This is a genomic window from Kribbella solani, assembly GCF_014205295.1.
Classification (GTDB): Bacteria; Actinomycetota; Actinomycetes; order Propionibacteriales; family Kribbellaceae; genus Kribbella; species Kribbella solani.
On the sequence record NZ_JACHNF010000001.1, the window covers coordinates 1772969 to 1830639 of the forward strand.

Annotated in this window: 53 protein-coding genes and 1 pseudogene (2 of these 54 running past the window's edge); 29 read left to right on the forward strand and 25 right to left on the reverse strand. The window is 68.8% G+C overall.

From position 1 onward, the window contains the following. On the reverse strand, positions 1–2372 hold the 5' portion of the coding sequence (locus HDA44_RS07840) for a GNAT family N-acetyltransferase (RefSeq protein ID WP_184832547.1). 331 nt of this gene lie to the left of the window's left edge; 2372 of the gene's 2703 nt are visible here — the first part of the coding sequence; it begins with the start codon at positions 2370–2372; its stop codon lies off the left edge, out of view. Between the two features lie 35 nt (positions 2373–2407). Between HDA44_RS07840 and HDA44_RS07845 the strand changes: the two genes are divergently transcribed. The 4 genes from HDA44_RS07845 to HDA44_RS07860 are packed head-to-tail and all read left to right on the forward strand — an operon-like array spanning position 2408 to position 6191. Beyond that, positions 2408–3460 carry an SLC13 family permease gene (locus HDA44_RS07845; protein ID WP_337905717.1) on the forward strand — a complete coding sequence of 351 codons (1053 nt, stop codon included), beginning with the start codon at positions 2408–2410 and terminating at the stop codon, positions 3458–3460. A 10-nt stretch (positions 3461–3470) separates the two neighbouring features. Beyond that, positions 3471–5171 (forward strand): AMP-binding protein, encoded by a 1701-nt coding sequence (locus HDA44_RS07850; protein WP_184832550.1) that lies wholly within the window; start codon positions 3471–3473, stop codon positions 5169–5171. Positions 5172–5178: 7 nt separating this feature from the next. Continuing rightward, the gene (locus tag HDA44_RS07855) at positions 5179–5946 is read left to right on the forward strand and encodes an ABC transporter permease (protein WP_184832551.1); all 768 of its coding nucleotides are present in this window, start codon (positions 5179–5181) and stop codon (positions 5944–5946) included. After that, positions 5943–6191: a DUF2630 family protein gene (locus tag HDA44_RS07860; RefSeq protein WP_184832552.1), complete on the forward strand. Its 249-nt coding sequence runs from the start codon at positions 5943–5945 to the stop codon at positions 6189–6191. The genes HDA44_RS07855 and HDA44_RS07860 overlap by 4 nt, the downstream gene beginning before the upstream one ends. 67 nt (positions 6192–6258) lie before the next feature. Here the strand turns inward: HDA44_RS07860 and HDA44_RS07865 are convergent, their stop codons facing one another. Together HDA44_RS07865 and HDA44_RS07870 are read right to left on the reverse strand one after the other, a co-directional pair. Then, on the reverse strand, positions 6259–6912 hold the full coding sequence (locus tag HDA44_RS07865) for a response regulator transcription factor (protein WP_184832553.1): 654 nt from the start codon (positions 6910–6912) through the stop codon (positions 6259–6261). Next, on the reverse strand, positions 6894–8165 hold the full coding sequence (locus HDA44_RS07870) for a sensor domain-containing protein (RefSeq protein ID WP_184832554.1): 1272 nt from the start codon (positions 8163–8165) through the stop codon (positions 6894–6896). Before HDA44_RS07870 ends, HDA44_RS07865 begins: the two co-directional genes overlap by 19 nt. Before the next feature lie 109 nt (positions 8166–8274). On the opposite strand from HDA44_RS07870, the gene HDA44_RS07875 reads away from it, so the two are divergent. The 7 genes from HDA44_RS07875 to HDA44_RS07905 all read left to right on the forward strand — a co-directional run bounded on the left by HDA44_RS07875 (position 8275) and on the right by HDA44_RS07905 (position 17422). Next, positions 8275–9042, forward strand: a complete 768-nt coding sequence (locus HDA44_RS07875) for an ABC transporter ATP-binding protein (RefSeq protein WP_184832557.1) — start codon at positions 8275–8277, stop codon at positions 9040–9042. After that, a complete protein-coding gene (locus HDA44_RS07880; RefSeq protein WP_184832559.1) occupies positions 9042–10976 on the forward strand; it encodes an FtsX-like permease family protein in 1935 nt (644 codons plus the stop codon). Before HDA44_RS07875 ends, HDA44_RS07880 begins: the two co-directional genes overlap by 1 nt. A 125-nt stretch (positions 10977–11101) precedes the next feature. Further along, positions 11102–13549, forward strand: a complete 2448-nt coding sequence (locus HDA44_RS07885; RefSeq protein ID WP_184832561.1) for a DNA gyrase/topoisomerase IV subunit A — start codon at positions 11102–11104, stop codon at positions 13547–13549. 4 nt (positions 13550–13553) lie between these two features. Next, positions 13554–14267 carry an LppX_LprAFG lipoprotein gene (locus HDA44_RS07890; RefSeq protein ID WP_184832563.1) on the forward strand — a complete coding sequence of 238 codons (714 nt, stop codon included), beginning with the start codon at positions 13554–13556 and terminating at the stop codon, positions 14265–14267. Next, on the forward strand, positions 14264–15940 hold the full coding sequence (locus tag HDA44_RS07895) for an MFS transporter (RefSeq protein WP_184832564.1): 1677 nt from the start codon (positions 14264–14266) through the stop codon (positions 15938–15940). The genes HDA44_RS07890 and HDA44_RS07895 overlap by 4 nt, the downstream gene beginning before the upstream one ends. A gap of 43 nt (positions 15941–15983) precedes the next feature. Then, a complete protein-coding gene (locus HDA44_RS07900) occupies positions 15984–16928 on the forward strand; it encodes a sucrase ferredoxin (protein ID WP_337905718.1) in 945 nt (314 codons plus the stop codon). Next, a complete protein-coding gene (locus HDA44_RS07905) occupies positions 16925–17422 on the forward strand; it encodes a beta-class carbonic anhydrase (protein WP_184832566.1) in 498 nt (165 codons plus the stop codon). The genes HDA44_RS07900 and HDA44_RS07905 overlap by 4 nt, the downstream gene beginning before the upstream one ends. On the opposite strand, the gene HDA44_RS38445 is transcribed toward HDA44_RS07905, so the two are convergent. After that, positions 17406–18302 (reverse strand): TetR/AcrR family transcriptional regulator C-terminal domain-containing protein, encoded by an 897-nt coding sequence (locus HDA44_RS38445; RefSeq protein ID WP_184832568.1) that lies wholly within the window; start codon positions 18300–18302, stop codon positions 17406–17408. The two genes, HDA44_RS07905 and HDA44_RS38445, sit on opposite strands and share 17 nt — an antisense overlap. 93 nt (positions 18303–18395) lie before the next feature. On the opposite strand from HDA44_RS38445, the gene HDA44_RS07915 reads away from it, so the two are divergent. Together HDA44_RS07915 and HDA44_RS07920 are read left to right on the forward strand one after the other, a co-directional pair. Next, positions 18396–18968, forward strand: coding sequence for a GNAT family N-acetyltransferase (locus tag HDA44_RS07915; protein ID WP_184832570.1), 573 nt, complete (start codon positions 18396–18398; stop codon positions 18966–18968). After that, positions 18965–19819 (forward strand): alpha/beta fold hydrolase, encoded by an 855-nt coding sequence (locus HDA44_RS07920; RefSeq protein ID WP_184832572.1) that lies wholly within the window; start codon positions 18965–18967, stop codon positions 19817–19819. The genes HDA44_RS07915 and HDA44_RS07920 overlap by 4 nt, the downstream gene beginning before the upstream one ends. Before the next feature lie 99 nt (positions 19820–19918). Here HDA44_RS07920 and HDA44_RS07925 read toward each other — a convergent pair whose 3' ends face one another. Beyond that, a complete protein-coding gene (locus tag HDA44_RS07925; protein WP_184832574.1) occupies positions 19919–20536 on the reverse strand; it encodes an HAD family hydrolase in 618 nt (205 codons plus the stop codon). 45 nt (positions 20537–20581) lie between these two features. Continuing rightward, positions 20582–22666: a DNA gyrase/topoisomerase IV subunit B gene (locus HDA44_RS07930; protein ID WP_184832576.1), complete on the reverse strand. Its 2085-nt coding sequence runs from the start codon at positions 22664–22666 to the stop codon at positions 20582–20584. A 391-nt stretch (positions 22667–23057) separates the two neighbouring features. On the opposite strand from HDA44_RS07930, the gene HDA44_RS07935 reads away from it, so the two are divergent. After that, positions 23058–23288 (forward strand): DUF7455 domain-containing protein, encoded by a 231-nt coding sequence (locus tag HDA44_RS07935; RefSeq protein WP_184832578.1) that lies wholly within the window; start codon positions 23058–23060, stop codon positions 23286–23288. Between the two features lie 95 nt (positions 23289–23383). Here HDA44_RS07935 and HDA44_RS07940 read toward each other — a convergent pair whose 3' ends face one another. Continuing rightward, positions 23384–24868: an aminotransferase class I/II-fold pyridoxal phosphate-dependent enzyme gene (locus HDA44_RS07940; protein ID WP_184832580.1), complete on the reverse strand. Its 1485-nt coding sequence runs from the start codon at positions 24866–24868 to the stop codon at positions 23384–23386. Between the two features lie 89 nt (positions 24869–24957). Between HDA44_RS07940 and HDA44_RS07945 the strand changes: the two genes are divergently transcribed. Next, positions 24958–25584 carry a LysE family translocator gene (locus HDA44_RS07945; protein WP_184832582.1) on the forward strand — a complete coding sequence of 209 codons (627 nt, stop codon included), beginning with the start codon at positions 24958–24960 and terminating at the stop codon, positions 25582–25584. Here HDA44_RS07945 and HDA44_RS07950 read toward each other — a convergent pair whose 3' ends face one another. Further along, complete coding sequence (locus HDA44_RS07950; RefSeq protein ID WP_184832584.1) at positions 25585–27558, reverse strand: amylo-alpha-1,6-glucosidase; 1974 nt, start codon at positions 27556–27558, stop codon at positions 25585–25587. A 41-nt stretch (positions 27559–27599) separates the two neighbouring features. Between HDA44_RS07950 and HDA44_RS07955 the strand changes: the two genes are divergently transcribed. From HDA44_RS07955 to HDA44_RS07970, 4 genes are all read left to right on the forward strand, one after another. Then, entirely contained in the window at positions 27600–28085 is a 486-nt protein-coding gene (locus tag HDA44_RS07955; RefSeq protein ID WP_184832586.1) for a DUF456 family protein, read from the forward strand. Between the two features lie 62 nt (positions 28086–28147). Continuing rightward, positions 28148–28663, forward strand: coding sequence for a hypothetical protein (locus HDA44_RS07960; RefSeq protein WP_184832588.1), 516 nt, complete (start codon positions 28148–28150; stop codon positions 28661–28663). A gap of 111 nt (positions 28664–28774) precedes the next feature. Next, a complete protein-coding gene (locus HDA44_RS07965) occupies positions 28775–29476 on the forward strand; it encodes a response regulator transcription factor (protein ID WP_184832590.1) in 702 nt (233 codons plus the stop codon). Beyond that, complete coding sequence (locus tag HDA44_RS07970; protein ID WP_184832592.1) at positions 29476–30993, forward strand: sensor histidine kinase; 1518 nt, start codon at positions 29476–29478, stop codon at positions 30991–30993. The genes HDA44_RS07965 and HDA44_RS07970 overlap by 1 nt, the downstream gene beginning before the upstream one ends. Positions 30994–30997: 4 nt before the next feature. Here HDA44_RS07970 and HDA44_RS07975 read toward each other — a convergent pair. From HDA44_RS07975 to HDA44_RS07985, 3 genes and pseudogenes are all read right to left on the reverse strand, one after another. Then, positions 30998–31536: pseudogene (locus tag HDA44_RS07975) on the reverse strand (polyphosphate kinase 2 family protein); the annotation flags it as partial. A gap of 38 nt (positions 31537–31574) precedes the next feature. Continuing rightward, positions 31575–32912 carry an MFS transporter gene (locus HDA44_RS07980; protein WP_202887263.1) on the reverse strand — a complete coding sequence of 446 codons (1338 nt, stop codon included), beginning with the start codon at positions 32910–32912 and terminating at the stop codon, positions 31575–31577. A 461-nt stretch (positions 32913–33373) separates the two neighbouring features. Then, on the reverse strand, positions 33374–34564 hold the full coding sequence (locus HDA44_RS07985) for a coiled-coil domain-containing protein (RefSeq protein ID WP_184832594.1): 1191 nt from the start codon (positions 34562–34564) through the stop codon (positions 33374–33376). Positions 34565–34701: 137 nt separating this feature from the next. On the opposite strand from HDA44_RS07985, the gene HDA44_RS07990 reads away from it, so the two are divergent. Continuing rightward, the gene (locus tag HDA44_RS07990; protein ID WP_184832596.1) at positions 34702–35850 is read left to right on the forward strand and encodes a tyrosine-type recombinase/integrase; all 1149 of its coding nucleotides are present in this window, start codon (positions 34702–34704) and stop codon (positions 35848–35850) included. 341 nt (positions 35851–36191) lie between these two features. On the opposite strand, the gene HDA44_RS07995 is transcribed toward HDA44_RS07990, so the two are convergent. Continuing rightward, the gene (locus HDA44_RS07995) at positions 36192–37688 is read right to left on the reverse strand and encodes an MFS transporter (protein WP_184832597.1); all 1497 of its coding nucleotides are present in this window, start codon (positions 37686–37688) and stop codon (positions 36192–36194) included. A gap of 132 nt (positions 37689–37820) precedes the next feature. Between HDA44_RS07995 and HDA44_RS08000 the strand changes: the two genes are divergently transcribed. Continuing rightward, positions 37821–38552 (forward strand): TetR/AcrR family transcriptional regulator, encoded by a 732-nt coding sequence (locus tag HDA44_RS08000; RefSeq protein WP_184832598.1) that lies wholly within the window; start codon positions 37821–37823, stop codon positions 38550–38552. Between the two features lie 28 nt (positions 38553–38580). Here the strand turns inward: HDA44_RS08000 and HDA44_RS08005 are convergent, their stop codons facing one another. The 9 genes from HDA44_RS08005 to HDA44_RS08045 form a co-directional block, all read right to left on the reverse strand. Beyond that, the gene (locus HDA44_RS08005; protein WP_184832599.1) at positions 38581–39633 is read right to left on the reverse strand and encodes a Gfo/Idh/MocA family protein; all 1053 of its coding nucleotides are present in this window, start codon (positions 39631–39633) and stop codon (positions 38581–38583) included. A gap of 1 nt (position 39634) precedes the next feature. Continuing rightward, positions 39635–40480, reverse strand: a complete 846-nt coding sequence (locus HDA44_RS08010; RefSeq protein WP_184832600.1) for a sugar phosphate isomerase/epimerase family protein — start codon at positions 40478–40480, stop codon at positions 39635–39637. Beyond that, positions 40477–41634 (reverse strand): ROK family transcriptional regulator, encoded by a 1158-nt coding sequence (locus tag HDA44_RS08015; RefSeq protein ID WP_184832601.1) that lies wholly within the window; start codon positions 41632–41634, stop codon positions 40477–40479. The genes HDA44_RS08010 and HDA44_RS08015 overlap by 4 nt, the downstream gene beginning before the upstream one ends. A gap of 87 nt (positions 41635–41721) precedes the next feature. Further along, positions 41722–42399, reverse strand: coding sequence for a membrane protein insertase YidC (locus HDA44_RS08020; RefSeq protein WP_184832602.1), 678 nt, complete (start codon positions 42397–42399; stop codon positions 41722–41724). Between the two features lie 63 nt (positions 42400–42462). Further along, positions 42463–42729, reverse strand: coding sequence for a DUF6412 domain-containing protein (locus tag HDA44_RS08025; protein WP_184832603.1), 267 nt, complete (start codon positions 42727–42729; stop codon positions 42463–42465). Between the two features lie 3 nt (positions 42730–42732). Continuing rightward, on the reverse strand, positions 42733–44043 hold the full coding sequence (locus HDA44_RS08030; RefSeq protein WP_184832605.1) for an RNA polymerase sigma factor: 1311 nt from the start codon (positions 44041–44043) through the stop codon (positions 42733–42735). Positions 44044–44248: 205 nt separating this feature from the next. Beyond that, a complete protein-coding gene (locus HDA44_RS08035; RefSeq protein ID WP_184832607.1) occupies positions 44249–44869 on the reverse strand; it encodes an HhH-GPD-type base excision DNA repair protein in 621 nt (206 codons plus the stop codon). 1 nt (position 44870) lies between these two features. Then, positions 44871–45284, reverse strand: coding sequence for a universal stress protein (locus HDA44_RS08040; protein ID WP_184832609.1), 414 nt, complete (start codon positions 45282–45284; stop codon positions 44871–44873). 304 nt (positions 45285–45588) lie between these two features. Then, positions 45589–47067, reverse strand: a complete 1479-nt coding sequence (locus tag HDA44_RS08045) for a glutamate-cysteine ligase family protein (protein ID WP_184832611.1) — start codon at positions 47065–47067, stop codon at positions 45589–45591. Positions 47068–47184: 117 nt separating this feature from the next. Between HDA44_RS08045 and HDA44_RS08050 the strand changes: the two genes are divergently transcribed. The 3 genes from HDA44_RS08050 to HDA44_RS08060 are packed head-to-tail and all read left to right on the forward strand — an operon-like array spanning position 47185 to position 50037. Beyond that, positions 47185–48543: a DNA polymerase IV gene (locus HDA44_RS08050; protein WP_184832613.1), complete on the forward strand. Its 1359-nt coding sequence runs from the start codon at positions 47185–47187 to the stop codon at positions 48541–48543. Continuing rightward, the gene (locus HDA44_RS08055) at positions 48536–49483 is read left to right on the forward strand and encodes a tetratricopeptide repeat protein (protein ID WP_184832614.1); all 948 of its coding nucleotides are present in this window, start codon (positions 48536–48538) and stop codon (positions 49481–49483) included. The genes HDA44_RS08050 and HDA44_RS08055 overlap by 8 nt, the downstream gene beginning before the upstream one ends. Before the next feature lie 38 nt (positions 49484–49521). Continuing rightward, the gene (locus tag HDA44_RS08060; RefSeq protein WP_184832615.1) at positions 49522–50037 is read left to right on the forward strand and encodes a hemerythrin domain-containing protein; all 516 of its coding nucleotides are present in this window, start codon (positions 49522–49524) and stop codon (positions 50035–50037) included. On the opposite strand, the gene HDA44_RS08065 is transcribed toward HDA44_RS08060, so the two are convergent. From HDA44_RS08065 to HDA44_RS08080, 4 genes are read right to left on the reverse strand one after another with little or no spacing between them, the layout of a single operon-like run. Then, entirely contained in the window at positions 50038–50430 is a 393-nt protein-coding gene (locus tag HDA44_RS08065; RefSeq protein WP_184832616.1) for a YccF domain-containing protein, read from the reverse strand. It lies immediately after the preceding gene. Further along, a complete protein-coding gene (locus HDA44_RS08070) occupies positions 50427–51278 on the reverse strand; it encodes an alpha/beta fold hydrolase (protein WP_184832617.1) in 852 nt (283 codons plus the stop codon). Before HDA44_RS08070 ends, HDA44_RS08065 begins: the two co-directional genes overlap by 4 nt. After that, complete coding sequence (locus HDA44_RS08075) at positions 51250–52386, reverse strand: saccharopine dehydrogenase family protein (RefSeq protein WP_184832618.1); 1137 nt, start codon at positions 52384–52386, stop codon at positions 51250–51252. The genes HDA44_RS08070 and HDA44_RS08075 overlap by 29 nt, the downstream gene beginning before the upstream one ends. Then, the gene (locus HDA44_RS08080) at positions 52386–53297 is read right to left on the reverse strand and encodes an SDR family oxidoreductase (RefSeq protein ID WP_184832619.1); all 912 of its coding nucleotides are present in this window, start codon (positions 53295–53297) and stop codon (positions 52386–52388) included. Before HDA44_RS08080 ends, HDA44_RS08075 begins: the two co-directional genes overlap by 1 nt. Before the next feature lie 74 nt (positions 53298–53371). Here HDA44_RS08080 and HDA44_RS08085 point away from each other — a divergent pair, with 74 nt between their 5' ends. The 5 genes from HDA44_RS08085 to HDA44_RS08105 all read left to right on the forward strand — a co-directional run. Further along, positions 53372–53956 carry a TetR/AcrR family transcriptional regulator gene (locus HDA44_RS08085; RefSeq protein WP_184832621.1) on the forward strand — a complete coding sequence of 195 codons (585 nt, stop codon included), beginning with the start codon at positions 53372–53374 and terminating at the stop codon, positions 53954–53956. 5 nt (positions 53957–53961) lie between these two features. Beyond that, positions 53962–54426, forward strand: coding sequence for a DUF2269 family protein (locus tag HDA44_RS08090; RefSeq protein WP_184832623.1), 465 nt, complete (start codon positions 53962–53964; stop codon positions 54424–54426). 10 nt (positions 54427–54436) lie between these two features. After that, the gene (gene xth / locus HDA44_RS08095) at positions 54437–55240 is read left to right on the forward strand and encodes an exodeoxyribonuclease III (RefSeq protein ID WP_184832624.1); all 804 of its coding nucleotides are present in this window, start codon (positions 54437–54439) and stop codon (positions 55238–55240) included. 46 nt (positions 55241–55286) lie between these two features. After that, positions 55287–57371 carry a S9 family peptidase gene (locus tag HDA44_RS08100; protein WP_184832625.1) on the forward strand — a complete coding sequence of 695 codons (2085 nt, stop codon included), beginning with the start codon at positions 55287–55289 and terminating at the stop codon, positions 57369–57371. A 255-nt stretch (positions 57372–57626) separates the two neighbouring features. After that, positions 57627–57671: the start of a sigma-70 family RNA polymerase sigma factor gene (locus HDA44_RS08105; RefSeq protein ID WP_184832626.1), read on the forward strand. The gene runs 915 nt beyond the window's last position; 45 of the gene's 960 nt are visible here — the first part of the coding sequence; its start codon is at positions 57627–57629; its stop codon lies off the right edge, out of view.

A 57671-nucleotide genomic window follows, 5' to 3' on the forward strand; every position in this document is an offset into this window, starting at 1 on the left:
AAGGTCACGACCGGCCCGAACGACACGTCCTCGATCGTCGAGATCACCACCGGTACGCCCGGCGGCGCCATCTTCTGCACCACGAACTGGGCCCGGGCCGGGTCCGACGCGACGCCGAACGTGTGCGTCATCTCGGCCCAGGCCGCCCGCATGTCGTCCTCGTCGTGGATGTGCCGCCAGATGTCGGCCAGGTCCGGCCGCATCCGCCACTGTTCGGCGGTCGCCTTCAGGATCACCTCGAAGCCGAGGTCCGCGGCCCGGTCGACCGCCTCGTCCGCGCTCAGCACCGGGAACGCCGGCAGCACCGGAATCCCGTAGAAGCTCAGCAGCCGCTGGCGGTCCGCCTCGTCCAGCTCGCGGCCGGCCGGGTGCCGCTGCAGGAACTCCGCGACGAAGTCCTCTCCCCCGGCGGTGTCCACCTCCGGCAGATCCGGGATCCGGCTGTCGGAGCGCCTGCGCCACTCGGCGTACTGGGTGGCCTTCGCGAGCGCGCCGACGGCGTACTGCGGGTTCAGGAAGGACGGGATCGACCCGCGGGCCGCGCCGCCGTCCTCGTCCGGGACCCGCAGCTCCGCGGGCACGCTGCGGGAGGCGAGGAAGGTCGACACGACCGGCTTCTCCGAGTCGGCGGCGGCCGCGGCCAGTACCTGGGCGACCTCGCCGCCGTTCGACTGCACCGGCGGCGTGTAGATCACCACCACCGAGTGCACCTTGTCGTCGGCGAACACCTCCGAGAGCGCAAGCCCGAAGTCGGAGGCGCTGGCGTCGGCGCGCAGGTTCCGCGGCTCACCGGCGGCCTCCAGGCCACACCCGGCCATCGTGTCCAGGGCGAGCAGGGTCAGAGCGTCGGAGTTCGAGACGATCGCGACCCGGCGCCCCTTCGGCAACGGCTGGTGCGCAAGCAACTGGGCGACGTCGAACAGTTCGCCGGTGGTGTCGACGCCGATCAGGCCGCTCTGCCGGAACATCGACTCGATGGTTGCTGGCGGCAACTGGCTGCGACGGACCAGCTGGCCGACCGGTACGCCCTGCGTGGCCCGGCCGGACTTCAGCGCGATCACCGGCTTGCGTCCGGCCAGCCGCCGCGAGACCCGGCTGAACTTGCGCGGGTTGCCGAGCGATTCCAGGTACAGCAGCACGACCTCGGTGGCTTCGTCGGAGTACCAGTACTGCATCAGGTCGTTGCCGGACACGTCCGCGCGGTTGCCGGCCGAGACGAAGCTGGACAGGCCGAGGCCACGACCGGCCATGTCGGCCAGGATCGGTACGCCGAGCGCGCCGGACTGGCAGAAGAACGCGACCCGCCCTTTGCTCGGCATCAGCGGTGACAGCGTGGCGTTCAGTGAGACGCCGGTGGCGGTGTTGATCAGGCCGAGCGCGTTCGGCCCGATCACGCGCATGCCGTACGAGCGGGCCAGGCCGACCAGGTACCGCTGCCGCTGCCGGCCTTCGTCGCCGATCTCCGCGAAGCCGCTGGACACCACGACCAGCCCGCGGACGCCCTTGGCCGCGCAGTCCAGTACGACGTCGGCGACCATGTCCGCCTTCACCGCGACCACGGCCAGGTCGACGGTGTCCTCGACCTCGCGGATCGTCGGGTACGCCGGTACGCCCTCGATCTCGTCGACCTCGGTGTCGGTGTTGACCGCGTACAGCCGGCCCGGGAATCCGCCGTCGCGGAGGTTCCGCAGCAGGGCGTTGCCGATCGTGCCTTCGCGGCGGCTGGCGCCGATCACCGCGACGCTGCCCGGGGTCAGCAGCCGCGCGATCGACAGCGCCTCGGAGCGCTGCTCGCGGGCCTGCATCACGCCGAACGAGGTGTCGGTCGGCGCGATGTCGAACTCGACCATGATCACGCCGTCCTCGAACTCGCGCGCGACCTTGTACCCGGCTTCGGTGAAGACCGTGATCATCTTCCGGTTGTCCGGCAGCACCTCGGCGACGAACCGGGCCATCCCGTTCTCGCGGGCGGCCTGGGCGAGATGTTCGAGCAGCAGCTGGCCGAGGCCGCGGCCCTGGTGCGCGTCCTCGATCAGGAAGGCGACTTCGGCGGTCCGCCGGCCGGTGCGCTCGTACCGCCCGACGCCGATCATTTCGTCACCGACAGTGACGATCAGCGCGAGCCGGTCGTGGTAGTCGACCTGGGTGAACCGCGCCACGTCCCGGTCGGACAGCCGCGGGTACGGCGCGAAGAACCGGTAGTACTTGGACTGCTCGGACACCCGCGCGTAGAACGCGACCAGCAGCGCCGCGTCATCAGGCGTGATCGGCCGCAGGTGCGCGGTCGCGCCGTCCCGCAGCACGACATCAGCCTCGTACTCCGCCGGATAGCCGTCCGGGGGCTCGTGGTCATACTGGTCCGGCGGTGTCACTCGGCCAGCGTACTCAAACAGTTGTGTTGGGGGTTGTGAATTTGGTCGACCGGATTGTGCCGGTGCTGGTGTTTCTGGTTGCGGTGACCGTGATTGCCGAGCTGGCCGACCGGGCGAAGGTGTTCGACGTCGCCGCGCGGGAGGCCGCTCATCTGGCTCGCGGGCGGGTCTGGCGGCTCTGGCTGCTGGTGGTCGCACTGGCCACCGGTCTGTCCATCGTGCTCTCGCTGGACACGTGCGCCGTGCTGCTGACACCTGTCGTGCTGTCCATGGCTCGTCAGCTCAACATCCCGCCGAAGCTGTTCGCGTTCACCACGGTCTGGCTGGCCGGTACGGCATCGCTGCTGCTGCCGGTGTCCAATCTCACCAACCTGCTCGCTCTGCATCCGTTCCGCCAGCTGGGCGTCAGCTACCTGTCAGTGAGCTGGCGACCGGCAATCGCGGCCATCGTCATCACGGTCGTCGTACTCGCTGTGCTCTTCCACCGCGACCTCACCCGCACCTATCAGGTACCACCCACGCCGCCGGTCGACGACAAGGTACTGTTCTGGGGCTGCACAGCCGTCTGTGTACTCCTGGGACCCGCCTTCGTGTCAGGTGTCCAAGTAGCGTGGCCGGCCAGCGCCGGTGCGATCGTCCTGGTCATCCTGTTCGCGGTCCGGCGGCGCAGTGAGCTGCGCTGGTCCCTGATCCCCTACAAGCTCGTACTGGGCGTGGTGGTGCTGTTCACCGTGGTGAACTTCCTCAGCAACCACGGTCTGGAAGGCGTACTGCGCGAGATAGCGGGTACTACCTCCGAACTGCGGTTGAGCGCGACTGCCGCACTCGGAGCGAACCTGTTCGACAACCTGCCCGCGTACCTCGCGATGGAACCAGTGGCGTCCGGTGACCCGCACCGGATGATGGCTCTGCTCATCGGCGTGAACTGCGGCTGTCTGCTCACATTGTGGGGCTCACTGGCCACACTGCTCTGGCGATCCCGGTGCCGCGCGGCCGGCGTACGCATCTCCTGGTGGTCGTTCCTGTGGCGTGGGCTGATCCTGACGCCACTCGTCGTGCTTGGAGCTGTTCTGGCGCTCAATGGGTAATGTGCGAACCATGGCGACGGAGCAGAGCACTTCGGACGTGACCCGGGAGTTCCGGGCGGCGCGGGACTTTCTGGTCGCTCACCGCGACGACTACGAGACCGCGTACCGGGACTTCAGCTGGCCGCGGTTCGAGCGGTTCAACTGGGCCCGGGACTGGTTCGACGCGCTCGCCGTCGAGCAGCCGGAGGTCGCGGCGCTGACGATCGTCGAAGAGGACGGCCAGGTCACCACGCGCACGTACGCCGAAATGGCCGATCGGTCCCGTCAGGTCGCCGGGTGGCTGACCGAGGCGGGGCTGAAGCCGGGTGACCGGGTGCTGATCGTGCTCGGGAACCAGGTCGAGCTGTGGGAGACCATGCTCGCCTGCATCCGGGCCGGTGCGGTGATGATCCCCGCGACCACGCTGCTCACCGACGCCGACCTGGCCGACCGGATCTCGCGGGGCAACGTGCGGGCCGTGGTGACCAGTGGCGCCGACGCCGGCCGGTACGCCGGGATCGCGGACCACTGCATCCGGGTCGCCGTCGGTGCACCTGCCGACGGGTGGCTGCACTACCCGGACAGTGCCGCGTACGCCGGCCCGATCCCGGTGGTCGACACCGCGGCCGACGACGCGCTGCTGCTCTACTTCACCTCGGGTACGACCAGCCAGCCGAAGCTGGTCGAGCACACCCAGGTCAGTTACCCACTCGGGCATCTGTCCACCATGTACTGGATCGGTCTGCAACCGGGCGACGTACACCTCAACGTGTCGTCACCCGGCTGGGCGAAGCACTCCTGGAGCAACGTCTTCGCACCGTGGAACGCCGGCGCGACCGTCTTCCTGTACAACTACACGCGCTTCGACGCCGAGCGGATGCTCGGCGTGCTGCAGGCGTACGGAGTGACCACCTTCTGCGCGCCGCCGACGGTGTGGCGGATGCTCATCCAGGCGGACCTGACAGCCGTCGACGTACGGATCCGGGAATGCATCTCGGCCGGTGAGCCGCTCAACCCCGAGGTGATCGAGCAGGTCCGGAACGCGTGGGACATCACCATCCGGGACGGGTACGGGCAGACCGAGACGACCGCGCAGATCGGCAATCCGCCGGGTCAGCCGGTGAAGCTCGGCTCGATGGGCCGGCCGCTGCCCGGGTACAGCATCGCGCTGATCGACCCGGCGTCGGACGAGATCGGCGACGACGGCGAAATCTGCATCGAGCTCGCGCCCGCGCCCGTACCGCTGATGCGCGGGTACCTGGACGCGCGGGAGCTGACCGACGAGGTGATGCGGAACGGGTATTACCACACCGGTGACGTCGCCGGCCGGGACGCCGACGGGTACATCACGTACGTCGGGCGGTCGGACGACGTTTTCAAGGCGAGCGACTACCGGATCTCGCCGTTCGAGCTGGAGTCGGTGCTGATCGAGCACCCGGCGGTCGCGGAGGCCGCCGTGGTGCCGTCGCCGGATCCGGTCCGGCTGGCGGTACCGAAGGCGTACGTGGTGCTCGCGGCCGGGCACGAGCCGTCGCGCGAGCTGGCCGGGGAGATCCTGGCGTTCTGCCGGGAGCACCTGGCGCCGTACAAGCGGATCCGCCGGATCGAGTTCGCCGAGCTGCCGAAGACGATCTCCGGGAAGATCCGCCGGGTCGAGCTGCGCGCGGACGAAGCCGCCAAGGTCGAGAACGGTACGAGCGGCCAGACGTACGACGAGGCCGACTTCAAGTAGCCGCTGGATGTCATTTCACACCGGCCTCGGCTGGGCGGCCGTCGTCGTTCTGCCGTTGCTGATCGCGATCGGTGTCGGCGCGTCCCGGTTCGCGGGCCTGCGCCACGACAAGGGGATCGTCACCGCGGCCCTGCGCGCGGTCGTCCAGCTCGCCGCGGTCGGCGCGGTCGTCGGAGTCGCGCTGCAGTACACGGTCGGCGCGATCGCGTTCGTCGGGCTGATGTTCGTCGTCGCCACCGTGACGAGTACGCGGCGGATTCAGCAGACGGCCAAGATCCACGGGCAGTGGGCGTACTGCGCGGCCGCGATCGGCGGTGGGGCGTTCGCGGTGCTGTTGCTGCTGATCCTGCCCGGCGTCGTACCGCGGAACCCGGCCAGCATCCTGCCGATGGGCGGCATCATCGTCGGCGGCGCGATGACCGCGACCACGCTGGCCGGCCGGCGGGTCCTGGGCGAGTACGGGAACCGGTTCGGCGAGTACGAAGCCGGACTGTCGATCGGGCTGCTGCCACCGGACGCGTTCAAGCTGGTCGTCGGCCCGGTCGCCGGGGACGCGCTCCTGCCCGCACTGGACCAGACCCGTACGGTCGGCCTGGTCACCCTCCCCGGCGCCTTCGTCGGCATGGTCCTGGGCGGCGCCTCCCCCGTCCAGGCCGCGGCGCTCCAGCTCGTCGTCCTGATCGGCCTGGTCGCCGCCGAGGCGATCGCGATCCTGGTCCTCACCGAGCTGTTGTCCCGCTCCCGGCTGCCGGACGGGCGTACGGTTTCACCATGAGCGACGACAAGAGCATCTTCAGCCGGATCGACGAGCTGGTGGCGGAAGAGCACGAGCTCCGGACCAAGCACGCGGCCGGGCAGGCCGGTGGCACCGACGAGCAGGCGCGGCTGCGTGCGCTCGAGGTGGAGCTGGATCAGTGCTGGGACCTGCTCCGGCAGCGGCGCGCGAAGCGTGAGTTCGGCGAGAACCCGGACGACGCCACCGCCCGCTCGTCGGACACGGTCGAGGGGTACCTGAACTGATCACCTGAACTGATCAGAAGCCGCGGAGCTTCTCCGGGGTGATCCGGATCAGCACCGAGTACGACGGTCAGCCTCTCAGGTAGGTGAGGACGGCGGAGACGCGACGGTCGCGGCCGTCGTCCAGGTCCAGCTTCGCGAAGATGTTGCCCACGTGTTTGCGCACCGCGGCCTCGCTGACCACCAACTGCTCGGCGATCGACGCGTTCACCCGGCCCTCCGCCATCAGCGCGAGCACCTCCAGCTCACGCGGGGTGAGTGCCGCCAGCGGACCGTCGTTCCGGCGCCGGGCCAGCAACTGCCGGACCACCTCCGGGTCCACCACGGTACCGCCGTCCGCAACCCGGTCCAGCGACTCCAGGAACTCGGTGACATGACCCACCCGGTCCTTCAGCAGGTACCCGATCCCGCCGGTGGTTGTCTCCAGCAACGACGACAGGTACGCGTCGGCGACGTACTGCGAGAGCACCAGGATGCCGATCGCCGGCAGTTCGTCGCGGATTGCGGCCGCGGCCCGCAGCCCTTCGTCGCTGTGGCCGGGCGGCATCCGGACGTCGGTGATCACCAGGTCCGGCGGCTCCTTCCGCACCACTGCCAGCAGCGTGTCCGCGTCCCCCACGGTGTCGCGGACATCATGACCGGCGCGGTCCAGGATGCTGGCCAAACCCTCGCGCAGCAGCAGCGAGTCTTCGGCCAGCACGATGCTCAGTCGCCGAGTCGGCACGGGCACTCCATCCTCAGTCGGGTCGGCCCACCAGGTGGGCTGTCGACGTCGAGTGTGCCGCCCAGCGCGTCCAGTCTCGTCACCAGCCCCGTCAGCCCGGTCCCACCACCGAGCGTCGCCCCGCCGATCCCGTCGTCGCGTACGTTGATCACCAGCTGGTCGCGGTCGATCCAGCCGGTCACCTCGCACGTGGTCGCCTGGGCGTGTTTCGCCACGTTCGACAGTGCCTCGCTGACGACAAAGTACGCCGCGGCCTCGATCGGCGGCGGCAACCGCGGCACCGACAGGCTGAGCACCACCGGCAGCGGCATCCGGTCCGCGACCTCGCGGACAGCGGCCTCGATGCCGTGGTCGACCAGTACGCGCGGGTGGATGCCCCGTACGGCCGCCCGCAGATCCGCCAGCGCCGCCTCCGCCTCGGAGTGCGCCTTGACCACCAGCCGGCGCCCCTCCCCCTCCGGCAGATCCAGCTCGGCCAGACCCAGCGTCATGGTCAGCCCGACCAGCCGCTGCTGTACGCCGTCGTGCAGGTGCCGCTCGATCCGCGCCCGCTCGGTCTCGAACGCGTCCACCAGGTCCAGCCGGGACCGCCGGATCTCGGCCAGGTTCCGCTGCAGCTCGTTCTGCCGCGGGCCGAGCATCGCCTTCGCCAGCTCGACCTCGGCGCCCGCGATCACCCCGAGCAGATACGAGCTGACCGCAAAGAACAGCGGCCCGAACAGGACGGTGAAGAGGAGACCTTCGCTGATCGAGTTGATCTTCCACGACCACATCACCACGTCGTCGGTCTCAGCCAGGAACGGGGTCGCGAGAGTGATGAGCAGCACGGCCACGCCGAGTCCGCCGAACAGGGCGCTGAACGGCCAGACGAACACCGCGTACACGACCGAGTACCCGAGCGCCCGCATCGACGCCTGCTCGCGGCGGCGGAACTTGTACCGCTCCCGGAACGTCAGCCCGAGCGGGAGCTTCGCATGTGGGCTCTTGATCCCGTCGACGAGCATCAGCCCGGCCCGCCACCGCTCGAACCAGCCGATCCCGGCACCGATCAGCGGGAACGCCATCATCATGATGATCCCGATGAAGATCGGGCTGAGCAGCGCGCCGATGCCGGCGGCTCCGATCAGTACGCCCAGTGCCAACGCACCCGCCGGTACGGACGACAGCAGGTAGCCGTACACCCGCCACGGCCAGGACGAGATGAGGTAGCGCGGCGATGCCAGCGCTGCCCACACCGTCTTCGGGTCATCCACGTGCCAACCCTAGGCGGCCGTGCGCCGCTACTGCGGTAGCGTGCGCGCTACTGCGGCTCTCACCCACAGGCCAGGGTCAGGAGCTGCGCGGTCCGGTTGGGTTGGAACCATGACCGCTACCGCGCCCATGTACCCCTCCGTCGCACCCGTCGAGCCGCCGGCGCTGCTGCTGGACGGCATCGCCAAGACGTACCGCTCCAAGGCCGGAGCGGTCGACGCGCTGCGCGGTGTGACGTATCACTTCGCGCGCGGCTCGTTCACCGCGGTGATGGGCCCGTCCGGCTCCGGCAAGTCCACCCTGCTGCAGTGCGCGGCCGGACTCGACCAGCCGAGCAGCGGCGCCGTCGTACTCAACGGGGTGAACCTGAACGGGCTGAGCGAGGTGGAGCTCACCAAACTGCGCCGCGCGGAGATGGGGTTCGTTTTCCAGGCGTACAACCTGCTGCCGTCGCTGACCGTGTACGACAACGTGGCGCTGCCGCTCCGGCTCACCGGAAAGCGTCCGGCCCGCAACGACGTACACGGCGTGCTGAACCAGGTGGGCCTGGAAGGCAAGGCCAAGCGGCGACCATCCGAGCTGTCCGGTGGCCAGCAGCAACGAGTAGCGATCGCACGGGCACTCATCACGCGCCCCTCGGTCTTCTTCGCCGACGAGCCGACCGGCGCGTTGGACAGCGGCACCAGCCGCCAGGTACTCGCCCTGCTCCGCGACGCGACCGACCGCGCGGGCCAGACCGTCGTCATGGTCACCCACGACCCGGTCGCGGCCGCGTACGCCGAGCGCGTGCTCTTCCTGTCGGACGGACTGCTCGCGGGGCATCTGGACCGGGCCAACCCCGCGCAGATCGCCGCCGCGATGAGTGACCTGGAGAAGTGATGTTCTACCTCAGCCGGCAAACCGTCGGCCGCCACAGATCGCTGTACGCGGGTGCGTTCGTCGCACTGGCCGTCGGAGTGTTCCTGCTCGGTCTGGCAGCCACCGCGGCCGCGGCCACCAACGCGTACCGCGGACCGCAAGCGGGAAGTATCGCCGTCACCACACTGGGCGGACGGGACACGCCACCGCATACCGAGCACGTCTCAGTGACGCATGACGACGTGTCCGGGCTGCAGACCGTCCTCGGCCTGGTCGGCACGATCAGTGGCTTCATCACCATCTTCGTCATCGCCAGTACGTTCGCCTTCGTGGTCGCCTCGCGACGCCGCGAGATCGGACTGCTCCGGCTGATCGGCGCCACGCCCCGGCAGATCCGCCGGATGATCCTCGGCGAGGCGCTGGTCGTCGCACTCGCCGCCTCGCTGACCGGAGCGATCGCCGCACACCTCGCCACCCCGCTACTGCTGAGCAAGGCGTCCTATACGGAGCTGGCGCCGGTGAAACTCGAACCGGCATCGCCCTGGCTGCCGCTGGCGATCGCGGTCGGGGCCGGGTTGCTGGTCGCGATGCTCGGGGCGCGGTCGGCGGCCAAGCGGGCCGGACGGGTCGGGCCGATCGACGCGCTCCGCGAGGCCGCGCTGGAACCGCCCCGGATCGGTCCGGTACGGATCGTGTTCGGCGCACTGTTCTTCGCCGGGGCGATCGCCATGCTGACGCTGATCCGGCCGTCGACGGGCGAGGGCGCCGTACCCCTGGCGATGTTCACGCCGATGATCCTGGTGATCGCGCTGACGCTGCTCGGGCCGCTCGTCGTACCGCTGGTCGGGCGGTTGTGGGCAACTCCCCTGGTCGCCTGGACCAACGTGTCCGGGCTGCTGGCGCGCAGCAACGTGATCGCCGCGCCACGCCGCAGCGCGTCCCTGGCCGCGCCGATCCTGTCCATCTCGGCGATCGCCGGATCGATGGTCCTGAGCCTCAGTTTCGCCGCCGACAGCGAGGCGGCGAACATCCGGGACGCGGTCCGCGCGCCGATCATCGTCAACGGTCCGGCAGCGGTGACCGGTCCGGGCGTGGACGCGGTGGATGCCGCGTTGCCGATCCAGCTCGTGCGGATCTCCGACGAGTACGCGCAACCCGAGGAGGCGGAGGGCATCGAGCCCGCGATCGCGAGCCGTACCCGGGACATGACGCCACGCTCCGGTGACCTGCGTGACCTGACCGGGAACACCGTCGCCGTCAGCAAGTCGGCCGCGAGCGTCGAGCACTACAAGGTCGGTGACGAGATCCCGATGGTGTTCACCGACAAGACCCGGGTGCGGTTGCGGGTGGTGGCGATCGTGAGAGACGCGTTCAGCGTGAGCGCTTCGTACCTGATCCCACTGGACCTCGCCCGAAAGCACGCCCCGAATGTCCAGCCGGTCCGGAGCTTCGTCCTGCCGGCCGCCGGCGTGGACCCGGCCGAGCTGGTCAAGAAGCTCCCGAACGCCCAGCTCGCGGTCGACTGGGAGGCGGATCAGGCAGCGGCACTGCGGAAGGGCAACCAGTTCGGGCTGATCCTGCTGCTCGGACCGGCCGGGCTCTACAGCGCGATCGCGATCGCCAACACGCTGCTGATGGGCAGTCTGCAGCGGCGGCACGAGTTCATCACCTCGCGGCTGCTCGGCGCGACGCCGGCGCAGATCCGGCGGATGGTGCTCTGGGAGTCCTCACTGGTCGGCGCGGTCGCGCTCAGCCTCGGCACCGCGATCACCCTCACCGTCGGCATCCTGATCCGGCACGCGATGACAGCCGGGGTCACCGACGTGCCGGTGACCGTGCCGTGGGGCGTATTGCTGGGGATCGGCGCACTTTGTCTGACCCTGGCGGTAGGGTCCGCACTGGCCCCGACCACGTACCTGCTGCGCCGGTCCCAGCCGGCCGCCGCGGTGGACTAGACCACCGCGGCAGTCGTCGCCGACCGGGCGGGTCGTGGCCGGAAATGGCTGTTGACCAGGGACAATGTGTACGCGCCGGACCGTCGCGGCGCCGTACCGTTTGAACGAGGAGTGCGTAGACCCGCATGGCACGCCGTACCAGTACCGCCGAACCCGAGGACTTCGAGGAGCGCATCCTCGACATCGACGTCTCCGACGAGATGCGTACCAGCTACCTGGAGTACGCGTACTCGGTGATCTACGCGCGGGCGCTGCCGGACGCGCGGGACGGGCTGAAACCGGTCCAGCGGCGGATCCTGTTCTCGATGGCGGAGAACAACATCCGCCCGGACCGCGCGCACGTGAAGTGCGCCCGCGTCGTCGGTGAGGTGATGGGTAAGTACCACCCGCACGGCGACGGCGCGATCTACGACGCCCTGGTCCGGACCGGCCAGACCTGGTCGATGCGGGTGCCGCTGATCGACCCGCACGGCAACTTCGGCTCGCTCGACGACGGCCCGGCCGCGATGCGGTACACCGAGTGCCGGATGGCGCCGTCCGCGCTCGCGATGACCAACGGCCTGGACGAGAACGTCGTCGACTTCCGGCCGAACTACGACGGCCAGGAAGAAGAACCGTCGGTACTGCCGGCCGCCTTCCCGAACCTGCTGGTCAACGGCGCGGCCGGGATCGCGGTCGGGATGGCCACCAGCATGGCCCCGCACAACCTGGTCGAGGTGATCCAGGCGCTCCGGCACCTGATCAAGTCGCCGGACGCCGACCTGGACGACCTGATGCGGTTCGTGCCCGGGCCGGACCTGCCGACCGGCGGCAAGATCGTCGGCCTGGACGGCATCAAGGACGCGTACGCGACCGGCCGGGGCAGCTTCAAGATGCGCGCCACCGCCCGGATCGAGAACGTCACCCCGCGCCGCAAGGGCATCGTGGTCACCGAGCTGCCGTACTCGGTCGGCCCGGAGAAGGTGATCGAGAAGATCAAGACGCTGGTCCAGAGCAAGAAGCTGCAGGGCATCGCCGATGTCAAGGACCTGACCGACCGGACCCACGGCACCCAGCTGGTGATCGAGGTCAAGAACGGTTTCGTCCCGGAAGCGCTGCTCGAACAGCTGTACAAGCTGACCCCGCTCGAGGACTCGTTCCACGTCAACAACGTCTGCCTGGTCGAGGGACAGCCGCGGACGCTCGGTCTGAAGCCGCTGCTCGAGGTCTACCTCCAGCACCGGTACGACGTGGTGAAGCGGCGCAGCGAGTTCCGGCGGCAGAAGGCCCAGGACCGGCTGCACATCGTCGAGGGCATGCTGATCGCCATCCTCGACATCGACGAGGTCATCCAGGTGATCCGGAGCAGCGACGACACCGCCGCCGCGCGGGCCCGGCTGATCGAGATCTACGACCTGTCCGAGATCCAGGCGAACTACATCCTGGACATGCCGCTGCGCCGGCTGACCAAGTTCTCCAAGCTCGAGCTGGAGACCGAGAAGGGTGAGCTGGAGCGCGAGATCGAGGCCCTGACCGCGATCATCGAGAACACCGACCTGCTCCGCAAGACGGTCTCCGACGAGCTCGCCGAGGTCGCGAAGACCTACGGCACGCCGCGCCGGACCGTACTGCTGGAGTCGTCCGGCGCGACCAAGACCGCGGCCGTTCCGCTCGAGGTCAGCGACGACCCGTGCTGGATCCTGATGAGCTCGACCGGGCTGCTCGCGCGGACCAACGGCGTCGAGCCGTTCGGGCCGAGCGACGCGCGGGCCAAGCACGACGCGATCGTGTCCGCGATCAAGAGCACCGCCCGCGGCCAGTACGGGGTGGTCACCAGCGCCGGCCGGTTGATCCGGCTCGAGTCGCTCGACCTTCCGGCCGTACCGACAACCGCCAGCGCGCCGAACCTGCAGGGTGGCGCGCCGATCGCCGAGTTCGTGTCACTCGAGCCGGGTGAGCGCGCGCTGGCGCTGACCACGATGGACCCCGAGTCGGTCGGGGTCGCGCTGGGTACGGCGGGCGGCGTGGTGAAGCGGGTCGTGCCGGATCACCTGTCCAACCGCGACTCGTGGGAGATCATCGGCCTGAAGGACGGCGACGAGGTGGTCGGCGCGGTCGAGCTGACGACGGGCGAGGAGGAGTTGTGCTTCATCACGTCCGACGCGCAGCTCCTGCACTTCCCGGCATCCGCCGTACGCCCGCAGGGCCGGACCGCCGGCGGGATGGCCGGCGTCCGGTTGAGCAGCGGCGCGAAGGTGGTCTTCTTCGGAGCCGTGGGCGCTGGTCGCGAGGCACACGTCCTCACGATCGCGGGCACGTCCTCGGCACTGCCCGGGACGGAGGTCGGCGCCGTGAAGGTGACCCCGTTCAGCGAGTACCCGGGCAAGGGCCGCGGGACCGGTGGCGTCCGCTGCCAGCGACTGCTCAAGGGCGAGGACGGGCTGCTGCTCGGCTACATCGGCACCGCGCCGCTGAAGGCGAGTGCCAGCAGCGGCGCGCCTGTGGACCTGCCGCCGATCGACCCACGGCGGGACGGTTCCGGCCTCCCGGTCGCGCAGCCGATCGCTGCCTGCGCCGCCGATCTGGCAGGCTGATCCCGTGAAGAGACTGCTCGCGCTCGGCGCGACCGTTGTGCTGGCGTTGACGCTGACGAGCTGCAACGGCAAGAAGGACAGCGGCGGTGGCGGCCAGTCGGGTGGTGGCGACGCCGTCACCCTGCTGACCGAGGCCAAGAAGTCCATCGACGATGCCGCCAGCGTGCACATCGTGCTGACCGGCCGCGACCTGCCGGACAACGCGCAGACGCTCGCCAGCGGTGACGGCGTCGCGACCCACGCGCCGGCCTTCAAGGGCAAGCTGACGGTACGGTCCGGTGGCTCGCCGATCGACGCCGAGGTGGTGGCCGTCGGCAGCAAGGTGTACGCCAAGCTGTCCTTCACGCCGGCCTACATCGAGCTGCCGCCGTCCCAGCTGGACAAGCTGGGTGCGCCCGACCCGGCCCTGCTGCTCGACCCGGCCAAGGGCCTGACCGCGGTGCTGCCTGGTTTGACCGACCCGAAGATCAAGGGCGAGACCCGGCAGGGCTCGAAGGTACTGACCGAGGTCACCGGCACCGTGCAGGGCAAGTCGCTGCAGGGCATCTTCCCGAAGGCACCCGCTGACGGGAAGTTCGACGGCACGTTCAAGATCGACAAGGACGCCAAGCAGCTGGTCGCGGCCACCATCACCGGGCCGTTCTACTCCGGCTCCACGAGCAGCTACGACGTCACTCTGGACAAGTACGGCGAGAAGGTCGAGATCACCAAGCCGTGAGGCAGGCGGTCAGTAGCCCGAGGACCCACCTCACCCTGGCGTCGATCGCGGTCGCCTTCGCCGCGGCCGACACGTACGTCGTCGTGCTCGCGCTGCCGGACATGATGTCCGGCGTCGGACTGTCCGCGGACGAGCTGCAACGGGCCGCGCCGATCATCTCCGGGTTCCTGCTCGGGTACATCGCCGTGCTGCCGCTGATCGGCCGGATCGCGGACGTGGTCGGGCGTACGCCGGTGCTGGTCGGCGCGCTGCTGCTCTTCGCGGCCGGATCACTCGTCACGGCCGGCGCGTACGACCTCTCCCTGGTGGTAACCGGTCGGTTTCTTCAGGGCGTCGGCGGTGGTGGACTGGTCCCGGCGACGCTCGCGCTGGTCGCCGATCTGTGGCCGGCCGAGCGTCGTGGACTGCCGCTGGGTGTCGTCGGCGCGGTGCAGGAACTCGGCTCGGTGCTCGGCCCGCTTCTCGGCGCCGCCGTGCTCGCGGTGGCCGACTGGCGGTACATCTTCTGGCTCAATCTGACCGTCGCGGTCGTCCTCGCCTTGCTGCTTCGCGGCCGAAGATGGCCGCCGCTGTCAGGCGTGGTCGGCGTACTCGCCTGTGTCGCCCTTGGCCTCACGCTGACCGCGCCGCAGCGGCTCGCATCCGGGGTGACGCTCGGCCTGCCATTCGTGCCGTTCACGGGTACCTCGCGGCTGTTGACGCCGATCGGCGTCGTCACGCTCGTACTCGCGCTGGCGTGGCTCGGCCTCGTACTGTGGCGCAGCCGCGGACAGCTCGTCAGCGTACTGGCGCAGGTCGATCTCGTCGGCGCGCTGCTGCTCGCGCTGGCGCTCGCCGGGGTCGTGCTGGCCTTCGCGACGGCTGATCCCGAGAAGCACCTGATGTCGCCGGCCGGACCGTGGCTGCTGGTCGCGGCCGCTGTCTTCGCGGTCGCGTTCGGGCTGTGGCAGCGGCGTACGAAGGCCGCGATCGTGCCGCGTGGTCTGCTCGGCGCACGTCCGGCCTGGGGATCGTTGGTGGTCAGTTTTCTGATCGGTTGCGCGTTGATCGCGGCACTGGTCGACGTACCCGTCTTCGCGCGGACCACCCAAGGCGGCGGGCAGTTGGCGGCCGCGCTGGTGCTCGTACGGTTCCTGATCGCGCTGCCGGTCGGTGCGGTCGTCGGCGGCTGGCTGACCCGCCGGTACGGGCTGGGGCTGATCACGGGCGCCGGGTTGGGGTTGTCCGGCGGGATGTTCACGGTGATGGCGTACTGGAGTGGTTCGGCGCTCGATCACTGGCCCGCCACCGTCGTACTGCTCGCCTGTGGTTTCGGGTTCGGGCTGGCGCTCTCGCCGGTGAACACCGCGATGCTCGGCGCGACGCCCGCGGGCAGCCACGGGCTGGTGAGCGCGCTGGTCGTGGTCGCGCGGATGGTCGGCATGCTGGTCGGGGTCTCCGCGCTGACCGCGATCGGGCTGCGGCGGTACTACGCGATCGCCGACCACATCAAGTCACCGAACGAACTGTGCCCGGACTCCCCCGGCACTTGCCGACCGTTCGTGGACGCGCTCCGCGACGCCGCCGTTTCACAAGTTCACGCGATCTTCGCCGGGGCCGCCGTCTGCGCGTTCCTCGCCGCCGCGCTGGCCGTACTGCTGCTGGGCCGGCGTGTTGTTGTGCACACATCCTGATCACCATGAGGGACTCGCGTCTCACCTCGCGTACGGTGATGCTGTGCCCTCAGCAGTGACCGACGCTCCCGGCCGGCCAGGCCTGTGCTCGACGTTCTGTCGCGTGCTGGGTGAGCCGCTGGCCGGCACCGCGGTCATGGCCGCCGGATGGGTGGTCGTCGAGCAGCCTGGGCCGTGGGGCGCGAAGGCGCCGACGCAGAGTCACCTCGATCCGGTGTTCGGCGGGGCGTACGACGAGAAGTGCAAGAAGGCCGACGTACGGTTCGGGCTGATCCGCTCCCCTGGCCGGCACGCGGACGCGGTCGAACAGGCACACCAGGTTTTCGTCGCCTCGACCCGGCCCGGGCGTACCTGGCTGCTCGGCGGCCGGATCGCGGACCCGTCGGAGCTGACCGACCTTGATCTCGCCGCGGTGGCCCGAGGCAATCGTACGGCCGCGCTCGCGTCACTGCCCGCGCTACGGCCACTGGACGAGCCGATCGTGCTGGTGTGTACGAACGGCAAGCGTGACGGCTGCTGCGCCCTGCTCGGCCGGCCGTTGGTGTCAGGGCTCGCGGAGCGGGCACCGGGGCGCGTGTGGGAAGCCAATCACCTCGGCGGACACCGCTTCGCGCCGACCGCCACGTACCTGCCGGCCGGCACCATGCACGGGCACCTCACCGTCGGCACGGCGGTCGAGGCGCTCACCGCGGCCGGCCGCGGCGAAACGATCCTGACCGGGCTGCGCGGACGGTCCACCTGGACCAAGCACGGTCAGGCCGCGGAGGTTGCCGTCCGCGAGCTCATCGGCGAGCTCGCGCTCGACGCCTTGACCGTCACCGACGAGGGTCCGGAACTCGTCACCGTACGGCACGCCGACGGCCGGTCCTGGACCGTGCCGGTCACCAGTGCGCCCGCTGATCCACCCCGTCCGGACTCGTGTGGAAAGGAACCGTTCGCGATGTCGATCCTGCAAACCGGTACCCCAGTCCCAGGTGGCGTCCGATGAGCGGCGGGTTCGACGACCTGCTCGCCTCGAACGCCGAGTACGTCGCCGACTTCCACTACGGCGGGTTCGACGGGATCGCCCACGCCGGCATCGGCCTGGTCACCTGTATGGACTCCCGGATCCCGCCGCTGGAGATGCTCGGCCTGAAACCCGGCGACGCCAAGGTGCTCCGCTCGGCCGGCGGCCGGGTCACCGAGATCACCCTGACCGGCCTCGTCCTCGGTGTCCAGCTGCTCGGCGTCCGCCGGATCATGATCATCCCGCACACCCGCTGCGCGATGGCCGCGATGTCCGAGGACGAACTCCGCGCCAAGGTCGAACTCGCCGCCGGAAAACCAGCCGGCTACCTCCCGATCTCGGTCATCCCCGACCAGCTCGAGGCGCTCCGCCGGGACGTCGCCGCGGTCCGCGAACACCCGCTCATCGGCGACGAGATCCTGGTCGGCGGCTTCATGTACGACGTCGACAACGGAAGGCTCACCCAGATCGACTGACCAGCACCTCGACTCCATCGAGGTGCCTGGCGAGGCTGTACTCGAACAGCTCGCTCAGGTCGGCAACGGCGTCGCCGGGGACCGCGGCCAGCAGCGGGAAGCGGCCGTCCGCGAGTAGTGCATCGGCGCGTCGTTGCTTGTCCAGCCACCACCGGTCGAGGCTGACGCCGGTCTCCTGCTCAGCCTCGACCTCATCGGCCATCGCCCGCGCCGCCGCGATCACCAAACCGTGCAGGCTCAGCGCTTCCCGTACACAGACCTCGGTCGGCAGGCCCAGGCCGTCGATGGCGCGCAGGGTCCACTCGGTCTGGGCGGTCAGGTTCGGTACGAGCAACGGGCGGGTGAACGAAACCGTTGCCGCCAGCCACAAATGCCGGCGGCAGAGCTCCCATTGCCGGCGAGCGATCAGCTCAAGCTTCGGCCGCCAGCCGGCCGGTCCCGGGTCGGGGAGCTCGTACTCGCCGAACACCGCGTCGACCATCTCGGTCAGCAGCTCGTCCTTGCTCTGGACGTGGCGGTAGAGCGACATCGTCCCGACACCGAGCTCAACCGCCACCCGCCGCATCGAGACCGCCTGCACCCCTTCCCCATCCGCCACCAGAACCGCCGCCCGCAACACCTGCCCCTTGGTCAGCACCGCCCGTCCTTCTCGACGTGCCGGCGGACGGCGAGGTGCTGCGACGACCGTGCCCGAACCAACCTTGGATTCGACCAGGCCGGCATCGCGGAGCGCGGCGATCACCTTGGTAGCCGTAGCGATCGCGATCCCCCAGCGCCGCGAGATCTCCCGCACCGACGGCACCCGCTCCCCCGGGCGCAACTCCCCGCTCAGGATCAACATCCGCACTTCCCGCGCAACCACCTCGTAGGGAGCTTCCACCCTGCAAGTGTACTAGTTCACTCTACCGGAGCGTGGAGCACTTACTCGCTTGTACACAAGCGTTTTCGGGTGGCGCATGAGTACGTTGTACGCATGATCCACCGCGCCACGCCAGCCGAGTACGAGACAGTTGTCAACGTACTGAGCGACGCCTTCGCCACCGACCCACTCACCCGTTGGCTCTTCCCCCACACCATCGAGCTCGCAACGACGTTCTACTTCCACCCGCTCCTGGCTCACCCCGACGCCGAAGCCGACCTCACACCCGGCAACACGGCCGCCTCGATCTGGCTCCACCTCACTCGCGGTCAATCCGCGTACGGCGAGCCGTCCACGCAGCCCGTACCCACTGCTGCCCACCGACTGCAGGCACTCGGCCAGGCACTCGCACCAAGACATCCACGCGACCAGGCGTACATCTATCTGCCTTGTATGGGCGTCACCTCCGCCCACCGCGGGGGCGGCCTCGGATCAGCCATGCTCCGGCACCGGATCGCCTGGGCCGACTCGCTCGGGCTCGGCACCTACCTGGAGGCCAGCTCACCTCGCAGCCGCGCGCTCTACCTCCGCCACGGCTTCCACGACCACGGCGAACCGATCCGCGTCGCCGACAGCCCAGCCATCTGGCCGATGTGGCGGCCCACGACAACAGGAGACCACCGATGACCAACCAACCGACCTTCGTCTTCGTCCACGGCACCCACTCGTCCTCAAGCAGCTGGACGGACCTCGTCAACGAACTCACTCTCCGCGGCCACCGCTGCGTCACCGTCGACCTCCCCGGCCACGGCACGAACGGCTACTTCCCGCCCGCGTACCAGGCGCCGCAGGACTTGCACGCCCTCGCCACCGAACCGTCTCCACTCGCGAGCCTCACGCTCGATGACTACGTCGAGCACACGATCGGCGTCGTACGCCGAGCGCACGAACACGGCCCGGTCATCCTCGTCGGTGCAAGTCAGGGCGGCGTCACGGTCAGCCGCGTCGGCAACGCCGTACCGGAACTGCTGCAGCGCGTCGTGTACGTGTCGGCGTACTGCTGCGTCGACCTGCCGAGCATGGCCGCGTACTTCGCCACCCCGGAGAACCGCGAGAGCCTCGTCGACCAGGTCACCAAGGCACTCGCGGGCGATCCGGCGGTACTGGGCGTGGCGCGGGTGAACTGGCGTACCGCCGACCCCGACGTGATCGCCGGCATCAAGGAATGCCTGGCCGCCGACTTCACCGACGAGGCGATGCACAACCTCCTCAACCACTTCCAGCCCGACGAGCCCGCCGCCATCCCCCAAACGGACGCCCGCGGCGAGGCCACCACCTGGGGCCGCATCCCCCGCACCTACATCCGCTTCACCAACGACCGACTGATCCCGCCCGCCCTCCAAACCCGCTTCATCGCCGAAGCCGACCGCCTGACCCCCGACAACCCCACCGACGTCCATGACGTACCAGCCCCACACGCCGGCCCGATGAACCACCCCGCGGTGATCACTATTCTGACCAACCTCCAGCCAAGGTGAACAGAATCCTGACCAAACGCCACGTTCACCGCTCATAACCACCCACGCAAATGTCGACTCTTCGACTTTTGCGCGACGGTCGAGTGATCAGGATTCTGATCAGCGGATCAGCGGGAACGCCTCGAGGATCGAGGGGACGTGGTGGTCGGCCGGTGGCTCGGGGTGGTGGCTGCCGACCTGGATGGTTTTCAGGCCGGCGGCCTGGCCGCCTGCGGTGTCGTAGGCCGGGTGGTCGCCGACCATCCAGCCGCCGCCGAGGGTGGCGCCGGCACCTTGGGCGGCGACGGCGAAGATGCGGGGGTCGGGTTTGCGGACGCCGACGGCCTCGGAGATGCAGCAGTAATCGACCACGTCGGCGATACCGGTTTGGGTCAGCTTGCCCGTCTGCTGGATGACCGTGCCGTTGGTGACGACCGCCAGACGCCAGCCGGCTGAGCGCAGTGCGGCCAGCCCGGTCAGTACCGCGTCGTCTGCCCAGGTGAACGTCGGGTGGTCGCGGTGGTAGTCGTCCACCGAGATCGCGGCGCCGAAACGCTGCTCGAAGTCCGCGAACAGCTCGGCGCGCGGCCGGTACCCGCCGTTGTCGTGGGCAACCAACCAGTCAGCCGCGTCCGTGCCGAAGCCGGCGCGGTTTGTCCACCACCGCGCCCAGCTCCGGAACGCACCGTCGCGGTCGATCAGCGTGTTGTCCAGGTCGAAACACACCAGTCGATCCATCGCCACCCAACCCCTCGCCCAGCAGAACAGGTCAGCGGTCTGAGCTCAGACGTCGATGCGGGTCTCGTCCAGTTCGTACGCGCCCTGCACAATGAATTCCTTGCGTGGCGCGACCTCGTTGCCCATCAGGAGGTCGAAGACCTGAGCGGCTGCTTCGCTGTCGTCGACGGTGATCCGGCGCAGCGTGCGGTGCCGTGGGTCCATCGTGGTTTCGGCCAGCTGATCGGCGTCCATCTCACCAAGACCCTTGTACCGCTGCGGGGGCTCTTTCCAGCGGACGCCCTTCTTCATCAGCTCGGCCGTCTTCCGCTGGTACTCCGCGTCGCTGTACGTGTACAGGTACTTGTCCTGGCCCTTCTTCGGGTTCGTCAGCTCGAACCGGTGCAGCGGCGGCACGGCCGTGTACACCCGCCCGGCCTCGACCAGCGGCCGCATGTACCGGAAGAACAGCGTCGCCAGCAGCGTACGGATGTGTGCGCCGTCCGAGTCCGCGTCGGCCATGAAGATGATCTTGCCGTACCGCGCCTGCTCGAGGTCGAACGTGCGGCCGGAACCGGCCCCGACGACCTGGATGATCGACGCGCACTCGACGTTCTTCAGCATGTCGCCGACCGACGCCTTCTGCACGTTCAGGATCTTGCCCCGGATCGGCAGCAGCGCCTGGAACTCCGAGCTCCGGGCCAGCTTGGCCGTACCGAGCGCCGAATCACCCTCGACGATGAACAGCTCGGACCGGTCCACGTCGTTGCTACGGCAGTCGGCCAGCTTGGCCGGCAGCGCCGACGACTCCAGCGCGGTCTTCCGGCGCTGCAACTCCCGGTGCTGCCGGGCGGCCACCCGCGTACGCGACGCGGCCACTACCTTTTCCAGTACGGCCCGGGCCTGCGCTTTGAACTCACGCTTCGTCGAGGTCAGGAATGCTTCGAGCTCGGACTGCACCACCTTCGCCACGATCCGCGACGCGGCCGGCGTGCCGAGCACCTCCTTGGTCTGCCCGTCGAACTGCGGCTCGGCCAGCCGCACGGTGACGACCGAGGTCAGGCCTTCGAGGACGTCGTCCTTGATCACTTCCTCGCCGCTCTTCAGCAGCCGGGTGCCGTCCAGCGCGCTCGTGAAACTCTTCGACAGCGCGCGCTCGAACCCGGCGACATGCGTGCCGCCCTTCGGCGTCGCGACGATGTTCACGAACGACCGCAGCTCGGTCTCGTACCCGTCGCCCCAGCGGACCGCGATGTCGACCTCGAGGTCGCGCTCGACGTCGGTCGGCGTCATGTGACCGGCGTCGTCCAGCATCGGCACGGTCTCGGTGAAGTGACCGGTCCCGGCCAGCCGGATCACGTCGGTGACCTTCTGGTCGGTGGCGAGGAACTCGCAGAACTCGCTGATGCCGCCGTCGTGCTTGAAGTGTTCCTCGGTCGGCTCCTCGCCGCGCTCGTCCCGGATCACCAGCTCGAGACCGGGCACCAGGAACGACGTCTGCCGCGCCCGGGTGACCAGCTCGTCGTAGTTGAAGGTGGCGTCCTTGGTGAAGATCTGCCGATCCGCCCAGTACCGGATCCGGGTCCCCGTCATGCCCTTCTTGGCCCGGCCGGCCTTGCGCAGGCCCTTGGCCGGCGCGAACGAAGCGTTCGCCCCGTCGCCGTCGAACTCACCGGCGACACCGCGCCGGAACGAAGTGGTCCAGACCGTTCCGCCGCGATCCACCTCGACATCGAGCCGCGCGGACAGCGCGTTCACCACTGAGGCACCGACGCCGTGCAGACCGCCGGAGGCGTTGTACGAACCGCCGCCGAACTTTCCGCCGGCGTGCAGCTTGGTGAAGACCACCTCGACACCGGTCAGCTTGGTCTTCGGCTCGACGTCGACCGGAATGCCACGGGCCCGGTCCCGTACCTCGACCGAACCGTCCTGGTGCAGCACCACGTCGATCCGCTCGCCGTGCCCGGCCAGCGCCTCGTCCACGGCGTTGTCGATGATCTCCCACAGGCAATGCATCAGACCGCGGCTGTCGGTGGACCCGATGTACATGCCGGGCCGCTTCCGGACCGCCTCGAGTCCTTCGAGGACGAGCAGGTTGCGGGCGTTGTAGGTCGGGTCGAGCTCGGTACTGCGAGGCGTCGGGGCGGCCACTTGGCTCCTTCACTGGTTCACGCACTGACCTGCACAGCCTATGCGGCCGCACCCCCAAAAACGCGCAGGCGGGTCCGGTGGCCACATGCGGCCGGGTACCGGACATACATGTCGCGACAGATATCGATCCGGACTCATTTCCGAGTGGCGTCCGACACTCCGGAACCGAGCAGACGGTGACCGAAAGATGGCGCACAGTGAGAGATGAAGCACTTCGCCACCGTGGCTCAGCAGAATTCCGCCTCCGGACGAAACGATTCCCTGTCAGCAAACGTCATAGGGAGACAGGTGGTTCGTCTCACATACGGACACGTTGTCCCCACCGGGAAGCGATCCGCATGTCAGGATGTTGCTATCTGGTGAGTACGGAACTAGATGAGATGAGGCCTCAATGACTACAGCACTCGCCCCGAGTTCGGCCCTGTCGGCCGCGGATCGTTGTGACCGCTGCGGTGCGCAGGCCTACGTCCGCGTCACTCTGACCAGTGGTGGGGAGCTGCTCTTCTGCGCCCACCACGGCCGGGAGCACTCGGAGAAGCTGCGCGACATCGCGATCACGATCCACGACGAGACCGGGCGGCTCGAAGCCACTCCGGCAGTAGCCGCGGAAGACGAGCGGTAACAGCACAGGTTGTCCTAAACGCGCCGACGGCGGCGCCAAAGTCATACAGGCTTCGATGGCGGTCACCTGGTCCAGGTGACCGCCATCCTTCTGTGTCAGACAACCGGCACGTCCGGACCGGGCCCGTGCCGCCGCAGCTCCTGCCACGCTCGCGCCAGCCGGCTGACCGCGTCGTCGAGCACTTGCTCGGAGTAGGCGAACGGAACCCTCAGGTAGTCGTCGTGGTTCCCCGACGGATCCATCGCCTGCCCTGCCACCACCTCGACGCCGTGCCGCAACGCGACCTGGGCGAACACCCGCGCGTCGGTACCGGGCAGGCGAATCCACAACGCCGACCCACCGGTCGGCGCGGTCCACTCCCATTCGGGTAGTCGCTCTGTCAGCAACTCTCCCATCAGCTTCTTCCGCGCCGTCGCCAGCCGCGCCCGTCGCGCGGTCAACTCGGTCAGCCGCGGCAAGAGCCGAGCCGTCAGGGCCTGATCGATCACCGGGCTGCCGAGATCGGCCAGCGCCTTGTGCCGCGCGAGTCGTTCGGCGAGCGGGCGCGACGCCCGGATCCACCCGATCCGCAATCCACCCCAAACCGCCTTCGACACCGACCCGATGGTCAGCACCTCCGCGTCATCCGGCGCGTACGCGGCAAGTGGTGGCGGGATCTCCGGCCCGGCCGGATCCCAGGCCGAGTACGCGTTGTCCTCGACCAGTACGACGCCGTGCCGCGCCGCGAGCTCGGCCACCTGGCGGCGGCGGTTCGCCGACATGAGCTGCCCGGTCGGGTTGTGGAACGTCGGCATCACGAAAGCCATCGCCGGCTGATGCTCCGCGAACGCGGCCGCCAGCAGATCGGGGCGTACGCCGGCATCGTCCAGCGGTACGCCGACCACCCGGCCGCCGGCCGCACCGAACAGGTCGAAACACCCAGGCCAACTGGGCTGCTCGATCACGACCGCGGCGCCGTTGCGCAGGTACATCTGCGTCACCAACGCGATCGCCTGATGCGCGCCGGTGGTCACCACGATCTCGTCCGATGCCGTCGGCAGGCCCGATTCGGTGAAGTGTTCCGCGATCCGCTCGCGCAGCACCGGGAGGCCGCGCGGGTGATAGCCGACGTCGCCGAGCAGCACCGGCAGGTCGGTCGATGCCAGCTCGGACAGCTCCGACGAAAGCTCGGGCAGCCCAGGATCGACGGCGTACGTGAGGGAGATGACCTCCCCCGGACCGACCGTGATGCGATGGAAGAGTGATTCCGCGTACCCCGTGGTCATCCGCGTGTCGGCACGGGAACGCCCGCGACCGGCGGCGCGCGCGACCGTCGTACCGCTGCCCCGGCGGCTTTCGACGAGACCGCGGGCGCGCAGTTCGTCGTACGCCGAGACGACCGTCGAACGGCTGATCGCCAATGACTCGGCCAGCCGTCGCTCGGCGGGGAGGCGGGCGCCGACCGGCAGCTCGGCCGAACCGATCAGCGCGGCGATCTCGTCGGCCAGCCGCCGGTACAGGCCACCGCCCCGCCCGGTCAGCCGGTGGCCGATCAGGTCAGCCAGCGTGGCCGGGTCGAAACTGTCCCCAGAACGGTCCACTTCTCCTCGAATTGGCTCGGGTGGACTGGTTGTCGCCTGGCCAGACTAATGCCTGTCAGCAGTCCAGTTCACAAAGGAGACAGCAGCGGATGGGGATCGGACAGGTGCTGGGATTCGCCGGCGCGACGGCGGTGGTGGCCGGAGTGCCCGGCCCGAACAACCTCTACATCTCGCTCCGGAGCCTGACCCAGGGACGGCGGGCGGGCGTCGTGTCCGCGTTCGCGATCGAGACCGCCTCGCTCGTGTACATCGTGGTCGCCGCGTTCGGTCTCGCCACGCTGGTGAAGGCTTCGCCGGCGCTGTTCACGACGATCACGGTCATCGGCGCGCTCTACCTTGCGTATCTCGGCGTGAAGATGCTGCGGGCGCCGGTCGCGGAGCAGTCCACCGGTCTGCAGGCCGCGCCGCTCGGCCGGGTGTTCCGGGACGGTGTCGTGGTGAATCTGCTGAATCCGAAGGCGATGCTGTTCTTCCTCGCGTTTCTCCCGCAGTTCACCACGCGCGGCGCCGGGCCCGATCAGCTCCGTACCGAGCTGCTGCTCCTCGGTGTCGGCGCCGCGACGATCGGTCTCGTCTTCGACCTCTGCTACGCCGTCGGCGCCGACGCGATCGGCCGCCGCCTCGGAGCAGCCCGGACCGCAACCCGCCGACGCAACCTGGTAGTCGCCGCGATCTACCTCGGGCTGTCCGCGTTCGCCCTAGTCAGCGCACTTTGATCAGTGTGCTTTGGTGACGGTGGTCTTGCCGTTGGCGGATCGTACTGACAGGAGGTCGGGTCCGACGTGCAGGCCGGTCAGTTCGAGTGTCCGCCACGGGGTGGACTCCCCCGGCGTGACCGTCAACGTCCCGCCGGGCACGTCCGGTTCAAGGCCGAGCGACGCGACCAGCACGGCAACGGCCGACGCGGCGGCCCAAGCCTGCGGACGGCACGACAGTGGATACGGCGTCGGCGTACGCTCCGCGCTCACGCCCCGCCCGCCGTACAGCTCAGGCAGCCGGTACTCGAACGCTTCCGCCGCCCGAACCAGCCCTTCGGCGTACGCAGACGCAACCTCGAACTGCCCCGCCGCGTACAAACCCTGCACCGTCATCGCGGTGTCATGCGGCCAGACGCTGCCGGTGTGATAGCCGAGCGGGTTGAACCGGGTCATTGCCGTCGACAACGTTCGGAGACCGAAGCCGCTGTTCAGATCCGCGCCCGCGAGTACGTCGGCGACGGTCTGCTCCTCGTCCGCGTCCAGCAAACCGGTGCCGAGCAGATGACCCATGTTCGAAGCTCGCCCAGGGACCGGGTTCTTCGCGCCGTCGAGCGCGATCGCGGGATACCCGTCCACCCAGAACGCGGCGCGGAACCGTTCCTGCAGAGCAGCAGCCCATTCACGCCACTCGTCGCCGGACTCCCCGTACGCCTCAAGCAGTTCAGCACCCTTGATCGCGGCCGCGTACGCGTACCCCTGCACTTCGCACAACGCGATCGGCGCCGTCGCCAGCGTGCCGTCGGGCCATTGCACGGCGTCGACGGAGTCCTTCCAGCCTTGATTGGCCAAGCCGTGACCGGACTCGTCGATGTACTCCAGGAAGCCGTCGCCGTCCGGGTCGGCGTACTCCTTCATCCAGGTCAGCGCACGCTTCAGATTGGGCAGCAGGTCGCCGACCTCGTCAGTCGGCATCCCCCAGCGCCAGGCCTTGTGCAGCGTGGTGATCCACAGCTGGGTGGCGTCGTGCGTGCCGTAGTACACCGCCGGAAGAACCAGGCCGCCGCCGTGGTCGGCGACCTCGGCACGCAGTTCGTGCGGGATCTTGCCCGGTTGCTCGGCCGAGCCGGCGTCGACCTTCGTACCCTGCCGGGCGGCCAGCGCGCGCAGCGTACCGGCGGCGAGACCCGGGTCGACCGGGATCAGCATGCCGGCGGAGATCAACGAGTCGCGACCGAAGAGCGTGAGGTACCACGGCGGGCCGGCGCCCAGGTAGCGATCGTCATCGGCGGCGAGTTGCAGGGCGCGTACGTCGTCCAGCGACCGTTCCAGCCAGCGCTCGACGCGCTTGTCGTCACAGCTGACGGTGACGTCGTACATTGGCCGGTCTGTCGGCGGTTCGATCGAGAAGCCGGTCGTGGACTTCGGGAAGTCGGCGGTGACGTGCAGGGTGAGCGTGTACTCCGCGCCCGGCTCAAGCTGCGGCGTCGCCACGAAACCGGGATCGGCAGTCACGACAACCCGAGTGTCGTCGCTCTCCCAGCGGGTCCGGCTCGGGCCGTCCGGAAGCGGAGCGAGCTGCGGCAAGCTGGTCGCGGCCCCGCTGCGCACCGCCGCCGTACCGGCCAGGTCGGTGCCCAGGGCAACTTCCAGCCGGCACTCGATCCTGGTCCGGGACCGGTTCACGAGCGTGATCCGCTCGGTCATGCCGTCGGATTCGACCGTCCGGGTGCGGTAGAGCATCACGGTCGGGTCGTGCCGGATGTCGCCGAGCCCTTCCACCTGCGCGACGTACTCATGGGTGGCCGCGTCCCGTTCGCCGACATGCACCGGGACCGGTTCGCGCCCGTCCACAGTCACGGCGAGGCGGGACAGTATCCGCCGATCCCGCGCGTACACCCCCTCGGCGCCGGAGCCGGTGAGCTGCCCGGAGCGCGGCGAGAGAACCACCCAGGGGGCAGCGAGCGCGGTAACCAGTTCGTGCAAACGAGACATGTCTTCACCCTAAAGGGCTCCGAATACGGCAGAGTGGCGGTGTGCAGAGCGCGGTGACGGTACTGGCCGGGGTGGCGATCTTCGTTGGCATCATCGGGATCGTGCTGCCGATCCTGCCCGGCGCGATCCTCAGCCTGGCGGCGATCCTGGTCTGGGCGATCGTCGAGCGCAGTACCACCGGGTGGGTCGTGTTCGGCATCGCGCTGGTGCTGATCGGGGCCAGCCAGGTGATCAAGTACGTCGTACCGGAGCGACGGCTCCGCGAAGCCGGCGTACCACGCCGGTCGATGGTGGTCGGCGTGCTGCTCGGGATCGTCGGGTTCTTCGTGATCCCCGTGGTCGGGATGTTCGTCGGATTCCCGGTCGGCGTGTACGTGTCCGAGCTGCAGCGGCTGCGGACGCACTCCGCGGCCTGGACCTCCACCAAGCACGCCCTGCGCGAAACCGGCGTCTCGATGCTGATCGAGCTCTCCGGTACCAGCCTGGCCGCCGCGGTCTGGCTGGTCGCGGTCCTTTTCTTCAGGTGATTGCCAGGCTCTTCTTAGCCGCACCGAAGCTTCGTTTCAGGACCGGCGGGCAGTGTAGTGCTATGAAACTGTCTCAGAAGCAATGGCGCGTGGTCGGGACGATCGCAGCGGTGGCCGCGACGACCACCGCGGGCGGTGTCGCTTGGGCGGCCACCAGCGCAGACCCGACGCCGTCGGCATCGCCCTCGACCCCTGGGCAGCAGCAGAAGCCGGACGGTCCCGGCAAGGGCGGCTTCCGGGGTGAGTTCGGGCTGGGCGGCGCACTGCACGGTGAGTTCGTGGTGCAGAAGGAGGGCGGCGGCTACCAGACCATGGCGATACAGCGTGGTCAGGTGACGGCCGTCAGCAAGGACTCGATCACCGTGAAGAGCAGTGACGGCTACAGTCGTACGTACGCGCTCACCGCGGACACCCTGGTCAACGCGGCCCGGGACGGCATCTCCGACGTGAAGACCGGCAACACCGTCCGGGTGACAGCAGTGGTGACGAACGGTAACGCCACCGCCAGCTCGGTGAACGACGGCACGGTGCGGCAGGCGGCCGGCCAGAAGTGGGGCTTCAAGCACGGACCACGCTGACCACGCTGACCACGCCGACCATGCCGACCGCGCTGGCCGGGGGCAGCGACTCACAGCGGATTGCCAGGAAACGTCCAGGGTTCGCAGGGAATCCGGCTGCACACTGTGAGCATGAGTCCGCACCTACTGGTTGTCGACGACGAGCCGAACATCGTCGAGCTGCTGTCCGCCAGCCTGCGCTTCGCCGGGTACGAAGTGACCACGGCGACGCACGGCGCCGAGGCACTGCGCAAGGCGCGGGACGTGGAGCCTGACCTGGTCGTGCTGGACGTGATGATGCCCGGCCTCGACGGCTTCGAGGTGGTACGCCGCCTGCGTGGTGAAGACCGGCATGTACCAGTGCTGTTCCTGACTGCCCGTGACGCGGTCGAGGACAAGGTGCTCGGTCTGCAAACCGGTGGCGACGACTACGTGACCAAGCCGTTCAGTCTGGACGAGCTGGTCGCCCGAGTACGCGCACTACTCCGCCGGTCCGGTCACCGCGAACAGATCGCGACCGAGGCCGCCGTACTGCGCTACGCGGACCTGGAGCTCAACGAGGACAGCTACGAGGTGTTCAAGGCCGGACAGGCGGTCCAGCTGTCGCTGACTGAGTTCAAGCTGCTGCGGTGCCTGCTGGAGAACGCGGAGCGGGTGATGTCCAAGGGGCAGATCCTCTCCGCGGTCTGGAACTACGACTTCGCCGGTGACGCGGGCGTGGTGGAGTCCTACATGTCGTACCTGCGCCGTAAGGTCGACACCGGCGACCAGAAGCTGCTCCACACCGTCCGCGGGGTCGGCTACGTGCTGCGTACTCCGCGAGGGCCCAACTGATGCAACAGACCCACCGGCGGTTCGCCGACCGGTACCCGCTGCGCGTCACCATCGTCGTCGTACTCCTGGCGCTGGTGGCGATCGCACTCGCCGGGTCCGGCGTACTGGCAACCACCATCATGCGCGGGTACCTGATCGACCGCGTGGATGAGCAGCTGCAGCAGACCGCCGAACCGCTGTCACACATACCACCGGACCGTCGGCCGGCGCCGCCTGGTGCCGGACCGGTTCGCCGTCAGCTGCCGAGTCAGTTCGTTGTGCAGTTCAGTGACTCGGGAGGAGCAAGCGACAACGGGCCGGTCAACTCACGACTCGCGGAGACAGAGCCGCTGCCGAAGCTGCCGGCGCTCAACCTGAATCAGGTACGCCTGCTGGACGGGCACCCGTTCAACGTCGATGCCCAGTCCGGCGGGGCGACCTGGCGAGTGCTGGCGATCCCGACCGAGGACGGCACCGGCTCGGTGATGGTGGCGCAGAGCCTGAAGGACATGGACCACACCATCCAGCGCTTGATCGGCATCCAAGTCGCTGCCGGCGTGATCCTCCTGGTACTGCTGGCCGGCGTCGGCACGTACGTCGTACGCCGGAGTCTGCGCGGCCTGGAAGACGTCGAACACACCGCCGTCGCGATCGCCGGCGGCGACCTGAGCCGGCGCGTACCGCAGCGGGATCCGCGGACCGAGGTCGGGCGCTTGTCGCTGGCACTGAACCAGATGCTCGGACAGATCGAGAACGCGTTCGCGCAACGTACGGCATCCGAGTTCGCTGCACGGAGATCTGAGGAAGTGGCGCTGCGCTCCGAGGAGGCTGCACGTCAGTCCGAAGAGGCCGCGCGACAGTCGGAGGATCGGATGCGGCGGTTCGTGGCGGACGCGTCACATGAGCTGCGTACGCCGCTGACGTCCATTCGTGGGTTCGCGGAGTTGGCGCGGCAGCGTGGTGACCTCACGGATGCTGACACGATGCGCCGGATCGAGGACGAGGCGAAGCGGATGGGCCTACTGGTCGACGACCTGTTACTGCTTGCGCGGCTGGACCAGCAACGCCCGCTGCGAATGGAGTCCGTCGACCTGCTGCCGATCGCCGCCGACGCATTGCACAACGCGCAGGCCGTACAGCCTGATCGGAATCTGTCGCTGACGATCTTGCCTGACTCGCAGGCGCCTGTTGTCCTGGGCGACGAGGCCCGCCTGCGCCAAGTACTCGGCAACCTGGTCAGCAACGCACTCCACTACACGCCGGTGGACGCACCTGTCACGGTCTCGGTCGGTACGCGCGGCAACGAGGCTGTTCTTGAGGTGAGTGACACCGGACCGGGTCTGTCCGATGAACAGAAGGCGCGTGTCTTCGAACGCTTCTACCGGGCCGACACTGCCCGCACCCGCACCACCGGCGGCTCCGGACTCGGCCTGTCCATCGTCGCGGCACTCGTCGCTGCCCACGGCGGTCGGGTCACCACCAGCAACACCGACCCGCACGGCGCCACCTTCACCGTCTATCTCCCCCTGCCCACGTAGCCGCCTACAGCTCGGGGAACTGCCGGGTGGCGGACTCGCCGTGTTCGAGGACCTCGGCTGCCGGACCGAGGATCTTCGGGTCCGGACGGCCGACCAGCTCGACGTCCTTGTCGGTGTAGTCGAACAGGGACAGCACGTGCCGCATCGCCCCCAGCCGGGCGCGCTTCTTGTCGTTGCTCTTGACAACGGTCCAGGGCGAGTGCGCGGTGTCACCGAGAACCACAGCTTGACCAGCAAGATCCCCGACCGGACGAGCATCCGCTCGAACTCCGGTGCCTGCCGCATGAACTCCTCGTACTGCTCCTGGCTGCAGTACCCCATCACGTGCTCCACGCAGGCACGGTTGTACCAGGACCTGTCGAACAGCGTCATCTCACCGGCAGCCGGCAAGTGCGCGACGTACCGCTGGAAGTACCACTGGGTCTGCTCGCGCTCGGTCGGCTTCTCCAGCGCGACGATGCTCGCGCCACGCGGATTCAGGTGCTCCATGAACCGCTTGATCGTCCCGCCCTTGCCGGCCGCGTCACGTCCCTCGAAGACCAAGCTCTTGGACCAGATCAGGCGTACTCATGCTCCAAGAGTCAGCTCCCTTGATGACTGACAGGTGAACTGTCCGGGACCGGCAGCGGTTCGGCCTTCCCTACCACGAACGCGTACGTCAGCGCACCGATCACCGCCACCACCCCGGCCAGCGCGAACGCCGGCAGGTACGAGCCGTGGTAAATGTCGAGCAGCAGCCCGAACACGTACGGGCTGATGATGCCGGCGATGTTCGACGCGAAGTTCTGGATGCCGCCGATCGACGCCACGTGCCGCGAACTCGGCGCCACGTCACCCGGCAGCGACCAGATCCCGGTCGCCGCGATCGCCAGGCTCGCGTACGAGATCGCCAGGAAGAGCAGCGCGACGTACACCGACTTGGCGGGCGCCGCGAAAACGATCGCCGCGCCGCCGAGCAGTCCGCCGACCATCACGGTCTTGCGTACCCGGGTGACGTCCGCGCCGGCCCGGATCCGCCGGTCGGCGACGATGCCCGCGATCCAGCCGCCGGCGATCGCGGTGATGCCGGGCAGCGTGCCGAGGGTGCCGAGCTGGGCGAGGTCGAGCCCGCGGGGGTCCTTCAGGTACGACGGGAACCAGGTCAGGAAGAAGTAGATGACGAAGTTGAGGCAGAAGAAGCCGAGCATCATCCCGCGGATCGTCCGGTACCGGAACAGGTCCCGCCAGCGCACCCGCGCGGCCGCCTCGGAGTCGTTCTCCTCCAGCCGGGCACCGTTGGACGCGATGTACTCCCGCTCCGCCGCGTTCGCGTGCCGGTGCTCGCCCGGGTCGCGGTAGTACCAGTACCAGACCGCGGCGAGCATGATCCCGAGTACGCCCAGGACGACGAACGAGAAGTGCCAGCTCACCAGCGCGATCAGGCCGGTCACCACCGGCAGCGAAAGTACGGTCCCGACCCGCGAGCCGGAGTCGATCACCGCGCTCGCGAACGCGCGCTCGTGCGCCGGGAACCAGCGCGACGCCGCCTTGGTCGCGCTCGGGTACGCCGGCGCCTCCCCCGCGCCGAGCGCGAACCGGAAGGCGAACAGCGACCAGAACCCGCGCGCCAGCGGCGTCAGCGCGGTGACGATGCTCCACCACAACGCGGCGAACGTGAACGCCTTGCGCGACCCGACCTTGTCGGCGAACCAGCCCGCCGCCAGCATCGCGCCGTCGTACGCCCAGAAGAACGCGCCGAGGATCAGGCCCTTCTCGGCGTTACTCAGCTCGAGGTGCAGATCGTCCTGGATGAACGGCAGCGCGACGCTCAGGTTCGCCCGGTCCAGGTAATTCAGGGAGAGACCGACGAACGCGAGCCCTAGGATCAGGTACCGCGTCCGGCTGGCTCCCGGCGGTGCTTTCAGAGGAGTGGCGGTCACTCTGTGCCTCCGATCGATTGCGGATCGTGGCAGGGTAGTTCGGCGGATCGTATCGTGTATACCAACGTCCCAGTGAGTGGAATGAGGCCGGCAATGCGCTTCCTGGGCGTCGATTCCGCGGGGCCGGCCGCGCTAGGCGGGCTCACCAACCGCATCTCCGTCTGCTCGGCCAGGCGCGGCGGCGGACCTGTCGCACGCCAGCAACCACACCCGCGCGGAGTAGCGCGGCGGCCCAGGGCACTCACCAGCCACAGGCTTGGCGCGGTGCGCGGGCGGGCGAGCGGACCTGCGGCACTCACCAACTGGTCGTGGGTGGTGGGCTGGGGTCGGTTCGGCGACTTCGGCGTGGGTTGGTGAGTGGGGGACGTCCGGCGCAGCGTCTCGTTCGGCTACCTCGGAGACGGTTGGTGGGTCGGGGACGGTTGGTGGGTCGGGGACGTCCGGCGCAGCGTCTTGTTCGGCTACCTCGGGGACGGTTGGTGGGTCGGGGACGTCCGGCGGAGGGTTTCGTTTGTTTGTTCGGCTGCCGCGAGGGCTGCGTTGAGGGCGGCGACTCGGTCGGCGGCGGCTTGTTTCAGGTCGTCGGTCTGGGCGAGGTGATCCTTGCGGGCCTGCTGCAGATCTTCCCGAGCCTCGCGCCGGATGTCGTCAACGTCGGCGCGGTGCTGCTCACGGGCCTGCAGTAGCTCAGCACGCACTTGGTCGAGCACGTCCTGCGCGGCAGTCGCCCGCAGCACCGCGGCCTGCTCGGCGGATTCCCGCTCAGCCTCAGCACTCGCCCGCGCCGCCTCAGCAGCCTCCACCGCCTGCCGCGCCCGCGCGACCTCACCATCAGCCGCCCGCTGCACCTCCCCGACCTGCTCAGCAGCCTCGCGCCGAACCTCCTCAACCTCAGCCCGCGCCTGCGCCAGCTCAGCCAACCCAGCATCCCGCACACCCGCGGTCTCGTCGCGAGCCCGCTCAACCTGAGCCCGCGCCTCCGCGAGCTCTGTCAGCGCGGCATCCCGCGCCTCCTCAGCCTCGCGTCGCGCGACCTGCGCGGCAGTCAGCAGTTCCTCGGTCTCGGCACGGACCTGATCCAGCTCGGCGTACGCGTCACGTGCCGCGGCCTCAGCCTCTTCTCGAGCCTCCCCCGCGGTCGCGGCCCGCTGATCGGCTTCCCGGCGGCGTTTCGCCACCTCAGCCTGCTGATGCTCGGCCGCCGCGATCTGAGCGCGCGCCTCGGCCCGCACTTGCTCAACCTCGGCCGCCGCCGCACCAGCGTCACCGATCGTCCCCAGCGTCGACACGATCCCGGACAGGAACTCCCCGAACTCACGCATCCGGACGTCAAGCTCATCAACCTTCGCCTCGAACGAGGCCCGGCCCATCGTCACCGTCCCCGGCGTCAGGCTCTGCCCCGCGCTACCCGGCTGAGCCGGAACGTCGCTCGTGACCGCCTTCTGCTTGTCCAGCCAGGCCCACGCGTTCCCAGGGGTGTGCCGAACCGGCTTCCCGTCCCCGTTCGGCCGGATCTGCCGGCAGTACAGCCGCGGTCGCCCCTTCCGTTGTGTCCCGGATCCAGCGGGATCCGGCGCCGCGTCCTCGGTGCACTGCACGCCGGGGAACTGACACTTCCCCTCCCGGATCTCCTCGCTCACAACACTCGTCACGCTCGGCAACTTATCACACTTATCTCCATATCATTTATCTCTTCTCTCCATTACTTTCGTTTCTGTAGATTTTATAGACGAATGAAACTGTGGTTGGAAGTAGCGCATAATCCCCGTTATGCGCTAACATCCGGATTGTGGACAATCTGCCGGCGCCGTTGGTGTTCCGACCGGACGAGACGGCCGTAGAACTACCCCCGCCGGATCCGACCACCGAAGCCGCGGTGCGACGGACACTGGGCAGCCGCCGACCGTTGAGAACGCCGCAAAGTGCGACCAGCATCGACCGGCTCGATCTGCTCGCTGCCGCGCTGACGCCGGAGCTCACCGCATTGGTCGTGCTGTGGCTGGGCGGCACACGACGCGGAAGCCGGGACACCCGGATCGCGTACGCCGACGACCTGCTGCTCTGGGCCGATTGGGCCCGCCGGGAGCTTGGCCGGGAGCGGTTCGGCCTGGACTTGCGTCGCGGCGACGTCACGATGTGGCTGACCGGGCAGCAGGACGCGGGCGCTGCTGACTCCTCGATCTCACGGCGGCTGTCGACACTGTCCAGCCTGTACAGGTACGCCGCGAGCTGGGGACTGCCGGTCGTCTCCCCCATTTCCGTGGACGACCACCGGCCGCGGATCGAGCGCGGCCGGCGCGCGACGTCGGCCAGGGTGCTGGTTGCCGACCAGGTGATGGCGATGCTCGCGGCCGCGAGTGACGTCCGCGACGCGCTCGTCGTCGGCTTGCTGTTCACTGACGCGCTCCGCGTATCCGGGATCTGCGCGGCCAACGACGACGACCGCCGCGACGAGGGCCGGCGTACCTGGCTCAAGGTCACCGTGAAGGGCGGGAAGACGAAGCTGGTCCCGCTCCAGACGACGGTGGCGGAGCTGCTCGACCAGTACCTCACGATGCGGCCGGCCTGGACCGGTCCGGGTCCGGCGCCGCTGATCGTCGACGCCGCCGGTCAGCGCATCGACCGCCACGACGTCACCCGGATGCTACGCAGACTGGCTCGTGCCGCAGGTATCCCCCGCCCCGAAAAGGTCACCCCACACTCCCTGCGCGCCTCCGCCGTCACCGACCAGAAACGCCGCGGCCTGGCCGCCGAAGACATCCAGGAACTCACCATCCACGCCGACGTCCGCACCGTGATGATCTACGTCGACGACGACGGCCGCAACGAACGAGTAGCCGCCATAACCGACGACCTAGGCCGAGTAATGACCGCCGTCCCCACTCACCTCCGCCACCCCACCCGACCCCAGCAGCGTCGCGATCACCGCCCTCGGTGAAGCCTGCCGCCCCCAACCAACCACCACCTGAACCCGCCACCTCATCAGAACACTTGCCACGTCACCTGAACCCCGCTCCCCAGCCCCACCCGCCACACACCCGCCCGCCCACCCCGCCCGGCACCCACCTCCCCGGCACCCGGCGAGTTCCATTTGAGGGGTTAACCACCCAAACGCACCCTTCACCTCCCGCACACGAGGTGTGAAGGGTGCATTTGAGGGGTTAACCCCTCAAATGGCGTGGTCGGTGAAGCTTGCGATGGTCGGTGTCAGGGGTTGTCGGGTGCTGGGGGCGGCGGTTGGTGGGACCAGGTGGTTGTGATGGGTGGGGGGTGGTCGTGCTAGGTGGTTGTGATGGGTTCGGGGTTGAGGTCCTCGGCGGGTGTTGAGGGCTTCTTGTCCTGTAGGAGGAGGTACGCGATCGCGGCTGAGGCGAGGACCGCGAGGGCGCTGACGAGAAAGGTGCCGGACATTGCGTGGGTGAAGGCGGTTTTGGCGTTTTCGAGGAGAGGAGTGTTGCCGGTGGAGGTGGCGACGCCGAGGGCCTGGCCGATTGACTTGCGAGCCTCGTTCGGGGCGTCGGCCGGCATCGCTGCCGTGAAGTTGTGGGCGAGCGCGCTGCCGAGGATCGCGATTCCCAGTGCGGCCCCGGCCTGCTGCACGGTGTCGTTCAGCGCCGACCCGACACCAGCGTGCTCATGCGGCACCGCGCTCATCAGCGCGGCAGTCGCCGCCGGTTGCGCCAGACCCGCACCAACACCGAAGACCCCCAGTGCCACGGTCACCATCCCAAAGCCGTCCGAAGCAGACAGCGTCGCCAAGATCCCGAACCCACCGGCCAGCACCACCAGGCCAACCACCGTCAACGGCCGGTTCCCGATCTTCTGACCGAGCGTCGCGCCCACCCCGTTCACGACAATCACCGCGACCGCCATCGGCGCCATCGCCAACCCGGCCTCGGTCGGCGAGAACCCCAGGACGAACTGCAGGTACTGCGTCAACGCCAGAATCAATCCGCCGTTGGCGATCTGCACCAGCACCAGCGACAAGCTCCCACCGCTGAAGTTCCGGTTGCGGAACAGGTCGAGCGGCACCATCGGCACCGGCGTCCGAAGCTCCCACCAGACGAACGCGGCCAGTCCACCCACGGCGACCACGAGCATCGGCCACGAGATCCCGCGCTCGGGCAGTTCGATGATCACCCACACCAGCGCGACCAGCCCGATCATCGACAGCACCGCACCGATCGGGTCCGGCTTCCGCGCCGGTGCCTTCGACTCGGGCATCAGGATCAGCGCCGCCGCGATCGCGAGTACGACCACCGGCACGTTGATCAGGAACACGGACCCCCACCAGAACCGGGCGATCAGCGCGCCGCCGAGGATCGGGCCGCCGATCAGTCCGACCATCAGCACCGAGCTCCAGATCGCCATCGCCTTCCGGCGTTCCTCGTCGTCGAAGACGGTGATCACGATCGACAGCGTGCTCGGCATCACGATCGCTCCCCCGATGCCCATCAGCACCCGGCCGGCGATCAGGGTTTCCGGGCTGCCGGCGTACGTCGCGACCAGCGAGGCCGCGCCGAAGATCGCCAGCCCGATGATCATCACCTTCTTGCGCCCGTACCGATCGGACAGGCTGCCCGCGGTCAGCAGCAGCCCGGCGAAGACCAGGATGTAGCTCGCGACGATCCACTGGATCTGCTGCGCGCTCGCACCGAGGTCCTCGGTCAGTACCGGGATCGCGACGTTCAGTACCCCGTTGTCCAGTACGAGCACCAGCGTGCTCAGGCAGAGCACGATCAGAATCAGCCACCTGCGTGGATGCCGGTCGGTCATCGCACACCCTCCTCAAGGATTGAACACCGTTCAGCGAACTTGAACAGTGTGCAATTGGATTTGAACATCGGTCAAGTCCTGCACGATGTTCAATAAATCGGCTAGGCTGACCCACGACGAGGAGGTACGACGATGGCGACCGACGAGTACACGTCCGTCTGGACCCGGCCGAAGCGTGGCCGGCGGCGCGAGCAGCCGGCGCTCACCCAGGAGCAGATCGTCACCGAGGCGATCCGGCTGCTGGACGCGGACGGCCTGGAGGCGCTGACGATGCGCAAGCTCGGCGCCGCCCTCGGCGCGGTCGCGACAGCCGTGTACTGGCATGTGGCGAACAAGGACGAGTTACTCGAGCTGGTCGTCGACCACGTGTCCGGAGAGGTGGAGGTCCCGGAAGTCACCGACCGTGCCGAGTGGCGGCCGGCCGCGGAAGCGGCGGCACGGAACGTCCGCGCGATGATCGTCCGGCACCCGTGGATGGCCCCGATGCTCGCCGAGGTCGGCATGAACTTCCTCGGCCCGAACCTGCTGCGCACCTCGGACGCGATGCTCGGCGTCTACCTGGCCGCCGGGTTCGAGCTGGCCGAGGCGGACCAGGCATCGAAGACCGTACTCGGCTACGTGATCGGAATCGCGTCCGTCGAGGCCGCGACGATCAGCAAACTGAAGCGCGGCGGCCTGGACATGGCCACCTGGCAGGCGGAGGTCTGGCCGGCCGCGGTCCGCGCCACCGAGCCGTACCCCCGGCTGCGCGCGTTGTACGCCGCCAACAGCGGCAGTGATCTCGAGGCCGGCGGCGAGGACACCTTCAGCTACGGCCTGAACAGCATCCTGGACGGACTGGAAGCCCGGTCGGCCGCGAAATGAAGGTCGACCGGGCCGCGTACCAGGTCGATCAGCGGGTGATCTTCACCTCGGAGCCGGACTTCGCCGACTCGTAGATCGCGGTCAGGATCCGGGCCATCTCCAGGCCCTGCTCCGCGGTCGCGTCGGCCGGGATCTCCCGGCGGACGATCTTCAGGAAGTGGTCGATCTGGTTCGCGAAGCCGACCTTGAAGTCGAAGCCGAGCGAGTCGATCTGCGGCTGGATGTGCAGCAGCGTGTCGTGCCGCTCGGTCACCATCAGCAGCTCCGGCTCGATCTCCGCGCCGCCCTTGTCACCGTGAATCCGGACGCTGATCTCGTTCCGCGCGTGCAGCGAGAACGAGGTGTCGACGTCCAGTACCGCGCCGTTCTCGAACCGGATCTGCGCGGTCGCGTAGTCCTCGACCGTGTTCGGCCGGGCCGCCGAGGCGGCCTTGTACCGGGTCAGGTTCTGGATGTTGTCGCGGGCGCCCAGCGGCGCGAACGTCGCACCGGACGCGGACACCGCCTTCGGCATGCCCATCAGGTACCAGCACAGGTCGATGATGTGGACGCCGAGGTCGATCAGCGGACCGCCGCCGGACAGTTCCACGTCGCCGAACCAGCCGCCGGGGTTCCCCGCCGTACGCAGCAGGGTGGCGCGGGCCGAGTAGATGTCACCGAACTCGCCGGCGTCCAGGAACCGCTTCGTCACCAGCGCGTTCGGCGCGTACCGCCGGACGTACCCGACCTGCAGCGCCTGCCCGGTCTCCTCGACCGCGCGGACCAGCGTCTCGGCCTCGCCGACGGTGATGGTCATCGGCTTCTCGACCAGTACGTCCTTGCCGGCCCGCAGCGCCGCCTCGGCGATCGGCGCGTGCACCGTGTTCGGTACGCAGACGCTGACCGCGTCGATCTCCGCGTCGGACAGGATCTCCTCGACGTTCCCGGTGGCCCGGGTGCCGTACTCGTCCGCGCGCGCCTTGGCCCGCTCCAGGTCGATGTCGCAGACCGCGACCAGCTCGGCGTTCGGGTTCTGCTGGTACGCGCTCAAGTGCTCGCCGGCGATCGAACCGAGGCCGATCACCGCAACTCGCGTGGTCATGTCAGGCAGCACCTTCCGTCAGGGCGACGATGTTGTTCAGTGAGCGCTCGATCGCGTACGGGGTCGCCTCCAGGCCCTCGAACTCGAGGCTCACCGGTACGTCCGGCTTGGCCGAGATCAGCTTGATCAGCCCGGGCAGGTCCACGTCGCCGTGGCCCGCGACCGTACCGAGCAGGTAGTCGCCGGCGAGCGTCTTCAGCCAGCCGTCACCGGCCGAGCGGCGGATGTGGAAGTCCTTGATCCCGATCGAGGCGGAGACGTCGATCAGGGTGGCCGCGGTCTTGCCCGGCACCTCACCGACGCAGAGGCCGTTGCCGAGGTCGAGGGTGACCCGGAAGTTCGGCCGGTCGACGGCGTGCACCAGGCGCGCCAGCCGCTCGCCGCCGTTCATGTAGAAGCCGTGGTTCTCGATCGTGGACACGATGCCGAGCCCGGCGGCGTGGTCCGCGACCGCGCGGCAGCCCTCGACCACCTTCGCGAAGGTGGTCTCGAACTCCCCCGGGTCCTGTTCGCGCCAGGCCCACGGCGCGACGTCGTGCCGGAAGATCCGCGCCCCGAACGCGTGCGCGACGTCCAGCTGGCGGCGCAGCCGGTCGATCTCGGCGCCGTCGGCGGTCCGCAGGTCACCGCTGACCAGGTAGTTCACGATCGGCACGCCGATCTCGTCCGAGTGCTTGGCCGCGGCGCTGACCACGTCGGGGTTCTGTACGTAGTACTCGCCGTCCATCGCGGCGACCTCGATGTGCCCGGCGGGCGACTTCGCGACCCAGTCCAGCACCCCGATCAGATCCATCTCGCCGTCCTGCATCAACTGCCGGAAGCAGTACGAGCTGACTCCTAGCTTCACTTGGTGGTCCTCTCCACATTCGTGATGCGGTGCCACGGACTGGGATAGTCGTGGACGCCGTAGATACCTGAGCTGTACCGGTCGAACGCCGTGCCGACCGCCCCGAGCACCACCGCTTCCCGGCCGAGGGCCGAGGCGACGAACGGCGGGTGTTCGGGGAAGACCAACTGTTTGCGCACCGCCGCCGCGAGTGGGCGGAGCAGTGCGTCGCTGTACTGCGTGGGGCCGCAGCGGACGACCACGACCTCGGGATCGACGACCAGCAGCACCGTGGTGACCCGCCCGGCGATCTGGTCGCAGAAGTCCTCGAGCTCGGCCTGGGCATCCGCGTCACCGGCGGCCGCCGCCTTCAGTACCGCGGCGCCCGTCGAGTGTGACGACCACACCAGCTGACCGCGCTGCGCGTTCCGGGTCCAGCGCATACCCCGCTGCCCGCCGAGCTCGCCGGCAAGCCGATGCCGTCCCTGCCGGATGACGCCGTTCAGCACGATCGACACCGACAGCCGGTGACCGATCTGGAGATAGACGACATCGGAGTACCCGCGCCCGGCGCCGCCGCGCTGCTCGGCCAGCGCCGCGAGTTTGATGTCGTTGTCCACCGCCACCGGGCGATCGAGCTCCGCCGACAGCACCTCCGCGACCGGGACACCGACCAGGTCCGGAAGCGCCAAACTGACCCGCAGACTTCCGTCCGCCTCGACCACTCCCGGCAGCCCGACGCCGACCGCGCGGATCAGTTTCGGGTCCAGCGAGCTCTCGTCCGCCGCCGCGTACAGAGTCCGCTGGAGGAGCGCGAGGTCGACCGCGCCTTCGGACGCCAGTTCCGTGTACCCAACCCGCTGACCGGACAGGTCGCAGATCACGGCGCGGGCCCCACGCGGACCGAGGTCGACGCCCGCGACCAGTCCGGACTCGCGCGCGAACCGGAACGCCTTCGCCGGCCGGCCCGGTCCGGCGATCGCCGGGCTCGTCGACTCGACCAGTCCGAGGTCCACCAGGTCGTCGAGCACCGCGTGCACGGTCGGCCGGGACAAGCCGGTGTCCGCGCTGAGCGCTCCGACCGTACGCGCCGTGTCCGCGTCGGCCAGCGAACGCAGGCAGGCGACCTGGTTCGCGGATCGCTCCGCCTGGGCGGCGCCTCGTACAGTGTCCATCGACCCCAACCCATTATGGAACCGGCTTTAATAAATAAACTAGCAGAACGGGCGGGGCGACGGCAACGACTATCCGGGCAGGAATGACTATCTGAGCAGGATGGTGCGTTCGGCCACAGTCCAGGTGGTCGTCGTCAGCAGGTACAGCCCGGCCGCGAGGGGCAGGAACGCCGCGCTCAGCAACGTCCCGAACGGCAACAGCCGCGCGATCCGGCGCGACATCGGCGTCGCGGTCTCGTCCAGCTGCCGAAGCTGCAACCGCGCCGAGAAGAACGCGACGACGGTCAGCAGCGCGGCGAGGACGAGGAACGCCGGCGTACCGGTCACAACCGGCCAGTGCACGCCGAGCGGAGCACCGAGCAGACTGCCGCTGATCAAGCGGTTCGCCTCCCCCGCGACCGTCGGATGCGAGAACAGCGTGTACATCAGCCAGAAGAACGGCAGCTGCGCGAACATCGGCAGGAACCCGGCGAACAACGACGTACCGGACTCGGACTGCAGTTTGGCGACCTCACGTTGCAACCGCTCCGGGTTGTCCCGGTGACGCTCGGTCAACTGTTTCAGCTGTGGCATCAACGCCGCGCGGGCTTTCATGCCGCGTTGCGCACGGACCGAAAGCGGTACGAGGCACAGCCGTACGACGACCGTGCACAACACGATCGCGATCACCGCGGCGTACGCGCCGGTGAGCGGTTGAAGGGCCGAGACGAGTGAGTTGAGGACGTGATAGGCACCGGCGACCGGTGCCTCCAGGAAGGAAGGCACAGCAGAACTCCACGAGTGAGAAGGAACGGGTCAGCGGGCGCGCTGCCTGGGCAGCGCGCGGCATTACCGTCCCGGTGCTCGTGGACGCGGACGACCGGCCGCGTCGGGATCCCGGAGTCGCAGGAACCGGGTCTGCTCGTCACGGTCGCGGACGGAGGCAGCCCGGGCGAGCAGTGGCGTGGCGCAGGCACCGGACAGGCGCGCGGACGACCGCGCGACCACTGCCAGCGCCAACAGCAAGGCCGCTGCCGTGAGCACGGCAGCGGCCAAGGAGGCTGTTTCGAAGACAGGGATCACCAGCGCGAGCGCACCGGCGATCCACTGTGACATCGGTCAGTCCAGGTAGTCCCGGAGGACCTGCGAGCGCGACGGGTGCCGCAGCTTCGACATGGTCTTGGACTCGATCTGGCGGATCCGCTCGCGGGTCACGCCGTACACCTTGCCGATCTCGTCGAGCGTCTTCGGCTGGCCGTCGGTGAGACCGAACCGCATCGAGACGACGCCGGCCTCGCGCTCGGACAGCGTGTCCAGCACCGCGTGCAGCTGCTCCTGGAGCAGCGTGAACGAGACCGCCTCGGCCGGCACGATCGCCTCGGAGTCCTCGATCAGGTCACCGAACTCGGAGTCGCCGTCCTCACCGAGCGGCGTGTGCAGTGAGATCGGCTCGCGACCGTACTTCTGCACCTCGATGACCTTCTCCGGGGTCATGTCGAGCTCCTTGGCGAGCTCCTCCGGAGTCGGCTCCCGGCCGAGGTCCTGCAGCATCTGCCGCTGGACGCGGGCCAGCTTGTTGATGACCTCGACCATGTGCACCGGGATCCGGATGGTCCGGGCCTGGTCGGCCATCGCGCGGGTGATCGCCTGCCGGATCCACCAGGTCGCGTACGTGGAGAACTTGTAGCCCTTGGTGTAGTCGAACTTCTCCACCGCGCGGATCAGACCGAGGTTGCCCTCCTGGATCAGGTCCAGGAACAGCATGCCGCGACCGGTGTAGCGCTTGGCCAGCGACACCACCAGCCGCAGGTTGGCCTCGAGCAGGTGGTTCTTGGCGCGCCGGCCGTCCTCGGAGATCCACTCGTACTCGTCGCGGACCTTCTCCTTGAGCTTGGCCGCCTCGTCGGCGATCTGCTCCTCGGCGAACAGGCCGGCCTCGATCCGCTTCGCGAGCTCGACCTCCTGCTCGGCGTTCAGCAGCGGGACCTTGCCGATCTGCTTCAGGTAGTCCTTGACCGGGTCGGCGGTGGCACCGGCGACCATCACCTGCTGCTCGGGCTCGTCGGTCTCGTCGGCCTCGGAGACGATGAAGCCCTGGTCCTCGGTGAGCTCCTTCTCCAGCGGCTTGACCGCATCGGGGCTGAAGTCCGCCTCGTCCACGTCGTCCAGCGCGCGCGGCTTTCCGGTCTTCGGGTCGATCGAAAGACCCGCCTCGGACACTGCCTTCTTCGCCGTAGCCTTCTTGGCAGCGGCCTTCTTCGCGGGGATACCGTCCTCCTTGGTGCCGGCGGGCTTCACTGCCGCCTTCTTCGCCGCCGCCTTGCTGGCAGCGGCATCGGTGACTCGGGCGCTGGTCCTCGGAGCCGTGCTGCGGGCGGCCACGGCCCGGGCCGGCTCGGCGGGAAGATTCTCGGACGAGCTGGACGACACGAATTACCTCTCGTCTGACGCAGGGTTTGTACGGCGGTACGACGTTGTGATGCTGAGTCTTTGGGTACTGCGGTGTGTGGCTGCTCGCTGGTCAGGCGGCGGCAACAGTCCATTGTAATCCGCGAACCAAGCTCAGGCGTCGCACGACCCCCCGCCGGGCCCGTTTCCGGAGCCCACCGCGAGGGGTCGCCGACCGCATCGCTACTCAACCGTTACGTGTCTTCCGCAGTGGCCGCGCCACCACCCGTTGCCGGACCAGCTGCTGCTCCTGCTTGAACTGCCGGACCTTCACCAGCGACGCCACGTCGATCACGTCGGCGACGGACTTGAACGCGCCGTCCTCGCCGTACGGTTCGGAGGCCTCGCGCCAGCCGCGCGGGCGGACCTTGAGCTGTTTGCCGAGCAGCGCGACGAAGATCTTCGCCTTCTGCGCGCCGAAGCCGGGCAGCGCCGACAGCCGGGCCAGCAGGTCGTCGCCGGACTTCACGTCCGACCACAGCCCGGAGGCGTTACCGGAGTACTGCTCGTCCAGATGCTTGGCCAGGGTCTGGATCCGGGCCGCCATCGCGGTCGGGAACCGGTGCACGGCGGGCGGGCCGGCCACCACCTCGACGAAGGCGTCGGGGTCGTACTGCGCGACGGTGGACGGGTCGAACGGGCCGATCATCCGCTGGGCGATCGCGACCGGGCCGGCGAAGGCCCGTTCCATCGGGATCTGCTGGTCGAGCAACATCCCCACCAGCAGGGCGAACGGATCTCTGCTCAGCATCTCGTCGGCGTCAGGCTGCTGCGCCAGGCACAGCTTCCGGCTACGTGTCGAAGTCACCTCAGTCCTCCCCTTCGTCGGCCTTCACGGCCAGCACCGGACACGGCGCGTCGAGCAGCACCCGCTGCGCGTTGCTGCCGAGGATGAGCTTGCCGACCGGTGACCGGCGCCGTAGCCCGATCACGATGAACTCCGCCTGCACCTGCTCGGCGACGGCCACCAGGTCCTCCGCCGGATCGAGTCCACGGACCAGCTGCCGCACCTCGTACGGCACGCCGGTCGAGTCGAGCTGCTCCCGTACTTCCGTCAGCGCGGCGTCGTTCGCTGCCGCCTCGTCACTGTCGTAACCACGTCCGCCGCGGTGTGAGTTCACCACCACCAGCTTGGCGTCGCGCAGCGCCGCTTCCTCGGCCGCACGCCGAAGGGCCGCACGGCCTTCCGCCTTCGGCACATAACCCACGACGATGGTCGTCATCGCCCTGCCTCACCTCCGGGTGTGTGTCGACCCGTCTCGAACGATACTGCTCCCGACCTCGGTCGGCATCCGCTGCATTTGCACCTGTTGTGTCGCACCGGTGACGGAGGGCAGTGCCCGTGTACTACCCTGCACGGGCCCGTCTAATCTTCCGGTGCGCACACCTTTGCAGGGCTGTCACCGAATGCGCCACCCCTGTAGTCCGGGTCGTTATCGAACTCGTTACCCAACCGACCGGCCGCGGGCAGCACGGAATCCCGGGCGCCGTTGCCCAGGGCAAGTTGGGCACTCCGGACTAACCGGTTCAGTCGATCGGCCATTCGTGCACGGGAGTGTTCGCGTGCATGTGATCGCGATAGCGGCGGAGCATTCCGCGCAACGCGTCCCGGCGACCGTGCGACCCCTTTGTATACAGCACATGGAACTGTTCGGCCTGCCACGACGCGCCGTTGCGCCCAGTCAGGCAACGCTGCTCGATGATGCCCAGCAAACGGTCACGCACCGCGACGTCGACGCCCCACGCGTCCAGACCGCGAACCGCCAACGGCAGCAGGCGTCTGAGCACCAGCTCGGTCGCCCGGGCGGTACCGACGCCGGGCCAGAACACCTCGGCCTCGACGCCGTTCCGGGCCGCGGCGTGGAAGTTCTCCTCGGCGGCACTGAACGACATCTGCGACCAGATCGGGCGTTCGTCGTCGGCAAGGGCCCGGACCAGTCCGAAATAGAAAGCACCGTTGGCAATGGTGTCGACGACCGTCGGTCCGGCCGGCAGCACGCGATTCTCCACCCGCAGGTGCGGTTTCTCCCGGACAACGTCGTACACCGGGCGGTTCCAGCGATAGATCGTCCCGTTGTGCAGCCGCAACTCCGAAAGCGCGGGGGTGTCACCACGGTCCAGTACGGCGATCGGATCCTCGTCGGAGGTGACCGGCAGCAGCGCCGGGTAGTACCGCGAGTTCTCCTCGAAGAGATCGAAGATCGACGTGATCCAGCGTTCGCCGAACCAGACCCGGGGGCGTACGCCCTGCGTCTTCAGCTCGTGCGTACGAGTGTCCGCGGCCTGTTCGAACAAGGCGATCCGGGTTTCGCGGAGCAGCTCCTTGCCGAACAGGAACGGCGAGTTGGCGCCGACCGCGAGTTGTACGCCGGAGATCGCCTGCGCCGCGTTCCAGTACCGCGGAAAGGCTTCCGGGGTGACCTGGAGATGGAACTGCGTCGACGTGCAGGCAGCTTCGGGGACGATGCTGTCCGCGGTCGCCCGCAACCGTTCGATGCCGTCGATGGAGATCTCCACGTCCTCGCCGCGGGCGGCGAAGATCTGGTCGTTCAGCAACGCGTACCGCGGGTTGGTGCTGAGCGCGTCGCGGCGGATGTGCTCGGTCAGCAGCGTCGGCAGGATGCCGACCACCACCATCGACGAACCGGTCCGGGCCGCTTTCTCCTCGGCCGCGTTCAGGCTGTCCCGGATGTTCGACTCCATCGTGTCCAGGCCGAGCCCGTCGATCTGCCCCGGTGGCACGTTGATCTCGATGTTGAACTGGCCGAGCTCGGTCTGGAACGCGTCGTCCTCGATCGCGCTCAGGACCTCGGCGTTCTTGAACGCCGGGTCACAGCGCTCGTCGACCAGGTTCAGCTCGATCTCGATCCCGGTCATCGGCCGCTCGGGCGCGAACCGGGCCTCGCGCAGCATCCGCGCGAAGGCGTCCAGGTTGCGGTGCACCTGTTCGCGGAACGCGGTCCGGTCCGCCCGGGTGAACTCGACCCGGTCGACTTCCTCACCCATCAGCGCCCTCCCTGCTGGCTCCTTTGCTCAGTGTGCCTGAAGGTGCCCGCTCCCGGGCGGCTCAAGCGCGTGGCTTTGCCGTCAGCAACTGTCGGCGCGGCCTGCGAGACTGATCAGGTGCGTGGGGAGCCTTCGGTGCTGCATGTCGATCTGGACGCGTTCTTCGCGGCCGTCGAGCAGCGGGACAAGCCGTCACTGCGGGGCAAGCCCGTGGTCGTCGGCGGCGTCGGCGTCCGCGGCGTCGTCTCCACCGCGTCGTACGAAGCACGCAAGTACGGGGTCCGGTCCGCGATGTCGACGGCCGAAGCGCGATCCCGCTGCCCACACGCCGCGTACCTGGGTCCACGCTTCGAGGTGTACCGGCAGAGCAGCCGCGCGGTGATGGCGGAGATGCGGGCGCTGTCGCCGCTGGTCGAGCCGTTGTCGCTCGACGAGGCGTTCATCGATCTGGCCGCGAGTGGGCTGACCGGGCTGACGGTCGAGGACGTGACAGCGATCGCGAACGACCTGAAGGCGGCGATCCGGAAGGTGTCCGGCGGTCTGACCGCGTCGGTCGGTGCCGGTACGTCGAAGCTGATCGCCAAGATCGCCAGCGATCTGGACAAGCCCGACGGCGTCGTCGTCGTACCGGCCGGCACCGAGGCGGAGTTCCTCGCGCCGATGCAGGTGACGGTCATTCCCGGTGTCGGCCCGGCCACCACGCAACGGCTCAACCTGGCCGGCGTTCGTACGGTCGCGGATTTGCAGCAACTGGACGAGGACGAGCTGATTCGCCAGCTCGGATCGGCGCACGGCAGCAGCCTGTACCGGCTGGCCGTCGCGGCCGACGAACGTCCGGTGGTGAGTGATCGGGAGACCAAGTCGGTCAGCGTCGAGGACACGTTCGAGACCGACCTGATCGATCGCGCGGTGCTGACCGTGATCAGCGACCGGATGGCGCATCGGGTCGGCGAGCGGTTGCGGAAGGCGCAGCTCTCCGGCCGGACTGTGACGGTCAAGACCCGGATGCACGACTTCACCACCCACACCCGGTCGTCGACGCTGGCCGGACCGACCGACGACCCCCGGGTGATCGCGCGGGTCGCGCGCCGGCTGCTGGAGGAGAGCGACCTCGGCGGCGGCATCCGGTTGCTCGGAGTAGGCGTTTCGTCACTGGCCGACTGGATTCAGGACGACCTGTTCACCGAGGAGGAGTTCGCGTCGGCCGCACCGGTCGACGTGGTCGAGCTGCCGTCACGGCCACGGGACCAGCGCGGCTACCACCCAGGGCAGGACGTCGAGCACGCGGAGCACGGCCGGGGCTGGGTGTGGGGCTCGGGCCGCGGCCGGGTGACGGTCCGGTTCGAGACCGCCGAGACTCCCCCGGGCCCGGTCCGGACGTTCTCGGTGGACGATCCGGCGCTGACAAAAGTCGTCCATGCCGGTGCGGATGCTGACGGAGAACCCGTAACTGACCACAATGGGCCAAGTGAATGAGGAACGGCGGGGGGTCTACCCGTTCTGCGCGTCGTGTACGGCGTGCTCGGTGGCCTGGCGGGTGACCGACACGTCCGGCCCGGGCAGCGGCCACTTCTACGGGCACCGCGACACCTGCCAGGACTGCGGTTCCTCGATCCGGACGCCGTACCACACCGTGTTGTGGGTGCCGGTGTCGAAGCTCGGCGAGTTCCGGGTCATTTCGACCGGTGGTCGCAACTACATCGGCCGGAAGCTGATCGCTCAGCCGGTGCATTCCGTCGTACGCGGTGAGCCGGTGTCCGCGATCGCGGAGCATCCGGAGCTCGAGGTGGCGTCGGAGTACCGCACGGCCGAGGCGTACTGGGAGGACAGCGAGCCTGGCCAGGCGTTGCCGTTCTACCAGGAGGCGCTGGTCGAGCGGGAGAAGGTGCTCCGCGCCGATGACCCGGCCACGCTGCGGGTGCGGTTGCGGGTGGCACAAGGCTTGCTCGCCACGGCGAACTACGGCCGGGCGATCGCGTGGTTCGAGCTACTGACGCCGCAGTTGGTCGACGTGTTCGGTCCGCATCACGACCTGACCCACGCCGCGACCGAGGCGGTCACCGGCGCGCGGTTGATGGTCGGCGGCCCGCGGGCGGAGGCGCGGTTGCTCGCGGACGTCGTCGCGGCCGACGAGCAGGACGTCGGTCCGGGCGATCCTCAGTTGCTGCGCGATCGGGCCGCGCTGGGTCAGGCGTTGCTTGCCTGCGGCGAGATCTCGGACGCGCTCTACGCGCTCAGCCGCGTGGTCCGCGACGCACGTCCCGGGCATCCGGACACCGCGGTGTACCGGGCCGCGCTGCTGGACGCGTGCGAGGTGGCCGAGGCTCGCGGAAAGCGGCGCGAGGTGCTGCTCGCCGAGACGGCCCGCCAGGTGCTCAGCGATGAAAGCACCCCGACCGGCATGGGCACGGACTAGCCGGGTACCGGAGGCTCCCCGAGAGAGGAGCTGACGGCATGCCGAAGATTCTTCCGGCGACAGGTGGTGACGTGGTCGAGGTGATCCTGGCCGATCACCGGTGGTTCGAGGAGGCGCTGCGGGAGCTGCGCGACGTACGCGGCGACCGTGCGGCCGTCCTCGCCGACCTGGCCACGGTGCTGATCGCGCACGCGGAGGCAGAAGAGTCGAAGGTGTACCCGACGCTGCGCCGCAAGGACGCCATCGACGCGGACGAGGTCGAGCACTCCGAGCATGAACATGCCGAGGGCAACGAAGCGCTGCTGGACCTGATGGAGGTGGCGGACACCGGCAGCGAGGAGTTCAGCAGCAAGCTGCACGAGTTGTCGGAAGCGCTCACCCATCACCTCGACGAGGAGGAGCGCGACGTTCTCAACCCGGCGCGTCCGGACGTCACACAGGACGTCCGCGACAAACTCGGCGGAACCTTCGCGGCCGAACGAGCCCGCCTGATCGACGCCGGCTGCGGCAGCATCGAGAACGTCCGCAAGGTCGTCGCGAGCGAACAGTCCTGATCAGCGCACGGCGAACGGCTGGTTGGTCGGCACGATCTCCTTGCCCAGTGGGAGCAGCGAGACCGGGATCAGCTTGAAGTTCGCGACGCCGAGCGGGATGCCGATGATGGTCAGGCAGAGCGCGATGCCGGTGGTCAGGTGGCCGAGCGCCAGCCACCAGCCGGCGAAGATGATCCAGATCAGGTTGCCGAGCAACGCGCCCGCGCCGGCGTCGCGCCGGTCGACCACGGTCCGGCCGAACGGCCACAGCGTGTACCCGGCGATCCGGAACGACGCGACCCCGAACGGGATGGTGATGATCAGCACGCAGCAGATGATTCCGGCGACGGCGTACCCGACCGCGAGCCAGAACCCGGCGAGCACCAGCCAGATCAGGTTGAGGAGCGTCTTCATGTCCCCCAGCCTGCCACCTCACGGGTGTGTTCCCGCACCAGCTCGGCGACAAGTCCGGGATTGTTCCGGGGTATCCAGTGGCCGCCCCTGATCACCTTGACCATCACGTTCGGGGCCCAGCGCGTCACCTCGGTCTGCAGCGGCGTGGTGACGAACGGATCGTCCTCGGGCGACACAGCCAGCACCGGTACGTCCGTACGCCGCTTTGCCGGACGGATCAGCCGGGGCACCACGTTCGCGCGGTACAGCTTCATGCCGTTCACGTAGTCGCCGATCGAGCGGCCGTCGGCGTCCTGTTTCTCCAGCCGGTCGAACACCCGGTACGCCCAGCCCTTCCGCCACGCCAGCTCCGGGAACCAGGGCAGGTGGAAGTAGAAGATGTACCAGGAGTGCAGCAACTGCCGCAGCGCCGCCTGGTTGCGCCGCCGGAGGAAGTACCCGGCATGGTCGAGCGACGGCCCGGAGATGGACGTGAAGGACGCGATCCGATCGGTCAGCGCCGGATCGGTGACGAAGTGCCAGGCCTGGATCGATCCCCAGTCGTGCGCCAGCACGTGTACCGGCCGTTCGGCCGCGACCTGGTCGATGACCGCGCGGAAGTCTTCCTGCAAACGATCCAGCGCGTACGCGGCCGTGCTGCCCGGTTGATCGGACTCCCCGGCGCCGCGAACGTCGTACGCGACCACGTGGAAGTCGTCGGCGAGCACCTCGGCGACAGGTCCCCACATCGCCGCGTTGTCCGGATAGCCGTGGATGCAGATCAGTACGGGCGCCTCAGCGTTGCCGTAGTCGTAGACGGCGATCCGGGTGCCGTCCCGGCTAGTAGTAGTCGACGTCGAGGGTGGCAAAGGTCATCCCCGCTTTCACCAGCCGCTCGCGCAGAGCGGGTCCCATCGCGGCGGCTGTCGTGGTCTGGCCCGCTGTCTGTGGCAGATCGTCCAGCGCCAGACAAAGCGCGCTCTCGCCGAGCATCTTCGCGGTCTCGTCGTACCCGGGGTCGCGGCCGGCCACCTCGGTGATCACCTGCTTGCCGCCGCCACGCCCGACGAAACGAACGTTGAACCACGACCGCGCCCGCTGCTCCGCACTCGGACCATCGCCCGGCTGCAGACGGTTCAGCAAAGCCTTTCGTACCGGCGGGACCTGCGCGCCGGCGACCAGCAGACCCATCCCGCCCACACCGGCGGCGACGGAGGGCAGCCGCCTCATCGCGGCGTAGTGGCCGTAGCGGAAGTCCGGTCCGTACCGGTCGAGCAGCCGCGCGGAATACGCGACGATCTGCGGATCAATGGTCGGCAGCGGCACTGCCCAGAACCCTTGCTGGCGGTGGATGCGGCCCGCGACCGCGCGCGCCTTCCGGCCGTCCGGGCGCGGTTCGGCCGTACGGCGGGCCCGATGCGCTTCGAGGTTCTGCTTCGGCCGGGAAAACGCGGTGATGGCGGTGTGGAACGTCCCGCCGGACGGGCGTCCACCGGCCCGCAACAGCCCGTCGACCTGGATCGGTACGTTCTGCGGCAACTGCTCGACGGTGTACTGCACGCCGAGGTCGTACGGGATCGAGTCGAAGCCACACGCGTGGATGATCCGCGCGCCGGTCCGGGTCGCGCGCTCGTGGTAGCGCACGTACATCCGGTCGAGGAATTCCGGTTCGCCGGTCAGATCGAGATAGTCCGTACCGGCTTCGGCGCAGGCAGCGACGAGCGGTTCGCCGTACTGGACGTACGGGCCGACCGTGGTGGCGACGACCTTCGCGGACTCGGCCAGCTCCCGGAGCGATGCCGGGTCGGTCACGTCGGCAACGAGCACGTCCTTGCCGAACCGTTCCAGCTTCTGTTTGTTGCGCCCGGCAACGGCCCGGCGCAGCCCGGCCGGCGCGTTCTTCGCCAGGTACTCCGCGGTCAACGCGCCGGTGAAGCCGCTCGCGCCGAGCAGCACGACGTCGTACCCACGACTCATCAGCGACCTGCTTTCGCACTGTCTGTCTTGGCGCTGCCAGTCTTCGCGCTGTCGGCCTGGCCGCCGGCGCCGGTCGGGCGGGACGACGCCTCGGCGCCGCGGGCCTCGATGTCGGCGAGCGCGGCCGCGTCCGCCTTCGGCACGCTGAACCGCGACCCCAGCTCGATCACATGCGGGATGACCCAGCGGAACACCTTCAGCGCGCCGATCCAGCCCGGTACGTGCACGGTCCGGGACCGCTTGGTGATCCCGTCGACGAACTTGTCCACCGCGAACTCCAGCGGGTACGTCTTGCTCGCCAGCGGGATCCCGGTCCGGACCCGGCCGAACACCGGGTGCTCGTCGGCGCCACGCACCATGTCGGTGTCGACAAACGTCATGTGCGCGACGCCCACCCGTACGCCGAGGTGTTTCAGCTCGGGCCGCAGCGTGTCCCCCATCGCCTCGACACCGGCCTTCGCCACGTTGTACGACGCCAGGCCGGGGATGTGCACGATCGCGGCCAAAGAGGACACAAGTAGAAGGTAGCCCTTGCTCTCCAGCAAGTACGGCAGCGTGGTGTGGACGGTACGCCAGACGCCGAGCAGGTCGACCTCGATCACCCGCTCCCAGGCGTTCGGGTCCATGCTCCGGCTGAAACCCGGCGCGGCGATGCCGGCGTTGGCCATCACGACGTCGATCCGGCCGTACCGCGCGACGATCGCCTCGACCGCGGCCCGCAGCGACTCGGTGTCGGTCACGTCGGCCTCCCACCAGCCGGCCCCCGGGCCACAGTCCGCCGCGACCTGCTTCAGCTCGTCCGGCTCCAGGCCGACCAGCGCGAGCGTGGCACCCCGGCCCGCCAGCTTCCGGGCCACCGCGGCACCGATCCCGCGCGACGCACCGGTGATGACGACGACTTGACCACGCATCCGGACCTCCAGCTTGTTGAGTGGATACTCAACAGTAAGTGCTTGTTGACCAAATACTCAATAGACTGTCCGGCATGACCCAGACCTCCCGGTTGCGCCCCGACGAACGGCGGGCGCAGATTCTCGCCGCCGCGCGGCGGGTACTGCTCGCGGACCCGCACCGGGAGCTCACCGTCGAGCTGGTCGCCGCCGAGGCCGGTGTCTCCCCCGCGCTGCTCTTCCACTACTTCGGCTCGAAGAAGAAGTTCCGGTACGCGGTGATCGAGGAAGCCGCCGCCGAAGTGATGCTGCGGACCGCCCCGGACCCGTCGCTGCCGCCGGACGAGCAACTCCGGTCCGGCATCCGCGCCTTCGTACGCGCCGTCCTGGAGGCCCCGCGGCTGTACCGCGCGACGCTGCTGATGTCCGCGGCCGGTGACCCGGAGATCCGCGCGCTGCACTCCGATCTGCGGCGGGTCTTCAGCCAATGGGTGATCGGCGCGGTCGCCGAGCGTGGCATCGAAGTCACCCCGGTGGTAGAGCTGGCCTGCCACGGCTGGCAGGGTTATGTCGAACAGACCCTCCTGGTGTGGATCGACAACCCGGCCGTCTCGCCCGAGGCGCTCGAGCATCTCTGCGAGCAGTCGCTGGACGCGATCCTCTCGACGACCTCCGAGTGAGCGTGATGAACGACTTCTTCCTGACCGTCCACATCCTCGCGGCGATCCTCTGCGTCGGCCCGGTGACGATCGCGGCCGGCATGTTCCCGCCGATCGCCCGCCGGGTGCTGACGTCGGACTCCCCCGACGTCGGCGGCCTGCGGATCCTGCACCGGATCAGCCGGGTGTACGCGTGGGCCAGCCTGGCGGTGCCCGTGTTCGGCTTCGCGCTCGCGGGCAGCAAGCAGATGTCCGGCGAGCGCTGGCTGATCGTCTCGATCGTCCTGACCGTGGCCGCCGCGCTGGTGCTCGGCTTCCTGGTCGTACCCGCGCAGGCGAGCGTGCTGGCAGTCGCCGACGGCGCGCCCGAGCTTCGCAACGAGGTACTGCCGAAGGCGAAGATGCTGTCGATGACGACCGGGATCTTCTCGCTGCTCTGGCTGGTCGTCCTCGTGCTGATGGTCGTTCGCCCGGGGCACCACAACGGGTAGGGTTCCGGGCGTGCTGACGGTTGCCACGGTGAATGTGAACGGGATCAGGGCCGCCTTCCGGCGCGGGATGGCGCCCTGGCTGGAGGACACCGATCCGGACTTGTTGCTGTTGCAGGAAGTGCGCGCGACCGACGACGTACTCCGCGACCTGCTCGGCGCCGACTGGAACGTCGCGCACGCCGAACCGGCGATCGACGGGCACAAGGGCCGCGCGGGTGTCGCGGTGGCAAGCCGCCGGCCGATCAAGGACGAGCGCGGCGAGATCGGCCCGGAGCGGTTCGCCGGAACCGGGCGCTGGGTCGAGGCCGACGTCGTACTGGACGACGGCACGACACTGACCGCGGTGAGTACGTATGTGTTCACCGGTGAGTTCGAAACACCGCCGCGGCAGGAGGAGAAGTACGCCTTCCTGGACGCGATCACCGCACGGCTGACCGAGCTGCGCGCCGACGGCCGCCACGTACTCGTCTGCGGTGACCTCAACATCGCGCACCGCGAAGAGGACCTGAAGGCCTGGAAGGCGAACCGGAAGAAGAGCGGCTTCCTGCCCGAGGAGCGGGCCTGGCTGGACCGGTTGTTCGAAGCCGGGTGGGTCGACCTCGGCCGCCGGTTCGGCGGCGACGGACCTGGCCCGTACTCCTGGTGGTCGTGGCGCGGCAAGGCGTTCGACAACGACGCCGGCTGGCGGATCGACTACCAGATCGCGTCGCCGGAGCTGGCCGCCACGGCGACCGGATGCGCCGTGCATCGCGCGCCCACGTACGCCGAGCGCTGGAGCGATCACGCGCCGGTCGTGGCGACGTACGGCATCTGACCGAAAGCCGATTTCGAGCCGGTTCGGGGCCGGGTAGTCTCGCGGCATGTCTGAGATTTCATCCTCCGCGGTGCCGCCGGTCGCCGCCCGGAAGCCGGTACAGCGCGTCCATCACGGCGACACCTTCACTGACGACTACGAGTGGCTGCGGGACAAGACCGACGACGAGGTACTCGAGTACCTGCGGGCCGAGAACACGTACACCGAGGCCCGCACCGCGCACCTGGAACCGTTGCGCGAGGCAATCTTCCGGGAGATCTCCGACCGCACCCTGCAGACCGACCTGAGCGTCCCGGCGCGGCACGGCGGGTACTGGTACTACTCGCGCACGATCGAGGGCAAGCAGTACGCGCTGCACTGCCGGGTCGAGGCCGACGGCGACCAGCCGCCGGCGACCGACGGCGCGATCGCGGGCGAGGAGGTGCTGCTCGACGGCAACGAGGTGGCCGGCGACTCCGAGTTCTTCTCGCTCGGCACCGTCGACGTCTCCCCCGACGGGCGGCTGCTGGCGTACTCGGTCGACCTCAAGGGTGACGAGCGGTTCACGCTGCGGGTCAAGGACCTGAGCACCGGTGAGCTGCTTCCGGACGAGCTGCCCGAGGTGCACTACGGCTCGGCCTGGTCCGCGGACGGTTCGACCGTCTTCTACACGAAGGTGGACGACGCCTGGCGCCCGTACCAGGTCTGGCGGCACGCGCTCGGCGCGTCTGACGACCTGCTGGTGATGGAGGAGCCGGACGAGCGGTTCTGGGTCGGCGTCGACCTGACCCGGAACGAGCAGGCGATCATGATCGCGCTCGGCAGCAAGCTGACCAGCGAGGTCTGGCTGCTCGACGCCCAGGATCCGGCCGGCGATCCGGTAGTGGTCGCGCCGCGCCGTGAGGGTGTCGAGTACGACGTCGAGCACGCCGGTGACCAGCTGCTGATCACCCACAACGCCGACGCGGCCAACTTCTCACTGGCCTCTGCTCCGCTCGACGCGCCGGGTGACTGGACCACCCTGCTCGAAGGCGACGAGACGAGCCGGCTGCTCGGGACGGACGCGTTCGCCGACCACGTCATCCTGTACCGGCGGCGGGACGCGCTGACCGAGCTGGCGATCATGCGCCGCACCGGCACCGGGTTTGCGGCACCCGATGCGCTGGAGTTCGACGAGCCGATCTACACGGTCTCCCCCGGCCGCAACGACGAGTGGCACGACACCCGGTACCGCTTCGGGTACACCTCACTCGTCACGCCGGGTACGACGTACGACGTCGATGTCGCGACCGGAGAGCGCCGACTGCTCAAGCAGCAGCCCGTACTCGGCGGGGTCGACCTGGGCGCGTACACGCAGTACCGCGAGTGGGCGACCGCACCGGACGGCACGAAGGTGCCGGTCTCGATGGTCGCCCGGAAGGACGTCGCGAAGGACGGGAACGCACCGGTCGTGCTGTACGGCTACGGGTCGTACGAGAGCTCGATGGACCCGTGGTTCTCGATCCCGCGGCTGTCACTGCTCGACCGCGGTGTGGTGTTCGCGATCGCGCATGTCCGGGGTGGCGGCGAGCTCGGGCGGCACTGGTACGACGACGGCAAGATGCTGGCCAAGCGGAACACCTTCACCGACTTCATCGCGGCCGCGGAGCACCTGGTCACGGCCGGCTGGACCAAGCCCGAGCGGATCGTCGCGCAGGGCGGCAGCGCCGGCGGACTGCTGATGGGCGCGGTCGCGAACCTGGCACCGCGGGCATTCGGCGGAATCGTCGCCGAGGTGCCGTTCGTGGACGCGTTGACGACGATTCTCGATCCGTCCCTGCCGCTGACCGTGATCGAGTGGGAGGAATGGGGCAATCCGCTCGAGGACGCGGCCGTGTACGAGTACATGAAGTCGTACTCACCGTACGAAAACGTCAGCGCCCAGGAGTATCCGCGGATCCTCGCGATCACCAGTTTGAACGACACCCGGGTGTTCTACGTCGAGCCGGCCAAGTGGGTGGCGAAACTCCGTGGCACCGCGACCGGAACGCCCGACGTGCTGCTGAAGACCGAGATGGAGGCCGGGCACGGCGGCCGCAGCGGGCGGTACGACGCCTGGCGCGAGGTCGCGTTCTCGCTGTCCTGGGAGCTGGACACCCTCGGGCTGAGCTGAACCGGGGAATTTCCGCCCTCGAATGTGTGTCGTGCAGCACATTCGAGGGCACCGGAACGGCTGATTTCTGGTCAGATTCTCAGGTTCGGCCGTGCGGGTTGCCCCGAATACTTGGAATGTGCCCGCGGACACCGATTTCCGCCAGGTTTGGCTGTTGGGAACTCTCAGGGAACGTTCAGGGTGTTTACACACTCGTGCTGGAATCTTGAACCCTACTCGAGCGTTGCTCTCCATGTAACGACGAAGGGAGTTTCGGTGGCTCGCATGGCTCGTGTCCGCAGCACGGACGACGGTATCGAC

Excerpts from the sequence above, each read along its gene's own strand:
- HDA44_RS08080 (WP_184832619.1), bottom strand. The coding sequence starts at position 53,297 with ATGCGTGGTCAAGTCGTCGTCATCACCGGTGCGTCGCGCGGGATCGGT.
- HDA44_RS08015 (WP_184832601.1), bottom strand. The coding sequence starts at position 41,634 with ATGGACACTGTACGAGGCGCCGCCCAGGCGGAGCGATCCGCGAACCAG.
- HDA44_RS08025 (WP_184832603.1), bottom strand. The coding sequence starts at position 42,729 with ATGTCACAGTGGATCGCCGGTGCGCTCGCGCTGGTGATCCCTGTCTTC.
- HDA44_RS08045 (WP_184832611.1), bottom strand. The coding sequence starts at position 47,067 with ATGGGTGAGGAAGTCGACCGGGTCGAGTTCACCCGGGCGGACCGGACC.
- HDA44_RS08040 (WP_184832609.1), bottom strand. The coding sequence starts at position 45,284 with ATGACGACCATCGTCGTGGGTTATGTGCCGAAGGCGGAAGGCCGTGCG.
- HDA44_RS07905 (WP_184832566.1), top strand. The coding sequence starts at position 16,925 with ATGAGCGGCGGGTTCGACGACCTGCTCGCCTCGAACGCCGAGTACGTC.
- HDA44_RS07995 (WP_184832597.1), bottom strand. The coding sequence starts at position 37,688 with ATGACCGACCGGCATCCACGCAGGTGGCTGATTCTGATCGTGCTCTGC.
- HDA44_RS08100 (WP_184832625.1), top strand. The coding sequence starts at position 55,287 with ATGTCTGAGATTTCATCCTCCGCGGTGCCGCCGGTCGCCGCCCGGAAG.
- HDA44_RS08000 (WP_184832598.1), top strand. The coding sequence starts at position 37,821 with ATGGCGACCGACGAGTACACGTCCGTCTGGACCCGGCCGAAGCGTGGC.
- HDA44_RS07875 (WP_184832557.1), top strand. The coding sequence starts at position 8,275 with ATGACCGCTACCGCGCCCATGTACCCCTCCGTCGCACCCGTCGAGCCG.
- HDA44_RS07920 (WP_184832572.1), top strand. The coding sequence starts at position 18,965 with ATGACCAACCAACCGACCTTCGTCTTCGTCCACGGCACCCACTCGTCC.
- HDA44_RS08065 (WP_184832616.1), bottom strand. The coding sequence starts at position 50,430 with ATGAAGACGCTCCTCAACCTGATCTGGCTGGTGCTCGCCGGGTTCTGG.
- HDA44_RS07850 (WP_184832550.1), top strand. The coding sequence starts at position 3,471 with ATGGCGACGGAGCAGAGCACTTCGGACGTGACCCGGGAGTTCCGGGCG.
- HDA44_RS07860 (WP_184832552.1), top strand. The coding sequence starts at position 5,943 with ATGAGCGACGACAAGAGCATCTTCAGCCGGATCGACGAGCTGGTGGCG.
- HDA44_RS08005 (WP_184832599.1), bottom strand. The coding sequence starts at position 39,633 with ATGACCACGCGAGTTGCGGTGATCGGCCTCGGTTCGATCGCCGGCGAG.
- HDA44_RS08090 (WP_184832623.1), top strand. The coding sequence starts at position 53,962 with ATGAACGACTTCTTCCTGACCGTCCACATCCTCGCGGCGATCCTCTGC.
- HDA44_RS07925 (WP_184832574.1), bottom strand. The coding sequence starts at position 20,536 with ATGGATCGACTGGTGTGTTTCGACCTGGACAACACGCTGATCGACCGC.
- HDA44_RS07915 (WP_184832570.1), top strand. The coding sequence starts at position 18,396 with ATGATCCACCGCGCCACGCCAGCCGAGTACGAGACAGTTGTCAACGTA.
- HDA44_RS07855 (WP_184832551.1), top strand. The coding sequence starts at position 5,179 with ATGTCATTTCACACCGGCCTCGGCTGGGCGGCCGTCGTCGTTCTGCCG.
- HDA44_RS08060 (WP_184832615.1), top strand. The coding sequence starts at position 49,522 with ATGCCGAAGATTCTTCCGGCGACAGGTGGTGACGTGGTCGAGGTGATC.
- HDA44_RS07945 (WP_184832582.1), top strand. The coding sequence starts at position 24,958 with ATGGGGATCGGACAGGTGCTGGGATTCGCCGGCGCGACGGCGGTGGTG.
- HDA44_RS07885 (WP_184832561.1), top strand. The coding sequence starts at position 11,102 with ATGGCACGCCGTACCAGTACCGCCGAACCCGAGGACTTCGAGGAGCGC.
- HDA44_RS08085 (WP_184832621.1), top strand. The coding sequence starts at position 53,372 with ATGACCCAGACCTCCCGGTTGCGCCCCGACGAACGGCGGGCGCAGATT.
- HDA44_RS07965 (WP_184832590.1), top strand. The coding sequence starts at position 28,775 with ATGAGTCCGCACCTACTGGTTGTCGACGACGAGCCGAACATCGTCGAG.
- HDA44_RS07880 (WP_184832559.1), top strand. The coding sequence starts at position 9,042 with ATGTTCTACCTCAGCCGGCAAACCGTCGGCCGCCACAGATCGCTGTAC.
- HDA44_RS07935 (WP_184832578.1), top strand. The coding sequence starts at position 23,058 with ATGACTACAGCACTCGCCCCGAGTTCGGCCCTGTCGGCCGCGGATCGT.
- HDA44_RS07950 (WP_184832584.1), bottom strand. The coding sequence starts at position 27,558 with ATGTCTCGTTTGCACGAACTGGTTACCGCGCTCGCTGCCCCCTGGGTG.
- HDA44_RS07970 (WP_184832592.1), top strand. The coding sequence starts at position 29,476 with ATGCAACAGACCCACCGGCGGTTCGCCGACCGGTACCCGCTGCGCGTC.
- HDA44_RS07960 (WP_184832588.1), top strand. The coding sequence starts at position 28,148 with ATGAAACTGTCTCAGAAGCAATGGCGCGTGGTCGGGACGATCGCAGCG.
- HDA44_RS08075 (WP_184832618.1), bottom strand. The coding sequence starts at position 52,386 with ATGAGTCGTGGGTACGACGTCGTGCTGCTCGGCGCGAGCGGCTTCACC.